The sequence below is a fragment of the Oricola indica genome, from assembly GCF_019966595.1.
Taxonomy (GTDB): Bacteria; Pseudomonadota; Alphaproteobacteria; order Rhizobiales; family Rhizobiaceae; genus Oricola; species Oricola indica.
Genome location: NZ_JAINFJ010000001.1, coordinates 396657 through 452568, shown reverse-complemented (window position 1 = coordinate 452568; position 55912 = coordinate 396657). Strand labels below are relative to the sequence as shown.

The 55912-nt window shown below is 64.1% G+C and carries 55 protein-coding genes (2 of these 55 only partly in view); 29 read left to right on the top strand and 26 right to left on the bottom strand.

From position 1 onward, the window contains the following. Window positions 1-329, bottom strand: partial view of a DUF1761 domain-containing protein gene (locus LC343_RS02165; protein WP_223475445.1) — the 5' portion only. Its footprint begins 58 nt before the window's first position; the window shows 329 of its 387 coding nt (coding positions 1-329); it begins with the start codon at window positions 327-329; the stop codon falls past the left edge of the window. A 110-nt stretch (window positions 330-439) separates the two neighbouring features. On the opposite strand from LC343_RS02165, the gene cobN reads away from it, so the two are divergent. From cobN to LC343_RS02140, 5 genes are read left to right on the top strand one after another with little or no spacing between them, the layout of a single operon-like run. Beyond that, the gene (gene cobN / locus LC343_RS02160) at window positions 440-4138 is read left to right on the top strand and encodes a cobaltochelatase subunit CobN (protein ID WP_223475444.1); all 3699 of its coding nucleotides are present in this window, start codon (window positions 440-442) and stop codon (window positions 4136-4138) included. Further along, window positions 4135-4563 carry a GNAT family N-acetyltransferase gene (locus LC343_RS02155; protein ID WP_223475443.1) on the top strand — a complete coding sequence of 143 codons (429 nt, stop codon included), beginning with the start codon at window positions 4135-4137 and terminating at the stop codon, window positions 4561-4563. Before cobN ends, LC343_RS02155 begins: the two co-directional genes overlap by 4 nt. Window positions 4564-4568: 5 nt before the next feature. Further along, window positions 4569-5000, top strand: coding sequence for a GNAT family N-acetyltransferase (locus LC343_RS02150; RefSeq protein WP_223476094.1), 432 nt, complete (start codon window positions 4569-4571; stop codon window positions 4998-5000). Beyond that, window positions 4997-5605: a cob(I)yrinic acid a,c-diamide adenosyltransferase gene (gene cobO / locus LC343_RS02145; protein ID WP_223475442.1), complete on the top strand. Its 609-nt coding sequence runs from the start codon at window positions 4997-4999 to the stop codon at window positions 5603-5605. Before LC343_RS02150 ends, cobO begins: the two co-directional genes overlap by 4 nt. A 1-nt stretch (window position 5606) precedes the next feature. Beyond that, complete coding sequence (locus LC343_RS02140; RefSeq protein ID WP_223475441.1) at window positions 5607-6860, top strand: NAD(P)/FAD-dependent oxidoreductase; 1254 nt, start codon at window positions 5607-5609, stop codon at window positions 6858-6860. On the opposite strand, the gene LC343_RS02135 is transcribed toward LC343_RS02140, so the two are convergent. Further along, window positions 6827-7378: a methyltransferase family protein gene (locus LC343_RS02135; RefSeq protein ID WP_223475440.1), complete on the bottom strand. Its 552-nt coding sequence runs from the start codon at window positions 7376-7378 to the stop codon at window positions 6827-6829. The genes LC343_RS02140 and LC343_RS02135 overlap by 34 nt on opposite strands. Window positions 7379-7560: 182 nt before the next feature. Here LC343_RS02135 and LC343_RS02130 point away from each other — a divergent pair, with 182 nt between their 5' ends. Further along, window positions 7561-8544 carry a hypothetical protein gene (locus tag LC343_RS02130; protein WP_223475439.1) on the top strand — a complete coding sequence of 328 codons (984 nt, stop codon included), beginning with the start codon at window positions 7561-7563 and terminating at the stop codon, window positions 8542-8544. A 6-nt stretch (window positions 8545-8550) separates the two neighbouring features. Here the strand turns inward: LC343_RS02130 and LC343_RS02125 are convergent, their stop codons facing one another. Together LC343_RS02125 and LC343_RS02120 are read right to left on the bottom strand one after the other, a co-directional pair. Beyond that, on the bottom strand, window positions 8551-10128 hold the full coding sequence (locus LC343_RS02125; RefSeq protein ID WP_223475438.1) for a DHA2 family efflux MFS transporter permease subunit: 1578 nt from the start codon (window positions 10126-10128) through the stop codon (window positions 8551-8553). A gap of 8 nt (window positions 10129-10136) precedes the next feature. Then, entirely contained in the window at window positions 10137-11351 is a 1215-nt protein-coding gene (locus LC343_RS02120; protein WP_223475437.1) for an HlyD family secretion protein, read from the bottom strand. 119 nt (window positions 11352-11470) lie between these two features. Between LC343_RS02120 and LC343_RS02115 the strand changes: the two genes are divergently transcribed. Then, window positions 11471-12169 (top strand): TetR/AcrR family transcriptional regulator, encoded by a 699-nt coding sequence (locus LC343_RS02115; protein WP_223475436.1) that lies wholly within the window; start codon window positions 11471-11473, stop codon window positions 12167-12169. A gap of 1 nt (window position 12170) precedes the next feature. Here the strand turns inward: LC343_RS02115 and LC343_RS02110 are convergent, their stop codons facing one another. Beyond that, window positions 12171-12956, bottom strand: a complete 786-nt coding sequence (locus LC343_RS02110; RefSeq protein ID WP_223475435.1) for a TSUP family transporter — start codon at window positions 12954-12956, stop codon at window positions 12171-12173. 92 nt (window positions 12957-13048) lie between these two features. Between LC343_RS02110 and LC343_RS02105 the strand changes: the two genes are divergently transcribed. The 9 genes from LC343_RS02105 to LC343_RS02065 all read left to right on the top strand — a co-directional run bounded on the left by LC343_RS02105 (window position 13049) and on the right by LC343_RS02065 (window position 20736). Further along, on the top strand, window positions 13049-13474 hold the full coding sequence (locus LC343_RS02105) for a tellurite resistance TerB family protein (protein ID WP_223475434.1): 426 nt from the start codon (window positions 13049-13051) through the stop codon (window positions 13472-13474). A 243-nt stretch (window positions 13475-13717) separates the two neighbouring features. Beyond that, entirely contained in the window at window positions 13718-13963 is a 246-nt protein-coding gene (locus tag LC343_RS02100) for a DUF6732 family protein (RefSeq protein WP_223475433.1), read from the top strand. A gap of 3 nt (window positions 13964-13966) precedes the next feature. Further along, window positions 13967-15067: a sirohydrochlorin chelatase gene (locus LC343_RS02095; protein WP_223475432.1), complete on the top strand. Its 1101-nt coding sequence runs from the start codon at window positions 13967-13969 to the stop codon at window positions 15065-15067. Window positions 15068-15076: 9 nt separating this feature from the next. Beyond that, on the top strand, window positions 15077-15706 hold the full coding sequence (locus LC343_RS02090; protein WP_223475431.1) for a precorrin-8X methylmutase: 630 nt from the start codon (window positions 15077-15079) through the stop codon (window positions 15704-15706). Continuing rightward, complete coding sequence (cbiE, locus tag LC343_RS02085; protein WP_223475430.1) at window positions 15703-16905, top strand: precorrin-6y C5,15-methyltransferase (decarboxylating) subunit CbiE; 1203 nt, start codon at window positions 15703-15705, stop codon at window positions 16903-16905. The genes LC343_RS02090 and cbiE overlap by 4 nt, the downstream gene beginning before the upstream one ends. Further along, on the top strand, window positions 16902-17642 hold the full coding sequence (gene cobI, locus LC343_RS02080; protein ID WP_223475429.1) for a precorrin-2 C(20)-methyltransferase: 741 nt from the start codon (window positions 16902-16904) through the stop codon (window positions 17640-17642). The genes cbiE and cobI overlap by 4 nt, the downstream gene beginning before the upstream one ends. Then, the gene (cobJ, locus tag LC343_RS02075; RefSeq protein ID WP_223475428.1) at window positions 17632-19467 is read left to right on the top strand and encodes a precorrin-3B C(17)-methyltransferase; all 1836 of its coding nucleotides are present in this window, start codon (window positions 17632-17634) and stop codon (window positions 19465-19467) included. The genes cobI and cobJ overlap by 11 nt, the downstream gene beginning before the upstream one ends. Continuing rightward, window positions 19464-20237: a precorrin-4 C(11)-methyltransferase gene (gene cobM / locus LC343_RS02070; protein ID WP_223475427.1), complete on the top strand. Its 774-nt coding sequence runs from the start codon at window positions 19464-19466 to the stop codon at window positions 20235-20237. Before cobJ ends, cobM begins: the two co-directional genes overlap by 4 nt. 202 nt (window positions 20238-20439) lie before the next feature. After that, window positions 20440-20736, top strand: coding sequence for a hypothetical protein (locus LC343_RS02065; protein WP_223475426.1), 297 nt, complete (start codon window positions 20440-20442; stop codon window positions 20734-20736). A 13-nt stretch (window positions 20737-20749) separates the two neighbouring features. On the opposite strand, the gene LC343_RS02060 is transcribed toward LC343_RS02065, so the two are convergent. Continuing rightward, window positions 20750-21643 (bottom strand): DMT family transporter, encoded by an 894-nt coding sequence (locus LC343_RS02060; protein ID WP_223475425.1) that lies wholly within the window; start codon window positions 21641-21643, stop codon window positions 20750-20752. Between the two features lie 17 nt (window positions 21644-21660). Then, complete coding sequence (locus LC343_RS02055) at window positions 21661-22860, bottom strand: multidrug effflux MFS transporter (protein ID WP_223475424.1); 1200 nt, start codon at window positions 22858-22860, stop codon at window positions 21661-21663. A 388-nt stretch (window positions 22861-23248) separates the two neighbouring features. Between LC343_RS02055 and LC343_RS02050 the strand changes: the two genes are divergently transcribed. Then, window positions 23249-24196 (top strand): LysR substrate-binding domain-containing protein, encoded by a 948-nt coding sequence (locus LC343_RS02050; RefSeq protein WP_223475423.1) that lies wholly within the window; start codon window positions 23249-23251, stop codon window positions 24194-24196. On the opposite strand, the gene LC343_RS02045 is transcribed toward LC343_RS02050, so the two are convergent. The 3 genes from LC343_RS02045 to LC343_RS02035 form a co-directional block, all read right to left on the bottom strand. Beyond that, window positions 24138-25247 (bottom strand): alpha/beta hydrolase, encoded by a 1110-nt coding sequence (locus tag LC343_RS02045; protein ID WP_223475422.1) that lies wholly within the window; start codon window positions 25245-25247, stop codon window positions 24138-24140. The two genes, LC343_RS02050 and LC343_RS02045, sit on opposite strands and share 59 nt — an antisense overlap. Before the next feature lie 90 nt (window positions 25248-25337). Beyond that, window positions 25338-26021 carry a cobalt-precorrin-6A reductase gene (locus LC343_RS02040; RefSeq protein WP_223475421.1) on the bottom strand — a complete coding sequence of 228 codons (684 nt, stop codon included), beginning with the start codon at window positions 26019-26021 and terminating at the stop codon, window positions 25338-25340. Beyond that, window positions 26018-27139, bottom strand: coding sequence for a cobalt-precorrin-5B (C(1))-methyltransferase (locus LC343_RS02035; RefSeq protein WP_223475420.1), 1122 nt, complete (start codon window positions 27137-27139; stop codon window positions 26018-26020). Before LC343_RS02035 ends, LC343_RS02040 begins: the two co-directional genes overlap by 4 nt. Before the next feature lie 59 nt (window positions 27140-27198). On the opposite strand from LC343_RS02035, the gene cobA reads away from it, so the two are divergent. Genes cobA through cbiB form a run of 4 tightly spaced genes read left to right on the top strand, consistent with a single transcriptional unit; the run spans window position 27199 to window position 31311 of the window. Next, window positions 27199-28038, top strand: a complete 840-nt coding sequence (cobA, locus tag LC343_RS02030; protein ID WP_223476093.1) for a uroporphyrinogen-III C-methyltransferase — start codon at window positions 27199-27201, stop codon at window positions 28036-28038. Continuing rightward, the gene (locus LC343_RS02025; RefSeq protein ID WP_223475419.1) at window positions 28035-29324 is read left to right on the top strand and encodes a cobyrinic acid a,c-diamide synthase CobB; all 1290 of its coding nucleotides are present in this window, start codon (window positions 28035-28037) and stop codon (window positions 29322-29324) included. The genes cobA and LC343_RS02025 overlap by 4 nt, the downstream gene beginning before the upstream one ends. Beyond that, window positions 29324-30334, top strand: a complete 1011-nt coding sequence (gene cobD / locus LC343_RS02020; protein WP_223475418.1) for a threonine-phosphate decarboxylase CobD — start codon at window positions 29324-29326, stop codon at window positions 30332-30334. The genes LC343_RS02025 and cobD overlap by 1 nt, the downstream gene beginning before the upstream one ends. Continuing rightward, complete coding sequence (gene cbiB, locus LC343_RS02015) at window positions 30334-31311, top strand: adenosylcobinamide-phosphate synthase CbiB (RefSeq protein ID WP_223475417.1); 978 nt, start codon at window positions 30334-30336, stop codon at window positions 31309-31311. Before cobD ends, cbiB begins: the two co-directional genes overlap by 1 nt. On the opposite strand, the gene LC343_RS02010 is transcribed toward cbiB, so the two are convergent. The 7 genes from LC343_RS02010 to LC343_RS01980 form a co-directional block, all read right to left on the bottom strand. After that, window positions 31304-32935: an ABC transporter ATP-binding protein gene (locus tag LC343_RS02010; protein ID WP_223475416.1), complete on the bottom strand. Its 1632-nt coding sequence runs from the start codon at window positions 32933-32935 to the stop codon at window positions 31304-31306. The genes cbiB and LC343_RS02010 overlap by 8 nt on opposite strands. Next, window positions 32932-33819, bottom strand: coding sequence for an ABC transporter permease (locus tag LC343_RS02005; RefSeq protein ID WP_223475415.1), 888 nt, complete (start codon window positions 33817-33819; stop codon window positions 32932-32934). Before LC343_RS02005 ends, LC343_RS02010 begins: the two co-directional genes overlap by 4 nt. Window position 33820: 1 nt before the next feature. Then, window positions 33821-34765 carry an ABC transporter permease gene (locus LC343_RS02000; protein WP_223475414.1) on the bottom strand — a complete coding sequence of 315 codons (945 nt, stop codon included), beginning with the start codon at window positions 34763-34765 and terminating at the stop codon, window positions 33821-33823. Window positions 34766-34844: 79 nt separating this feature from the next. After that, window positions 34845-36329, bottom strand: a complete 1485-nt coding sequence (locus tag LC343_RS01995; RefSeq protein WP_223475413.1) for an ABC transporter substrate-binding protein — start codon at window positions 36327-36329, stop codon at window positions 34845-34847. 131 nt (window positions 36330-36460) lie between these two features. Continuing rightward, complete coding sequence (gene panC / locus LC343_RS01990) at window positions 36461-37315, bottom strand: pantoate--beta-alanine ligase (RefSeq protein WP_223475412.1); 855 nt, start codon at window positions 37313-37315, stop codon at window positions 36461-36463. Then, complete coding sequence (gene panB / locus LC343_RS01985; RefSeq protein ID WP_223475411.1) at window positions 37312-38154, bottom strand: 3-methyl-2-oxobutanoate hydroxymethyltransferase; 843 nt, start codon at window positions 38152-38154, stop codon at window positions 37312-37314. The genes panC and panB overlap by 4 nt, the downstream gene beginning before the upstream one ends. 111 nt (window positions 38155-38265) lie before the next feature. After that, window positions 38266-39537: an acetylornithine deacetylase/succinyl-diaminopimelate desuccinylase family protein gene (locus LC343_RS01980; protein WP_428982487.1), complete on the bottom strand. Its 1272-nt coding sequence runs from the start codon at window positions 39535-39537 to the stop codon at window positions 38266-38268. 281 nt (window positions 39538-39818) lie between these two features. Here LC343_RS01980 and LC343_RS01975 point away from each other — a divergent pair, with 281 nt between their 5' ends. Both LC343_RS01975 and LC343_RS01970 read left to right on the top strand, forming a co-directional pair. Further along, on the top strand, window positions 39819-40637 hold the full coding sequence (locus LC343_RS01975; protein ID WP_223475410.1) for a hypothetical protein: 819 nt from the start codon (window positions 39819-39821) through the stop codon (window positions 40635-40637). A gap of 198 nt (window positions 40638-40835) precedes the next feature. Further along, window positions 40836-41267 carry a L,D-transpeptidase gene (locus tag LC343_RS01970; RefSeq protein ID WP_223475409.1) on the top strand — a complete coding sequence of 144 codons (432 nt, stop codon included), beginning with the start codon at window positions 40836-40838 and terminating at the stop codon, window positions 41265-41267. 35 nt (window positions 41268-41302) lie between these two features. Here the strand turns inward: LC343_RS01970 and LC343_RS01965 are convergent, their stop codons facing one another. The 5 genes from LC343_RS01965 to LC343_RS01945 are packed head-to-tail and all read right to left on the bottom strand — an operon-like array spanning window position 41303 to window position 46134. Next, a complete protein-coding gene (locus LC343_RS01965) occupies window positions 41303-42265 on the bottom strand; it encodes a lipid A biosynthesis lauroyl acyltransferase (protein ID WP_223475408.1) in 963 nt (320 codons plus the stop codon). A gap of 10 nt (window positions 42266-42275) precedes the next feature. Continuing rightward, window positions 42276-43304, bottom strand: coding sequence for a zinc-binding dehydrogenase (locus LC343_RS01960; protein WP_223475407.1), 1029 nt, complete (start codon window positions 43302-43304; stop codon window positions 42276-42278). Window positions 43305-43339: 35 nt separating this feature from the next. Next, window positions 43340-44623, bottom strand: a complete 1284-nt coding sequence (locus tag LC343_RS01955) for a beta-ketoacyl-ACP synthase (RefSeq protein WP_223475406.1) — start codon at window positions 44621-44623, stop codon at window positions 43340-43342. Then, window positions 44620-45825 (bottom strand): beta-ketoacyl-ACP synthase, encoded by a 1206-nt coding sequence (locus LC343_RS01950; protein ID WP_223475405.1) that lies wholly within the window; start codon window positions 45823-45825, stop codon window positions 44620-44622. The genes LC343_RS01955 and LC343_RS01950 overlap by 4 nt, the downstream gene beginning before the upstream one ends. A 27-nt stretch (window positions 45826-45852) precedes the next feature. Then, window positions 45853-46134: an acyl carrier protein gene (locus tag LC343_RS01945; protein WP_223475404.1), complete on the bottom strand. Its 282-nt coding sequence runs from the start codon at window positions 46132-46134 to the stop codon at window positions 45853-45855. Window positions 46135-46334: 200 nt separating this feature from the next. Here LC343_RS01945 and LC343_RS01940 point away from each other — a divergent pair, with 200 nt between their 5' ends. Next, window positions 46335-47336 carry an aldose epimerase family protein gene (locus tag LC343_RS01940; RefSeq protein ID WP_223475403.1) on the top strand — a complete coding sequence of 334 codons (1002 nt, stop codon included), beginning with the start codon at window positions 46335-46337 and terminating at the stop codon, window positions 47334-47336. Here the strand turns inward: LC343_RS01940 and LC343_RS01935 are convergent. Beyond that, window positions 47333-48253 (bottom strand): sugar kinase, encoded by a 921-nt coding sequence (locus LC343_RS01935; RefSeq protein ID WP_223475402.1) that lies wholly within the window; start codon window positions 48251-48253, stop codon window positions 47333-47335. The two genes, LC343_RS01940 and LC343_RS01935, sit on opposite strands and share 4 nt — an antisense overlap. A gap of 227 nt (window positions 48254-48480) precedes the next feature. On the opposite strand from LC343_RS01935, the gene phnX reads away from it, so the two are divergent. Together phnX and LC343_RS01925 are read left to right on the top strand one after the other, a co-directional pair. Then, window positions 48481-49314, top strand: a complete 834-nt coding sequence (phnX, locus tag LC343_RS01930) for a phosphonoacetaldehyde hydrolase (protein WP_223475401.1) — start codon at window positions 48481-48483, stop codon at window positions 49312-49314. Window positions 49315-49428: 114 nt separating this feature from the next. Then, a complete protein-coding gene (locus LC343_RS01925) occupies window positions 49429-50136 on the top strand; it encodes a DUF1045 domain-containing protein (RefSeq protein ID WP_223475400.1) in 708 nt (235 codons plus the stop codon). Window positions 50137-50146: 10 nt separating this feature from the next. Here LC343_RS01925 and LC343_RS01920 read toward each other — a convergent pair whose 3' ends face one another. Then, a complete protein-coding gene (locus LC343_RS01920; RefSeq protein ID WP_223475399.1) occupies window positions 50147-50380 on the bottom strand; it encodes a hypothetical protein in 234 nt (77 codons plus the stop codon). Between the two features lie 4 nt (window positions 50381-50384). Continuing rightward, a complete protein-coding gene (locus LC343_RS01915; RefSeq protein WP_223475398.1) occupies window positions 50385-51536 on the bottom strand; it encodes an aromatic ring-hydroxylating oxygenase subunit alpha in 1152 nt (383 codons plus the stop codon). 182 nt (window positions 51537-51718) lie between these two features. On the opposite strand from LC343_RS01915, the gene LC343_RS01910 reads away from it, so the two are divergent. Beyond that, window positions 51719-53428: an ABC transporter permease gene (locus LC343_RS01910; RefSeq protein WP_223475397.1), complete on the top strand. Its 1710-nt coding sequence runs from the start codon at window positions 51719-51721 to the stop codon at window positions 53426-53428. 67 nt (window positions 53429-53495) lie between these two features. Here LC343_RS01910 and LC343_RS01905 read toward each other — a convergent pair whose 3' ends face one another. After that, window positions 53496-54524, bottom strand: a complete 1029-nt coding sequence (locus LC343_RS01905; protein ID WP_223475396.1) for a Fe(3+) ABC transporter substrate-binding protein — start codon at window positions 54522-54524, stop codon at window positions 53496-53498. Between the two features lie 153 nt (window positions 54525-54677). Between LC343_RS01905 and rirA the strand changes: the two genes are divergently transcribed. Then, window positions 54678-55139: an iron-responsive transcriptional regulator RirA gene (rirA, locus tag LC343_RS01900; RefSeq protein ID WP_223475395.1), complete on the top strand. Its 462-nt coding sequence runs from the start codon at window positions 54678-54680 to the stop codon at window positions 55137-55139. Window positions 55140-55317: 178 nt separating this feature from the next. Continuing rightward, window positions 55318-55912: the 5' portion of a DUF7507 domain-containing protein gene (locus LC343_RS01895; protein WP_223475394.1), read on the top strand. The gene runs 365 nt beyond the window's last position; only the first 595 of its 960 coding nucleotides appear in the window; its start codon is at window positions 55318-55320; the stop codon falls past the right edge of the window.

Genomic DNA, 55912 nt, shown 5'->3' with positions numbered 1-55912 from the left:
TCGATGGCGATGACTGTGCCGGATTTCCTGGTGAACATGCCGCCCGACGCCTGCAAGGCGCAAAAGGCGACAACCGCGAGGATGAAGGTCATCAAGTGGCCTCCGGCCGCCATGACGCCGACGAACCAGGACAGAAGCAGCAGGCCGATTGCCTGCGTGACCATTGCGCCGACCGGCATGGACTGCGCCGTGCCGAGCTCGACGCCGTGACCGGCGGCCCATGTCTTGCCGAACAGCATCGGCGAGAACCACAGCCAGCCGGCGAGAAACGCCACGATCGCACCGGCGATAATGCCGAGCCAGCTCACACCCATCGTAATTTCACCCATGATCGTTCCCCTCCGTCATTGAGTAAATTCAACTTTTCGGTTGAGTTTCGACGGGAGCCCTACGGAAGGCAACACACAAGCGCGTTACCGGTGGGCGGGGCGGTGTACTGATGCATCTGCTGCTGGCACAGAAGGGATCGATTTCGGACGGTGACGGCGAGGCGATCGATCTCGGCCAGAAGCCGGGCGATATCTGCGTCCTGTCTGCTGCCGACACGGAACTGGCAAGCCTTGCGAAGGCGCATTCGCCGGCGGGGCCGAGCCTGCGCCTCGTCAACCTGTTGCAGCTCAAGCACCCGATGTCGGTCGATAGCTGGGTGGAGCGAACCGGGCGGCACGCTGGGCTGATCGTCATTCGCATCCTCGGCGGCGCCGGCTACTGGCCATACGGGCTGGAGGCGATCCACGCGGCGGCGGTGGCGCAGGGCGTGAAACTCGCGGTGCTTCCCGGTGACGACAAGCCCGATCCGGGCCTGTCGCGCTTTTGCACGCTGGACGCTGAATATTGTGAAATGCTGTGGCGTTTCCTGATCGAGGGCGGCGCGGAGAATGCGCGCGGCTTTCTCGATGCCTGCGGCGATATACTCGCCGGGCGTGCCATCGAGGCCGAAGCGGCGCCATTGCTCAAGGCTGGTGTGTTCGGCGAGAAGACGGCAGGCGAGGCGGGCACCGTCGCCATCGTTTTCTATCGCGCGCTCGTGCAGTCGGGGCAGACCGCACCGGTCGAGGTGCTGGCGAGGGCGCTCGGTGACAAAGGCCTCGCAGTGCTGCCGGTCTATGTCTCCAGCCTGAAGGACCCGGTCTCGGCCGCGACGGTCGAGGCGCTGTTCTATACGCATCGGCCGGACGTCGTGTTGAACGCGACCGGCTTCGCGGTGTCCGCGCCGGGCGCGGACCGGACCCCGACGGTGCTTGAGCGCGACGGTTCGCCGGTCATCCAGGTGGTCCTGTCGAGCTCGCCGCGCGCGGTCTGGGAAACGTCTCCGCAGGGGCTCAATGCACGCGACCTTGCGATGAACGTCGCGCTGCCGGAGGTCGATGGGAGGGTGCTGTCGCGGGCGGTTTCGTTCAAGAGCGCGAGCGCCTGGGACGAGCGCACCGAGTGCAACATCGTCACGCATGAGCCGGTCGCCGACCGGGTGGAATTCGTTGCGGAACTGGCGGCGCGCTGGGTGCGTCTCAGGCGCAAACCGGCAGCGGAGAAACGCGTGGCCCTCGTGCTCGCCAACTATCCGAACCGCGACGGACGTCTGGCCAACGGTGTCGGACTCGATACGCCAGCAGGAACCATCGAGACGCTTCGCGCCATGGCCGGAGCGGGCTTGCCGGTGAGCGATATCCCGGCGGACGGCGACGAGCTGATCGATCATCTGAAGAAGGGGCCGACCAACGCGATCTCCGATGTGCGCGAAATTCGCGAGACGATTTCGCTGAGTCATTACAAGGCTTTCCTCGCGACGCTTCCGAAAGCGATTCAGGCGCAGGTGGCCGAACGGTGGGGCGCGCCGGAACATGATCCGTTCTTCCGAGACGATGTCTTCGCGCTGCCGCTGGCGCGGTTCGGCGATACGCTGGTCGGCATCCAGCCTGCGCGTGGCTACAACATCGATCCGAAAGAAACCTACCATTCGCCGGACCTCGTTCCGCCGCATGGCTATCTCGCCTTCTATGGCTACCTGCGCGACGTCTACGGTGCCGACGCGGTGGTCCACATGGGAAAGCACGGCAATCTCGAATGGTTGCCCGGAAAGGCGCTGGCGCTGTCGGAGACATGCTGGCCGGAGGCTGTGTTTGGCCCGCTGCCGCATGTCTATCCTTTCATCGTCAACGATCCGGGCGAGGGGACGCAGGCCAAGCGGCGGACATCGGCCGTCATCATCGATCATTTGACCCCGCCGCTGACGCGCGCCGAAAGCTATGGCCCGCTGAAGGATCTCGAAGCGCTGGTCGACGAATATTACGAAGCGGCCGGTGGTGATCCGCGACGGCTGAAAGTGCTGAAGGTCCGCATTCTCGATCTGGTGCGCGATATCGGCCTCGATCACGATGCCGGGATCGCAGAAAGCGACGAGGCTGACACTGCGCTCGAAAAGCTCGACGCTTATCTGTGTGACCTGAAGGAGATGCAGATTCGCGACGGGCTGCACATTTTCGGCCGCGCACCGGAAGGACGGCTGCTGACCGATCTCGTCACCGCGCTGGCGCGTGTGCCGCGCGGGCTTGGCGAAGGCGAGGACCAGAGCCTCCAGCGGGCGATCGCGGCGGATCTCGCCCTTGATTTCGATCCGCTCGATTGTTCGATGGGCGCGCCCTGGACGGGCCCGACGCCGACCATCCTGGAAGCCGTTTCGGACGACCCCTGGCGAACAGTGGGCGACACGGTGGAGCGGGTCGAATTGCTGGCCGCGAAGCTGGTCGGATGCGAGACCGAATGCCCCGACGGTTGGGTCTGCACGCGAACGGTTCTGGACGGGATCGACAAGCGGCTGCGACCTTCGGTCGAAACCTGCGGCAAGGCGGAAATCGAGGGGTTGATGCAGGCGCTTGCCGGGCGGTTCGTCGAGCCGGGGCCGTCAGGCGCGCCGACGCGCGGGCGGCCGGACGTGCTGCCGACCGGGCGCAATTTCTACTCCGTCGACAGCCGCGCGGTGCCCACCGAGACCGCATGGGAACTGGGGCGCAAATCCGCCGAATTGCTGGTGACGCGCTACACGCAGGATCACGGCGAATGGCCGGTTTCCTTCGGGCTGACGGCATGGGGCACCTCCAACATGCGCACCGGCGGCGACGACATCGCGCAGGCCATGGCGCTGATCGGCGCTAAGCCGGTCTGGGACGGGATTTCCAGGCGGGTGACGGGTTTTGAGGTGATCCCCGTCGCGAAGCTCGGCCGGCCGCGCGTTGACGTGACGCTGCGCATCTCCGGATTCTTCCGTGATGCCTTCCCCGACCAGATCGCGTTGTTCGACAAGGCGGTTCGGGCAATCGGCGCACTGGATGAAGATGAAGGCGACAATCCGGTTGCGGCAAGAATGCGCGCGGAAGCCCTTCGGTTGGCGGAAGACGGCGAGGATGCGGAAACGGCGGCGCGGCGAGCGGGCTATCGTGTCTTTGGCTCGAAGCCGGGGTCTTATGGCGCGGGCTTGCAGGCGTTGATCGACGAGAAGGGTTGGGGAGATCGGGCCGACCTCGCGGAGGCCTATCTGGTATGGGGCGGTTATGCCTATGGCGCGCAGGCCGAAGGCAGCGCCGAGCGGGGTTTGTTCGAAGAGCGGCTGAAAGGCATGCAGGCGGTCGTTCAAAACCAGGACAATCGCGAGCACGATCTGCTCGATTCCGACGATTACTACCAGTTCGAGGGTGGCATGACCGCGGCGGTCGAGACGCTGAAGGGCGAGAAGCCGGCAATCTACCACAACGACCATTCACGGCCGGAAAAGCCGGTGGTTCGCACGCTGGAGGAGGAGATCGGCCGTGTTGTGCGGGCACGCGTGGTCAATCCAAAATGGATCGCCGGTGTAATGCGGCACAACTACAAGGGCGCTTTCGAGATGGCGGCCACGGTCGACTACATGTTCGCTTTTGCCGCGACGACTGGCGCGGTACGCGACCACCATTTCGAGGCGGTCTATCAGGCATTCCTGATGGACGATGACGTGCGCGCGTTCATCGCGGAGAAGAACCCGGATGCGTTGCGCGAAATCGCCGACAGAATGCGCGAGGCGATCGAGCGGGGGCTGTGGACGCCGAAGAGCAATTCAGCGATGTTCGTGCTGAATGAAATCGTCGAGGACAATGCGCGGGCATGACCGAAATCAGGACCACGGAGAACGCGGCCGAGTTGCAACTCAGGCTCGACCGCCTGCTTGACGAGGGGGCGGAGGCGCTCGGCCACCCGTTCAATCCGCAGGCCGTCGGTTTCGAGGCGAGGGACAGCGACGGGACGTTTCTCGGCGGGATATATGGATGGGGCCAGCTTGGATGGTTCTTCGTCAAGCTGCTGGCGCTTGCGCCGGAAGCGCGCAAACGCGGCGTTGGCGGCAAGCTCCTTGCAAAGGCCGAGGAGCACGCGCGCTCGGAAGGTCTGTCTGGCGTCTACCTCGACACCTATGCTTTCCAGGCGCCGGCGTTCTACGCGAAGATGGGCTACGAGGAGATCGGCCGCCTTCCGGCGGTTGGCGATCATCCGCAACGCGTGTGGTTCGCGAAGACGCTCGGGGAGGTCCGGTCGTGAGCGTCATGATCGAGCCGGTCACCGGCGATACCGGCGCCTTTGTCAGCGAGGTCCTTGAAACGCTGGACGAAGCAGCACGGGCACTTGGCAAGCCCTTCGAGGAGGATGGCGTCAACCTGCGTGCGAGCGACGGCGATGGCGGCTTCCTTGGCGGCCTCAACGCAGAGACGTTGCAGGGCTGGCTCTATGTGAAGTTTCTCGCCGTGTCGCAGCAGGCGCGTTCGCTCGGCGTGGGGCGGAAACTAATAGAGGAAGCCGAGGCGGAAGCCCGGAGACGCGGCCTCGCCGGGGTCTATGTCGACACGTTCGATTTCCAGGCGCCGGGCTTCTATGTGAAATGCGGATATGCGGAAATCGGTCGCCTGCCGACGGTTGGCGGCCGGCCGCAGCGCATCTGGTTCTCGAAGACTTTCGACGCGACGGAGACTGATCAATGAACGATGACAGCGAACGCCACGCAGCCAAGATGGCGAAGAAGAAGGCGGCGCGTGACAAGATCATGGCCACCAAGACCGAGGAAAAAGGCCTTGTCATCGTCCATACCGGCAAGGGCAAGGGCAAGTCGACGGCGGCGTTCGGCATGATCTTCCGCCATATTGCCCATGGCCGAAAATGCGCTGTCGTACAGTTCATCAAGGGCGGTATGGAAACCGGCGAACGCAACCTGATCGAAACGCATTTTTCCGACATTTGCTCCTTCCACACGATGGGCGAGGGCTTCACCTGGGAAACCCAGAACAAGGAGCGCGACATCGAGATGGCGAAAGCCGCCTGGGAGAAGGCCAAGGAACTGATCCGCGACGCGAGCAACACGATGGTGCTGCTCGACGAGATCAACATCGCGCTTCGCTACGACTACATCGACACGGCTGAAGTGGTCGAGTTTCTCAAGAGCGAGAAGCCCGAGATGACCCATGTCGTCCTGACCGGCCGCAACGCCTCGGAAGAGCTTATGGAGGCGGCCGATCTCGTGACCGAGATGGAACTGGTCAAGCATCCGTTCCGCTCCGGCATCAAGGCGCAGATCGGGATCGAGTACTGACATGGCGAATGACGCACTGGTCCTGGGAGCTGGCATGGCGGGGGTCGCGACGGCGATCCACCTTCTGAAGAGAGGCGTATCGGTCACGCTGGTCGACCGGCGGGAGCCGGGCGAGGAGACGAGCTACGGCAATGCGGGCATCATCCAGCGCGAGGGCATTCACCCCTATCTTTTCCCGCGCGATCTTCGCTCGATCATCGAGGTTGCGCTCAAGCTGCGCACCGATGCGGATTATCACTTCTCGTCGCTGCCGGCGGTCGCGCCGTTCCTGTGGCGATATTTCATGTCCTCGAACAAGGACAGCGCCCGACGCACGCTTGCCGCCAATATTCCGATCTTCGCGCATTGCCTGGAGGCGCACCAGGCGCTGATGGACGAGGCGGGCTCGTCGGCGCTCGTCGCCAAGCGTGGCTGGATCCGCCTGTTTCGCGAAACCGCCGGGATTGCCGGGGCAGAGACGGAAGCCCGCGAACTGCGCGAACTCGGCATCGATGCCGCCATGATCACCATGCAGGAACTGGGCGATCTGGAGCCGCATCTGGAAAAGGCGAAACTCGAGGGCGCGCTGCATTACCGCGATCCGTGGACGTGCAGCGATCCCGGCGCGCTGGTCAAATCCTATGCGGGTCTGTTCGAAAAACTCGGCGGCACGTTCATCCAGGCCGAGATCACGGGCATTGCGCGGCGAGACGGCAAGTGGTCGGTGGCGACGACGGGGCCGGAACTGTCGGCCGAACAGGTGGCGGTGACGCTCGGCCCGTGGTCGAAGCGCATGATGGACGAGGCGGGCCTGAAACTGCCGATGGGCGTCAAGCGCGGCTACCACCAGCACTTCGCGGCCGAGGGTAACGCCTATCTGTCGCGACCGGTTCTCGATACTGATGTCGGATATGTCATGGCGCCGATGGCGCGCGGTATCCGGCTGACCTCGGGCGCCGAGTTTGCGCGCCAGGACGCGCCCAAGACGCCGGTGCAATTGCGCCGGGTGTTGCCGCAGGCGCGCGAGTTGTTCCCGCTGGGCGAGAGCGTCGACGAGGAGCCTTGGCTCGGCTCGCGCCCGGTCTTTCCGGACATGCTGCCGGTCGTCGGACCGGCTCCGGGCATGGCGGGCCTGTGGCTGCATTTCGGTCATGCCCATCACGGTTTCACGCTCGGGCCCGCGACCGGCGAACTGACCGCGCAGATGATGACCGGCGAGACGCCGTTCTGCGATCCCGCGCCCTACAGTCCCCAGCGTTTCACGCGCGCGCGATAGTCGGCGTAGGGCTCGCCATAAGTGCGGGCGAGCCAGCGTTCCTCGCAGGGGACCGCGAAGATGTAGAGGGCTGCGAGCGATCCCGCCGCGATTGCCGCCGGCCATGACGCGGCGAGCAGCGTCCAGCCGAGGCAAAGCGCCAGATTGGAGAGATAGGTGGGATTGCGGACAAGCGCGAAGGGGCCGTCGGTGACAAGGCCCCGATCTGCGCCCATCGACTGGTCGAGGCCCAGCTTCACGATCGCATAGGAGCTTGCCGAGCTTGAAGCAAAAGCGAGCGGAAATCCAATGCCCCAGCGAACCCAGCCGGGCCAGTCCCAGCCGTTCCAGCCAAGGCGGCCCGCCAGATAGGCGGAGCCGATCGCCGCAGCCGTGACGCTCCAGGTCACGATCCGCGCTTTCCAGCCGAATTTCACGGGTGGCCAGATCGGACTTTGCGGGTGCCGATCGGACCTCCAGATGATGGTTGCGACCGCCAGGCAGCAGGCTGCGGAAAAGAGCGCGAAAGCCATGTCCATCGTCGAATTTCTCCAGGCCTGGGTTGTTTCGAAGATAGCGGCGGCCATCGATGCGCCAAGGGTTCGATCCCCAAAATTTTGGGGGTCTTGCCGAGACAATTGACGGGCTTGCCTTAACCATCCGGTCATCCTGCTCGCTTACCTTATGAAGCTCTGCCCCAACGCGCAGGGATGGAGCGGACATGAACTTTGTAGCCCGGATGAAGAACGCCGGCCTGGAAACGGCCACCGAATGCACGTTGCTCTATGCCGACATGCCCCGGCTGGACGCGGCGGATTTCGTGGCGCGCCTCGAACAGGCAATCGGGCCCAATGCCGCAGTCTCCGATATTCGGGATCATGCCGCCGGTTCCACGCGGTTTCTCTCCTTCATGGCCGGCGGTTGCGCGGTCGCCATCGAGGCGAGCAAGGATACAAGGCCCGCTTCGGTCTATTTCGAGGCGCTGGACTGGCCGATGCTCCACCGTACCTTTCCGGAGGCCGAGGAGGCGGTGCGCAATCATACGGCGCATATCCAGATCGCGGTCGAAGCCGAATATGATGCGGTCGCCAATGCGCTTGGCATGCGCGCCGTCAATACGAGCTTCACGCGCAGCACTTTGGCAGGGCGTGCCGCGGCGGCGATTTGCCGGACAGACCTACCGCTCGCGATCCATTGGAAACACAGCGAGATGCTTTTCAAGCCCGGACCGTTCCTCAGGGAACTGGAGACCGAGCCAGTCGAGATCTTTGTCAAGGTGACGCCGTTTTCGAGCAACCGGATGATCGACGGCGTGCGCACCGTTGGCGGCTCGACACGCGGCGCGGCCGACCTGCTCGGCTGCGAAGTCGTGCTGGAGGAAGCACCGGTCCCGGTCGATTGGGTGATGCGGACGTTGCACTGCTTTGTGGCGCGTTGCCATTCAGAGGGACGTTACCTGCCGCATCTGGCGACCTATGCGCCGGGCAAGGGCGATATCATGATCGTGCGCCATCTCGATTCCACGCCGGAGATCGATACGCCGCATGTGTCGCTGGAGGTCAGGCGGGCCGACGAGTTCGGCTTCGATGCAACCGAAGCCGACGATCTTGCGCTGGCCAAGGTCAAGAAACCGGATTGGGACGGCCGGGATCGGCGTCAGCGCCCCCAAAGCGCCAAGCCGTTCGGCCGTCGCGGTCTCGCCTAGACCCAGTCAGTGCCCGGCGGGCGCGCCGCCTGACGGTGGTTTCTTCATCGCCAGCGCACCGAGTGCAAGACCGGCGAACAGCATTGTCAGTATCCACGACACGTCGGCGAAGGCCATCACCCATGCCTGCTGTTGAACCATCCCGGTTAGCTGGTTGAGCGCGGCGTCAGCTCCAGACAGGCCGCTCGCATCGAAATTCGCCGCCAGATTGTCGAGCGTTTCCACCGCGGTGCGGTTTGCCGATGTCACGGTTTCGGCGATGCGCGCATAATGCAGGTCGGAGCGGTCCGAGAGCAGTGTCGTGATGGCGGCGAGGCCGACCGCGCCGCCAAGATTGCGGGTCAGGTTGAACAGACCGGATGCGCTTTTCAGCCGGTCGACGGGCAGGGTGCCCAGCGCGAGATTCGTGATGGTCACCATGCAGAACATCAGCGACGCCCCGCGAATGATCTGTGGCAAGAACAGTTCCCAGAAATCCCATTCCGCGTCGATCGGCGTCAGCATCCATGTGCTCACCCCGAACCCCAGGAAACCGAGTAGCAGCATGATGCGCGGATCGACCCTGGCCGACAGGGCACCGGACATCGGCGCACACAGGAACATGGCGATACCTGTGACAAAAACCGTCTCGCCGATCATGAGCGAATCGTAGCCGCGAATACGGCCGAGATAGAGCGGGTAGAGATAGGTCAGGCCGTAAAGGCCGATCCCCATGACGAACGAAAAGACCGAACCGAAGGCAAAATTGATGTTTCGAAAAGCACCGAGATCGACGACCGGGAAGCTCGCGGTGAAGGCGCGATAGAAGAAAAGGATCGCACCGATCGTCATGACGATCGAGAAGATCAGAATCGTCTCGTCGGCCAGCCAGTCATTGGCGGGGCCTTCCTCCAGGACGAATTCGAGCGCGCCGAGGAACACGGCCATGCCGATAAAGCCGAGCCAGTCGAAGGACTTGGCGAGGTTGAATTCCGGCTCGTCGAAATCGATCAGCAACCAGGCAAGCGCGGCGACGACCACGCCGGGGCCGAGATTGATCAGGAACAGCCAGTGCCAGGAGAAGTAGCTCGAAAGATAACCGCCGACGGTGGGGCCGATCGTGGGCGCAAGCGTTGCGACGAGGCCGATCACGGGCGCGATGATCGCCTGTTTCGAACGGGGAAAGATCGTGTAGGCCGCGGCAAAAACGGACGGGATCATGCCGCCGCCGATAAAGCCCTGGATCGCGCGATAGACGATCATCTGATCGATGTTCGTCGCCGTCGCGGCCAGTACGCTGGCGGCGGTAAAGCCGGCGGCCGAGACGGTGAACAGGATGCGGGTCGACAGGATGCGCGCCAGCGTGCCCGACAGCGGGATCATGATCACCTCGGCAATCAGATAGCTGGTTTGCACCCAGGAGATTTCGTCAGCGCCCGCGTTGAGCCCGGCCTGGATTTCAGCGAGCGATGCCGAGACGATCTGGATATCGAGGATCGCCATGAACATGCCGAAAACCATCGCGACGAAAGCGATCAGCCGGCGCGGATCGATGCGCTCCTCGGCGGGGGCGCCAGGAACATCGCTGTAGGTCGCGTCGGCCATGACCTGTTCTACTCTGCGGAGACCGTTTCGACGGCGTGGCCGCCCGTGCGCGTATCGATATCGACGACCACGCTGAGGCCTGCGCGCAGCCGGCCTTGCTCCACGGCTTCGGCGGGCAGGGCGATCCGCACGGGCACGCGCTGCACGACCTTCGTGAAGTTGCCGGTGGCGTTGTTGGGCGGCAGCAGCGAGAAGATCGAGCCGGTCGCCGGTGAGATCGAAACGACCGTGCCCTCGATCGGCTCGTCCTCATAGGCATCGACATGGATGGCGACTTTCTCGCCGGGTTCGATGCGAGCGAGCTGGGTTTCCTTGAAATTGGCGTCGACATAGAGCCCGCTCGACGGAACCAGCGCCGCAAGCCGTCTGCCGGTGGTGACGAGGTCGCCTTCCTGTACGTCGAGATTGCCGATCATGCCGTCATAGGGTGCGCGCAGCACGGTGAAGGAGAGATCGCGGTCCGCCTTGTCGGCGGCGAGTTGCATGGAGGTCAGTGCGCTCTCGGCCTCGGCCCTTTGGGCACGAAGCACCGCGATATTGGCGTTGGCGGACTGGATGCCGGCCGAAGCGCCGGAAAGGTTCGCCTTTGCCTGTTCCCAGGCGGTTTCGGCGGAGTCGAGCGCCGCGCCGGTCGCATGGCCTTTGGCGTTGAGCGCCTTCGCCCGGTCGAGCGCGGCGCGGGCGTTTGTCTCCGCGGCGGCGACCGCTTCCTGTTGCGCTTCCGCCTGGGCGAGGGCGGCTTGCGCGCCCGCGATCTGGGCGTCGATGCGGTCGAGTGTGAGTTTCTGTGTTGCGATCTGGGCTTTCGCCTGGTCGGCCGCGATGCGGTAGTCGCCGTCGTCGAGCGTGACGAGCGGGTCGCCGGCCTTCACATACTGGTTGGCGGTGACATTGACCGTATCGACGTAACCGGACACCTTCGGTGCGATGGTGGCGATGTCGCCGCCGACATAGGCATTGTCGGTCGATTCGATGAAGCGCCCGACGGTCCACCATTCCTGGCCGTACCAGCCGCCTGCCGCGAGCGCCAGGAGCGCGACCCCGGCGAGCACCACGCGTCGCCGCCCGCCGCGTTTGGGCGTTTGCGGAGCGGTATCGCCTTTCGCGGCTTCGGTCTCGCGCGCGGCGTCGTGCGGGAAGGTCTTCACCTCGGCCGTCCGCGACGTCTCGGTGCCGGATTTCGCAGTCGTTTCTTCGCTGTTGGCTGATCCTGAAACGGACATGGGTGCCTACTCAGTGATTAAATTGAACCGAACCGTTCGGTTCGAATTGACATAAATGCATGCGCGCGCCATATCAAGTGGAAATCGAACCGCGTGGTTCGATTCTTGTCGAGGACCGAATGCCGACATCGTTGAAAAGCGCTGAAAGCCTGAAGAAAGCCATGCATGCCGCTGGCAGTGCGCCGAGCCGCCGGGTGGCCGGGCAGGATCCGGCGAAGCGCCAGCAGATTCTCGACGGCGCGCGGAGCGTCTTCCTGCGAGTTGGTTTCGACGGGGCGAGCATGAACGATATCACCCGCGAGGCCGGCGTCTCGAAGGGTACGATCTATGTATATTTCGAGAACAAGGAAGATCTCTTCGGCGCGCTCATCGAACGCGAGCGCCGGACGAAGCTCGCCATGCTTACGGAGACGCTCAACGAGCGAGGCACCGTTCGCGAAACGTTGATGCGCTACGGGATGGCGCTCGCGACCCTGTTGACGTCGAAGCAGCTGACGCGCGTGCAAAGGATGGTGATCGGCATTACCGAGCGCATGCCCGAACTCGGCAAGCTTTTCTTCGATACCGGTCCCGATTCGGGGAAGGGGCATCTGGTCGCCTATTTCGACAGGCAGACCGAGGCCGGAACTCTCGACATTCCCGACGGCGAACTGGCCGCGCAGCAGTTTTTCGCCCTGTGTTCGGGCGGTTTGACCCGCAAGTGCATCTTCGGCGCGCTGGACGCGCCGCCCGACGAGGAACTCATCGCCCGCGCGGTGGACAGCGGCGTCGACATGTTTCTTGCCTATTACGGAACGGACGCCCTGAAGAAGGCCTGACCTAGAGGCCCAGCCAGAGCCTCAGCGGGTGAGTGGGATCGCTGACCAGTTTGACCGCCAGCGCGAGGCAGGTGATCACGAGCAGCGGCTTGATGATGCGTGCGCCGCCTTTCATCGCCACGCGCGAACCGACCTGCGCGCCCGCGAACTGCGCGGCGCCCATGATCAGGCCGATCTTCCAGAAAACCGCGCCGGCGACGGCGAACAGCACGAGCCCGCCGACATTGGAAGCGAGATTCAGAAGCTTGGTATGGGCAGTGGATCGCAGCAAGCCGTAACCGGCGAGCGCCACGAAAGCCAGCATGAAGAATGAACCCGTGCCGGGGCCGAACAGCCCGTCATAGAAACCGATCAGCGGAACGATGGTGAAGCCGAATAGGGCCGGGCTCATTCGCCGGGCACGATCGATATCGTCGAGGCCGGGACGCAGCAGGAAATAGATGGCGATCGCGACCAGCAGGACAGGCAATACTGCGCCGAATATCCGGCCGGGCAGTACGGTGGCGGTCAGCGCGCCGAGGATGCTCCCGGCAAAGGCGAGCAGGGCCGGAAGCGCCTGCGTTTTCAGGTCGACATGGCCGTGGCGCGCATAGCTCCAGGTCGCCGACGCCGCGCCGAACATGCCCTGCAGCTTGTTGGTGCCGAGCGCGTAGACAGGCGGTGCGCCGGCCAGCAGGAGCGCTGGGATTGTAACGAGCCCGCCGCCGCCGGCTATGGAATCGACAAACCCCGCCAGGAAGGCGGCGAGGACGAGGAGCGCGACGATTTCGGACGGGAATTCGAACATGGTGATTTTCCTTCGGCGCTAGACCACAGAGCCGCGATTTGCGCAAGCGGCGACTCAGGGTAGTCTGGCCGGGCGCAGGGAGGCGCGGATCGATGGCATTTGCCTGGCTTGAAGCTTTGAAATCGCGGCTGGAAAAGGAAAAGGTGGTTCGGCTCGTCGCCAACGACCCGGCCCTGACCGCGGAATTGTTGCTGCTGTTCAAGGTCATCCTCGCCGACGGTGAAGTCAGGCAGGGCGAACTCGACATCTTCAAGCGGATCTGCCGGGACAGTTTCGGCCTCGACCCGGACGCCATGGACGGCGTCTATGAATACATGCAGGATTTCGCCTACGAGACGTCTCCCGCCCAGGCTGCCGCGGTCTTTGCCGAGCTGCCGATGGAGCGGCGGCAGCGTCTTCTCGACCGCATGATCGCGATCGCGGAGGCCGACAGCGAGATCGACCGGCGCGAGGAACGCTTCCTGGCGCGCATCGCCGATTTGCTGGGTTTCGACATCACCGAAATACGCCGGAGCTGATCGGCGTCGCAATTTCCGTTTCGAAGGTCGCGCATCGAATTGACCCTGCCGGGCCGGACGCCTAGGGTGCGCCTCGTTATCGGCAGTGCCTCGACGCGTTCGGGGCCGAGAGGTGTCCGTTGCAGCCGACCCAAACCGGGGGTGTCGCAGCAGAACTGCCGCTAGGTCCTGGCATTTGCCGGCGTCACGCCGGAAGCCGCGCATTTGGCGATAACGGAAAACCGGACCTTGAGGACGAGAATCATGAAATCTGCAACGGGCCTTGCCGTTCTATTGGCGTCACTCGCCGCGACGCCCGCTTCCGCGCATCTGGGCCATGTCGGCGAGGTCGCGGGCCACAGCCACTGGATCGGGCTGGCCGCCGCTGGCGCCGCCGCCGCGATCGCGGTTGCCGTATCGACGCTTGGCAAGAAGAAAGACGCCGAGCGCAAGGAAGACGAGACGCAAGCCGAGGATGCGGCGGGCGACGAAACACCGGCAGAGGCCTGAGACATGCTCAAAGGTATTTCGGGCGCACCGCGCTACGGCATCATGGTCTGCGGCCATGGCAGCCGTAATCAGAACGCGGTCGGGGAGTTCTCCAAGCTGGCGCTTCGGCTGCGTGAACGCTTTCCGCAATGGCCGGTCGATTATGGCTATCTGGAATTCGCCAATCCCGTCCTGCACAAGGGGCTGGATGCGCTGAAGGAGAAGGGCGTCGACCATATCCTCGCGGTGCCGGGCATGCTGTTCGCCGCCGGCCACGCCAAGAACGACCTGCCTTCCGTGCTCAACAGCTACCAGGCGAAAAACCCTGACGTCAGAATCGATTACGGCCGCGAGCTCGGTATCGATCTGAAGATGATCCGCGCGGCGGGCGAGCGTGTCAGGGAGGCGCTCGACGCCTGCGAGAGCGACGTGCCGATGGAGGAGACCATGCTGGTCGTCGTCGGACGTGGCGCATCCGACCCGGACGCCAATTCCAACGTCGCGAAAGTCATGCGGATGCTCTGGGAAGGCCTCGGCTTCGGCTGGGCGGAGACTGCCTATTCGGGCGTCACGTTCCCGCTCGTCAAGCCGGCGCTCCAGCATGCCGCGAAGCTCGGCTATCGGCGTATCGTCGTGTTTCCCTATTTCCTGTTCACCGGCGTTCTGGTGAAGCGGATCTATTCGCAAACCGACGAGGTGGCGGCCGAGCATCCAGAGATCGATTTCGTCAAGGCGCCCTATCTCAACGACCACGATCTGGTGATCGAAACCTTCGTCGATCGCGTGCGCGAGATCCTCGACGGCGCAAACAACATGAACTGCCAGATGTGCAAATATCGCGAGCAGGTGCTCGGCTTCGAGGCCGAGGTCGGTCAGGCGCAGGAAAGCCATCACCACCATGTCGAGGGTGTCGGTGGCGCGCCGGAGAATTGTCCCTGCGCGGGCGATTGCAATGGCGATTGCCGCGACGAGGCTTTCTGCAAGGAACACGGCATCGAGTGGACGCCGGTGCACAGCCACGATCACGACCATGATCACGGGCACGAGCATCACCACCATCATCACCCCTATCCGCATGCCGCTCACCCGCTCGGGCCGAAGAGCATGGAAAAAAGCAGGGGCTGAAGCCTTCCGATGCTGGACTATCTGCGCGACCCGGCGGCGATCTATCGCGAGAGCTTCGCCACCATCGAGCGCGAGGCGGAGCTTGCGCGCTTCCGCGCGGATGAGCGCGCTGTCGCCATCCGCATGATCCACGCCTGCGGCATGACCGATCTTGCCGACGATATCGTGATTTCGCCGGGCGCGGCGGAGGCCGGAAGGCGCGCGCTTGCCGAGGGCGCGGCGATCATATGTGACGTCGAGATGGTTCGGCGCGGCATCATCCGCAGCCGGCTCGGGAAGGACAATGCGGTGCTGTGCGAGGTTGGCAGTGAGTCTGCTCGCGCAACGGCCAAAGAAATCGGCTCGACCGTTTCCGCCGGCGGGATCGAGGTGCTCGAAGGCCGCATTGCCGGCAGCGTCGTGGTGATCGGCAACGCACCGACGGCCCTTTTCCACCTGCTCGAGATGCTGGAGCGCGGCGCGGCGGCACCGGCGCTGATCATCGGCTGCCCGGTCGGGTTCGTCGGCGCGGTCGAGAGCAAGGAAGCGCTGATCGCGCATCGACCTGAGGTACCATTCATCACCGTGCGCGGTCGGCGTGGCGGATCGGCCATTGCAGCCGCTGCCTTGAACGCCCTTGCCGGAGGCAACCAGACATGACCGCGCCATGGCTGCATATCATTGGCATAGGCGAGGACGGCATGGCCGGCTTGTCGGCCGAGGGACGGCGGCTCGTCGAACAGGCCGAGGTGATCGTCGGCGGAGACCGGCATCATTCGCTGGCGCCGAACGTTGCCGCGGAGCGGATCGCATGGCCGTCGCCCTTCGACGCGATGATCGACGAGATCAGGCGGCACAAGGGCAGGCGGGTGGTCGTGCTGGTGACGGGCGATCCGCTGTGGTTCTCCGTCGGCGCGAGAATGCTCAAGGGCATCCCGCGCGAGGAGATTGTTTTTCATCCGCAATTGTCGGCGTTCCAGTTCGCCTCCTGCCGCATGGGCTGGTCGCTCGCCGATGTCGAGACACTGACCGTGCATGGCCGCGCTGCCGAACAGATCGTGCCGTGGTTTGCCCCCGGCGTACGGATGCTGCTTCTGACCAAGGACCGGACATCGCCGGAGACTGTCGCGAAGCTCCTGACAGAGCGCGGCTACGGGCCGTCGAAGCTGACCGTTCTGGCCGCGCTTGGCGGACCGAACGAGGCTCGCTTCGAGGGCGTCGCCGAAGGCTGGACCATCGAGGTGCCTGATTTCCACGTATTGGCCGTCGAATGCGTCGCGGGCCCGGACGCTCAAATCCTGCCGCGCACCGGCCTGCCGGACGATGCCTTCGTCCATGACGGCAAGATCACCAAGCGCACCCAGCGCGCGCTGGCGCTATCCAAGTTGGTGCCGGTGCGCGACGGCGTATTATGGGATCTCGGCTGCGGTTGCGGCTCGGTTGCCATCGAATGGATGCGCGCCGGCCGCGAGGCGCGCGCAATCGGCATCGAGCCGCAGGAAAAACGCCGCGCCATGGCCGAGGAAAACGCGCTTCGGCTCGGCGCTCCGAAGTTGAAACTTGTCGAAGGGACCGCTCCGGACGCGCTTGCCGGCCTGCCGGCGCCCGATGCGGTGTTCATCGGTGGCGGCATTTCCCGCGAAACGATCGCGGCGTGCATTGATGCGCTGAAACCGCATGGCAGGCTCGTCGCCCATGCGGTGACGCTGGAAAGCGAGGCGGTCCTTTTGTCGGCCTTTGAGGAACTCGGCGGCGAATTGCAGCGCGTCGCGGTGGAAACGGCCGAGCCGGTCGGCCCTTTCAAGGGGTGGAAGCCCTCGATGGCCGTCGTCCAGTGGGCATGGGTCAAGCAATCATGACGGGCACACTATACGGGCTCGGCGTCGGGCCGGGCGATCCGGAACTGCTGACGCTGAAAGCGCATCGCATCCTGAAGGAAGTGCCGGTCGTCGCCTATCCAGCGCCTGACAGCGGCGAGAGTTTCGCGCGCGCCATCGTTGCCGAAACGCTCTCACCCTTCCAGCACGAGATTCCGATCGTTGTGCCGATGCGCACGCAGCGTTTCCCGGCGGCTGAAATCTATGACGAAGCGGCAAGCGAAATCGCGGCGCATCTCGATAAGGGTCACGACGTGGCGGTCCTGTGCGAAGGCGACCCCTTCTTCTACGGCTCCTTCATGTACCTCTTCGAACGGCTCGGCGGGGATTATCCGACCGAGATCGTTCCCGGTGTTTCCTCCGTCATGGCCTCGGCTGCGGCGCTGCGGCGGCCGATCGCCGCGCGCAACGATGTCCTGACGGTCATCCCCGGACCCTTGCCGGACGCCGAGATGGAAGCCCGCATCGTCGCGGCGGACGCAGTCGCGATCATGAAGGTCGGGCGTCACTTTGCGCGTATCCGTTCCGTGATCGAAAGGATGGGCCTGCTGACCGACGCGGGCTATTGCGAACGCGTAAGCCTGCCGGAGGAAAAAATCCTGCCGCTTGAATCCGCTACGGTCGACACCGCACCCTATTTCTCGATGATCCTGATCTACAAGGGCGCGGAGGACTGGATCCGCGCGCTTCCTGCCGGAAAGCCCCTCGATGTCCGCTGAACCCCTGTCGCCCGCCATCGTCATCCTGAGCGATGCGGCGATGCCTGTCGCCGAGACCATCCGCAACACGACCGGCGGGGTGATCCACGCGGCACGTCGGCGTGTGGCGCCCGCGGATGGCGTCGTGCTGTTCGACGATACGAAAGCGCATATGCAGGCGTTGTTCCTCGATCGCGTGCCGATCGTCGCTGTGATGGCGTCGGGCGCGGTCATCCGCATTCTTGCGCCGCTCCTGGCGGCCAAGCGCGAGGAGCCGCCGGTGATCGCTGTCGCCGAGGATGGGCATGCATCCGTTCCGCTGCTTGGCGGCCATCATGGCGCGAACCGCATGGCCGAGGAGATAGCCTTCGCGCTTGGCGGCATGGCGGCGGTGACGACAGCCGGCGACCTGCGCTTCGGGGTCGCTCTGGACGCGCCGCCCGAGGGGTATGCGCTCGCCAATCCGGATGCCGCGAAAGACGTGATGGCTGACCTGCTCGCCGGCGCGGACGCCGTGCTGGACGGCGAAGCGCAATGGCTATCCGGCAGCGGCCTGCCGCTGGCGGGCAATGGCGAGGTGACGCTCAGCGTGACCGACCGGCTCCGTGTGCCCGGCGACCGCGAACTGGTCTACCACCCGAGCCGTCTAGCATTGGGACTTGGCTGCGAACGCGGCTGCGATCCGGAGGAAGCCTGGGCACTCGTGCGTGAAACGCTGGCCGATGCCGGGCTTGCCGAGCAGGCGGTGGGCGTCGTCTGTTCGCTCGACCTGAAGGCGGACGAAGCGGCCGTTCATCACGTCGCAAGCCAATTGGGCGTTCCGGCCCGGTTCTTCGACGCCGCGGCTCTCGAGGCCGAAACCCCACGCCTCGCCAATCCCTCGGATGTCGTTTTCGCCGAGGTCGGCTGCCACGGCGTGGCCGAAGGCGCGGCGCTGGCGGCTGTCGGGCCCCAGGGCGAACTGATCGTCGAAAAGAAGAAATTCGCACGCGCCACATGTGCGGTCGCGCGCGCGCCGCAACCTCTGCTCGCCGATGATTTGCCGGGCCGGGCACGGGGCACGCTCTATGTCGTCGGCATCGGGCCGGGTTCGGAGGGGTGGCGCTCACCGGAAGTCAGCCGCATGGTCGGTGCAGCGACCGATCTCGTCGGCTATTCGCTTTATCTCGACCTTCTGGGCTCACTCGCGACGGGGCGGAAACGACACGATTTCGATCTCGGCAAGGAGGAGGACCGCGTTCGCCACGCCATGGAACTGGCCGGCGAGGGCAAGGATGTCGCGCTGGTCTGCTCGGGCGATGCCGGCATCTACGCCATGGCGACGCTGGTCTTCGAGCTGATCGACAAGAAAGGCGTGAGCGATGCGGCGCGTCGCATCGCGATCCAGGTCTCGCCGGGTATTTCCGCGCTTCAGGCCGCTGCCGCGCGGGCCGGCGCGCCGCTCGGGCACGATTTCTGCACGATCTCGCTGTCGGACCTGCTAACGCCTTGGGAGGACATCCAGCGCCGTGTGCGCGCGGCGGGCGAGGGCGATTTCGTCGTCGCCTTCTACAATCCGGTCTCGCGCAAGCGCCGCACCCAGCTTGCCTGGGCACGTGACGAATTGCTGAAGCACCGTCCGGCGGAGACGCCGGTCATCCTCGCCACCAATCTGGGGCGCGAAGGTGAGCAGGTACGCATCGTGCCGCTCGGTGCGTTGAATGTCGATGATGTCGACATGCTCACGGTCGTCGTCGTCGGCTCTTCCGACAGCCGGACGGTGGCGACTGGTGATGGCAAGCGCTGGGTCTACACATCACGCGGCTATTCCGGGAAGACCGGCACAAGAATGGGAACAGTGGAATGACCGTCTATTTCATCGGTGCCGGACCGGGCGCGCCGGACCTGATCACGGTGCGCGGGCTTCGCCTGATCGAGCGCTGCCCTGTCTGCCTTTACGCCGGTTCGCTGGTTCCCGAGGAGATCGTGCAGGCAGCGCCGGCGGATGCGAAGGTCATGGACACCGCGCCGATGCATCTCGACCAGATTGTCGAGGAAATGCGGATCGCCCACGAGGCTGGACAGGACGTGGCGCGGGTGCATTCGGGTGACCCGTCGATTTACGGCGCCGTCGCCGAACAGATGCGCCGCCTCGATGCGCTCGGCATCGACTACGAGGTGGTGCCGGGCGTTCCGGCCTTCGCGGGCGCGGCGGCTAAATTGAAGACGGAACTGACCCTGCCGGAGATCGCGCAGACGATCATCGTCACCCGCACCGGCATGAAGGCGTCATCCATGCCCGAGGGCGAGCAACTGGAGGTGCTTGGCCGATCGGGCGCGACGCTCGCCATCCACCTGTCGATCCGCAATCTCGACTATGTCCGCAGATCGCTGGAGCCCTATTACGGGGCGGATTGTCCCGTCGTGATCGCCTATCGCGCGACATGGCCGGATGAACTTTATATCCGCACCACGCTCGCCGAAATGCGCGAGCATGTTCGCGAGGCCAAGATCACCCGCACCGCGCTGATCTTCGTCGGCAAGGTGTTCGGCGAGGCCGAATTCCGGGATTCGGATCTCTACAATTCGGACTTCTCGCATGTGCTGCGCAACCGTGGGAAGAAAAAGGCGGGTTGAGTGCGATTGACGGGTGTCATTGGAGGTCTGGCGCATTGTCGACATCTTGAGCGCCTAGATCGTGGCCGGGCGCGGCATGGGACGATGTGCGGTTCGGCATGCGCTATCGCGCCGATTTTGAGAAGCTCGCCATCGAAGGTGGCCCAGACCGGATCGGAAGCGGTCTCAAGGCGTTTCCCATCCTCATGAAAGGAGTATCATCATGACCATCAAGGAAACCGTCGCGGAACTGCGCGAGAAAATGGAAGAGCTGCAGCACCGGGTCGCCGCCAAGGCGGCTGAGTTCCGCACCGACGAGCGCGTGCCGGCAGAACACCGCGCGCGGATCGATTCCATGCAGGCGCAGGCCGGCGCAGTGAAGGAACGGCTGCCGGGCGAGGAAGGCTCGGCGTGGGACGCCATCAAGGAAGAGGTCAAGCGCGACATGGATGCGCTCGCTCGCGATTTCGAGCACACCGTCTCCTATATCGACAATCACTATCGCGAGCAGGACAAGTAGGGCCGAGCGGTTTTCAGGCGGCGAAGATCAGGCTGGAACCGGCGATCACGAGGAGTGCGCCGAGCCAAGCCATCGCCGCCGGACGTTCGCCGGTCCTGATCCAGATCAGCGGCAGGATCCATGCGGGCGTGGTCGCCGACAGCGTCGCGACGATGCCGACCTTGCCGCCGGATAGTGCGAAGAGCACCAGCGTCATGCCGATTCCCATGGCGGCGATGCCGGAAACGCCGATCAGCACGGCGGTGCGCATCGTCAGTTTCGCCTTGGCCTGAACCTGCCTGATGCCGGTCGCCATCAGCAGCGAAAGGCAGACCACGGCGACCATCACGCGCAGCGCGGAAGCCGATGCCGGATCGACCCCGGTCTCCATGACCGGCCGTGCGATCAGCGAACCCACCGACTGGCACAGGGCCGCCGCGAGGCCGAGGGTAACGCCGACGGCGAGCGATCCCTTGACCGATTCCCACGTGTCGAGTTGCGAGCGGCGTTTGCCGAAGACGATGGCGAGGATCACGCCCGCGAAGACGATGGCGATGCCGACGATCTTCTGGGCAACGATGGTTTCGCCGAGAAACAGCCAGCCGAGGACGGCCGAAAAGGGCGCGTTGGTCGAGAACAGGATGTTCGAGCGGCGCGGGCCCATCCGGTTCATGGTCAGGAACAGGCAGGTGTCGCCAAGAAAGATGCCGATGAAGCCGGACAGCGCCAGCGGCAGGAGATGCTCAGGCTGAAGCGTGCGCCAGCCGCCGGTGGCCGCCACGAACATCGCCAGCATCACCAGCACGATCGCCATGCGTATCCGGTTGAAGGCGATCGCACCAAGCTGGGAGGACGGCCCGGCGGCGATAACCGCCGAGAATGCCCATGTCATTGCCGCGGCGAGGGCCGCCAGTTCGAATGCGCTCATTCAGTCGCGCCTCACGATCAGGCGGGGGCGCCGGTTTGCGGCGCGGCGCGCAGCGTGACGACCGCCAGCGTTGCCGCTACGACTGCGCAGAGCGCGATGGAAGCCACCATGGGCAGTGACGTGCCGTCGAAGAACGGAGCGGTCGCGACGATCATGACGCCGCCGGACACCATCTGCAGCGTGCCGCCGAGCGAGGAGGCGAGACCTGCCTTGTCGCCGTGGTCGTCCAGCGCCATGACCATGACGGGGGCCATGACGAGACCGAAAAACGCGTAACCGATGAAGAGCATGCCCATCAGGACGGCGAGCGAATCCTGTCCGGCCAGCGTCAGCGCAAGCAGTATCATCGCGGTAATCGCGAAGCCGCTGGTGGCGATCAGGATCATGCGGGCCATGCCGAACCGGTCGCCGAGCGTCGGTGCGACCTGCGACGCGCCGAAGAAGCCGATGGCATTGACCGCGAAGGCGAGGCTGAATTGCACGGAACTCAACCCGTACTGGCAGGTATAGACAAAGGAGGCGGTCGACAGGAAGACGAAGAAACTCGCCATGCCAAATCCGCCGATCAATGTCAGGCCGATGAATTTTGGATCCGTCAGCAAAGTGCGCATGCCGGCGAGCAGCAGGCGCGGGCGCACCGGCACGCGCTTTTCGGCGGGCAGGGTTTCGGGCAACTGCGTCGCGGTCAGGATCATCGACAATATCGCGGCGCCCGCTAGCACCTCGAAGATCAGCCGCCAGCCCGACAGCGCGATCAGTCCGGAGCCGGCAAGCGGCGCGAGCATTGGCGAAACGGAGATCACCAGCATGATCAGTGCCATCATGCGCGTCGCCTGACTGCCGGTATAGAGATCGCGGACGATGGCGCGGGGCACGACCATGACCGTCGCGGCGCCCATCGCCTGGACGAAGCGGCCGGCGGCGAGCCATCCGATCGTGGGTGCCCAGGCACAGGCAAGCGAGCCGACGATGAAAATCCCCAGACCGATAAAGATCGGTGCCTTGCGGCCAATCCAGTCCGCCAGCGGGCCATAGACGAGCTGGGCCACGCCGAAGGCGATGAAATAGGCGGTCAGTGTCGTCTGGGTCGCCGCGATGGTGGTTTCCAGATCGTCCGCAATGACCGGCAGGGCGGGCAGATACATATCGATGGCGAACGGGCCGACCCAGGCAAGCAGGCCTAGGACGATAGCCGAACGCAAAAATCCGGGCTGCATGAGAGCCTCCGAAAAAAGAAAATCGAGTGTGTGGGTAATGGCCGCGCCGGCGGCTAAGCGCCGCAGCGCTACCTACATCGAATTTTTCGCGGAGACCAGAGCCGGTCACGGAAAACCGCGTTCTCCTGTCATGCCCTGACGGCCGGGGCCGTCAGGCTTTTCTGTTTCGCGCGGTGCCGAAAGGCAGGTCCGCGAGCTCATCCGGGCTCATGCCTCGGATTGCCGGATGCGAAAGCGGATCACTTCCGTAGGTGGTTATGTTGGCCGCTCGCGGTGCCCGTCGCCAGTGGGTAAGTATGTAGATAAGCTTCATCATGCCTGGCGTTATGCGCCTGAAGATCATGCGAGGAAATCGACATCTTCTCCATTATGCTTTAGAAAAACTAAAATGAGAAACTTGAACAGGGTGCATCTGACGAGCCTGCGTGCGGTGGAGGCCGTCGGCAGGTTGGGCAATCTCGCGGCGGCCGCGGATGAGCTTGGCGTGACGCCGGGCGCTGTCAGCCAGCAGGTCCAGCGCGCCGAGGAGGCGCTCGGCCGGTCGCTGTTCTCGCGCGAGGCGAAGGGGTTGCGCCTGACGCCGCTCGGTGCGGAGGTCTGCGAAAGACTGACCGCCGGTATGCGCGAACTGTCGCGCGGGGTGGCGCTGGCGGAGCGCCGCGCGCATGGCGTCCTGACGATCTCGATCGCCCCGATCTTCGCCTCGAAATGGCTTGTCTGGAAGCTCGACGGATTCCGCAAAGTCGATCCGGACATTCGCGTCCGTATCGACGCCGATGTCGGTCTGGTCGATCCCAACACAGCCGATGTCGATGCCTGCATTCGCGTCGGCAGGGGGAAGTATCCGGGCGTGAAGGCCGAGTGGATGCTGGACCAGGAGGTCTTTCCGGTCTGCAATCCACGACTCGCGCAAAGCCTGAAAAAGCCGTCGGACCTGGCAAATGTGCCGATCATTCGCGATCGATATGCGATGTTCGAATGGGATGTCTGGCTGAAGCCGAACGGGCTGGACGCGTCGATCCTCGGCGAGGGGCCGGTTTATTCCGACGGTGCACTTGGCCTCGATGCGGCGATCGCCGGGCAGGGCGTCTTTCTCGCATGGGAGCCGCTGGCGAGCTATGCGCTCGCCTCGGGCCAGGCGGTCGCGCCGTTTCCCGACCGCTATCCGACCGGCGAATCCTACTGGTTCGTCACCGGCGAGACGGCGCGCGGAAACCCGCATGTGACGCGATTTCGCGATTGGCTGACCGCGGAACTGCAATCCTCGGTTGGCGGTATCAGCGGACGCCCGCAGCCTTCGCCGGAAGATACACGACACCCGCCAGAAGATCGCTGAGATTGCCGAGCGCTGTGTCAATGGAGGTTTCGCTGTTCAGCGAATCGCGCCCGAGAAGTCTGCTCTGCGCAAGGTCGATCAGGACGGGAGAGGATGCGAATGTGCTGTGGTTCAGCGAACGGCGGCCGGCACCCTGTTCCGAAAGGTCGATTACCGCGATCCCGTTCTTGCGGAGCGCGTCGATGTCGACACCTTCGCCGACGCGCGGATGGCCGCCGCGAACGCGGTTTGAAAGGTTGAGAGCGCGGTCCTTGCTGGAGACCATCACCGCGAAGGAAGAGGGCATCGGGTCGATTTGCGATACCTGCTGCCAGAAGACATCGACGTCGATATCCGGCGCGGCAAGCAGAACGGCGTCGATGCGGCGGAGCAGCGCCTTGTCGCCGGAGATCGAGATCTCGTGCAGGGCCTCCATCGTCAGGAGCGCCCCCATCGAATGACCCAGGATGATGATCCGGTCGGCCTTGCTGCCGGCGAGGAGACGCAGCGTCTTGACGAGGCTGCCGCGCGCGAACTGGGCGCTGTCGCGGTCGTAGAGATAGAGCGGCGTCTTGCCGGCGGACGGCCAGGAGAAATTCACGGCCGCGGCGTCGATCTTGTAGTCGTGCAGAAACTGCGCCTGCCGGTAGACGCCTTCGGCGAAGTCGGTGTTGAACCCGTGAACGAAGACGAATGCAGTCCTTTCACCGGGCGAGAATTCGAGCAGACGCTCATCGAGCCGCGAAACGAATCCGGGCGCCGTCAGATCCCGGTCGACCGCGACGGCGGCGAACTGGCGGGAGAAATCCGGCTTGCGCGTGGGCATCGGCAGCGTTCCCGCCTCGCGCTCGGGCGGAACGGAGACCGTGATCTCGGCGAAACCGAGGACGTCGGAGCGGCCTCCGGAATACACCACGAGCGGATCGTCGCTCGGCGCGCGTGCGGTGGCGACAAAGATATCCTCGGTCACCAGTGGGGCTGTCGCGCCTGTCACCAGCGGGAGCAATTCCGGCCCGGAAGCGCATCCTCCGAGAAAAAGCGCCATGACCATGAATGCGAATTTACGCTTCATCCCGTGTCGTCCGATTGCCGATGCATCAGCGCTAGCGGATCGCCGGAAAATCGGCAAGCGGGTGCGCGGGGTTGAGCCGCCAGCCACCGATCACGTTTCCTGACGGTTGACCATGATCACCGGCAGGCCGAGAGCGCGTGCGGCCTCGATCTTCGCGTATGCGCCGCTGCCGCCGGAATTGCGGCAGACGATGTGGGTCACGCGATGTTTTATGAGAAGGGCTGCTTCCTCCTTTGCAACCGCGCCGGGCAGCCCGATGACCAGGTCATGATCGGGCAGGGCAAGCGGCGTTTCCGGCGGATCGACCATGCGGACGACGAAATGCACATCCGGGCGGTCGGCGAATGGAGCGATATGCTGTCGGCCGAGCGCCAGCAGAACGCGTGACCCCGCTGGAATCGCGTCGCGCGCTTCCTCCAGCGATGCGACCTCGATCCATTTGTCGCCGGGCTCCCGCCTCCATGGCGGGCGCATGCGCGTTTCGAGCCGCACACCGGCTTGTTGCGCTGCGCGCTTCGCGTTTTGCGAAATAGTCGTCGCGAAAGGGTGGGTGGCGTCGATCAGCCGCGTCACATGTTGCGCGCGCATATAATCCGCCAGACCCTCCGCGCCGCCGAAGCCGCCGATGCGGACCTCGCCCGCGACCGGCTTTGGCTCGCGCGTGCGCCCTGCAAGCGAGGTCACCACGCGCCAGTCCGGATGATCGCGGATCAGATCCGCCGCTAGTGCAGCAGCCTCCTTCGTTCCGCCAAGGATCAGGATCGTCTCCGTCATGCGAAATCCGTCCTCGCGAGGATGTTGCCCTTGCGGTCGGTGACGATGACCTCCACCGCGACAGGCGCGCCGCGAAGCGTTTCAAGCGCGGTTGCGCGTGCCCGTTCCGCGATAGGGGCGGCGAGGTCGATGTCGTTTTCCGTTGCCAGTTCAAGGACTTCCTGTGCTGTATTGGCAGATTGAATCCGCGCGCCTTGCGCCGGATCCAGTCCGGCGTTCAGCGCCTCGGCCAGGAGGAAGTCCATGTCGACCTGGCTGCGGCCCGAATGCAGGTCCAGCGCGCCTTGCGCCAGTTTTGTCAGCTTGGCGAAACCGCCGGCAATCGTCAGCTTCGGCACCGGGTGGGCGCGCAGATATTTCAGTAGCCCGCCCGCGAAGTCACCCATATCGAGCAATGCGGTCTCCGGCAGACCGTAGATCGCCTGCGCTGCCGCTTCGGATGTCGAACCGGTCGCGCCGAGCACGTGGTCGAGGCCTTCCGCGCGGGCGACATCGATGCCGCGATGAATGGAGTGGATCCAGGCCGAGCACGAAAAGGGGTGCACGATGCCGGTCGTGCCGAGGATCGAGATGCCGCCGAGAATGCCGAGGCGCGGGTTCCAGGTCTTGGCGGCGAGGGCGTCGCCGCCCGGCACCGAGATTGTAATCTCGATATCCGGGGCGATCCCGTGTTCCGCGCAAAGCGCCTCCACCTCGGCCGTCATCAACTGTCGTGGAACCGGATTGATCGCCGGATCGCCCGGCGGGATGGGGAGGCCTGCCTTTGTCACCATGCCGACGCCGTCGCCAGCGCGAAAAGAGATGCCGGTTCCAGGCGCAGCGCGCGAGATGCGGGCGATTATGGTCGCGCCATGCGTGACATCCGGATCGTCTCCGGCATCCTTGACGATGCCGACCTCTGCGAAATTCTCGCCGAGCGTCTCGTGCGCCAGCGGGAAGGCGGGCGTCTCGCCCTTTGGCAGGGTTATGCAGACAGGGTCGGGAAACCGGCCGGTCAGAAGCGCGGTGAGCGCGGCCTTGGTGGCGGCGGTTGCGCAGGCGCCCGTCGTCCAGCCGCGCCGGAGCGGTCCGCCCGGCTTGCGGGATGTCGCACCGATTTCGGCTTTGCCCGTGACCATGGCGGTCTTATAGGTGACGGAATGACGGCGCGAAAGCGGGAAGGAACGAGAGCGTGAGCATGGAGGTCATGGACGGATTGCCCCGGTTCGAGGCTGGCCATGTCTGGCTCGTGGGCGCGGGGCCGGGCGATCCCGGCCTTTTGACGCTTCATGCGGTGAACGCGCTGAAACAGGCCGACGTGATCGTGCATGACGCGCTGGTCAATGCCGAGTGCCTGGCGCTGGCCGGGCCGGGTGCTGTGCTCGAATATGCCGGAAAGCGCGGCGGCAAGCCGTCGCCGAAACAGCGGGATATCTCGCTGCGCCTTGTCGAACTGGCCAGGGCGGGCAAGCGCGTCCTGCGCTTGAAGGGCGGCGATCCCTTCGTGTTCGGTCGTGGCGGCGAGGAGGCGCTGACGCTGGTCGAGCATGGCGTACCCTTTCGCATCGTGCCCGGCGTGACGGCGGGAATCGGCGGGCTTGCCTATGCCGGTATCCCGGTTACGCATCGCGAGACCAACCACAATGTCACCTTCCTGACCGGACATGACGCGACCGGCGTCATGCCAGACGCGATCGACTGGGCAGGCGTGGCGCGGGGGTCTCCGGTCATCGTCATGTATATGGCCATGAAACATATCGGCACGATCTCCGCGCGTCTGATCGCCGAGGGGCGGTCGCCGGAGGAGCCGATGGCCTTTGTCTGCAACGCGACGACGGCGCAGCAGCAGGTGCTCGAAACGACGCTTGCGCGCGCAGAAGCGGACGTGGCGGGCGCGGGTCTTTCGCCGCCGGCCATCGTTGTCGTCGGCGAGGTCGTGCGCATGCGCGCGGCGCTTGACTGGCTAGGCGCGTTGAATGACGGTCGTGTGCTGCAGAGCGATCCTCTCGGCCATCGGTCGAAGGACCGCTCGGCATGAGAGGATTTCTCGTCGCCGCGCCGCATTCCGGCTCGGGCAAGACGACGGTGACGCTCGGGCTGCTGCGCGCGCTGCGTGACCGCGGCCTGCATGCCGTCTCGGCCAAGGCCGGGCCGGACTATATCGATCCGGCCTTCCACGCTGCGGCGACCGGCAAGGACTGCGTCAATCTCGATCCCTGGGCGATGCGTCCGGCGCTGCTGCGGTCTTTGTCCCGGCGTTTTCTCGGCTCCGGCGACATCGCGGTGGTGGAGGCCATGATGGGGCTCTACGACGGGGCGGCGGACGGGACGGGAAGCGCGGCGGACCTCGCGGCGGCGCTGCGGCTGCCCGTGATCCTCGTCATCGACGCGTCGCGCATGGCGCACTCCGTTGCGGCTCTGGTGAAAGGCTATCGCGATCATCGCCCCGACGTGCCGTTTGCGGGTGTCATCATCAACCGTGTCGGCAGCCCGCGCCATGAGACGATGCTCCGCGGGGCACTGGAAGAGGCAGACATCCGTGTCTTCGGCGCTGTCCCGGGAGACAGCGCGCTGAGCCTGCCGTCGCGCCATCTCGGGCTGGTACAGGCCGGAGAACACGAGGCGCTGGGAGATTTCATCGCCCGGGCCGCGTCGATGGTTGGAGACAATTGCGACATGGACGCGCTCATGGCGCTCGCCACGGAGCCGAACGAACCGCGCGACGCCGCCGAACTGCCGCCGCTCGGCCAGAGGATCGCGGCCGCGCGCGACGAGGCGTTCGCCTTTGCCTATCCGCATCTCCTGACCGGCTGGCAGCGGCAGGGGGCGCAGCTTTCCTTCTTCTCGCCGCTCGCCGACGAAGGGCCTGAGCCGGATACAGACGCGGTCTTCCTGCCGGGGGGCTATCCGGAACTGCATGCCGGCCGGATTGCGGCGGCGACGACATGTCTCGACGGGCTGCGCATGGCGGCCAATCACGGCAAGCCGGTCTATGGGGAATGCGGTGGTTACATGGTGCTCGGCGAGGGGCTGATCGACGCCGACGGCGAAAGACATGCCATGGCCGGATTGTTGCCGGTCGTAACCAGCTATGCGCAGCGCAAGCGCCATCTCGGCTACCGCCGGTTGCAGCCGCTTGGCGGCTCGCCATGGGCCCTGCCGCTCACCGCGCACGAGTTTCATTATTCGTCGCTCGTCTCGGAAGGCGAGGGCGAGCGTCTGTTTGCCGTCCGCGACGCGCGCGGCGATGACCTTGGCGAGGTGGGACTTCGGCGCGGCTCCGTCTGCGGGTCCTATATGCACGTAATCGACAGGGCGGACTGATGGAAACGATCCGGCATGGCGGCGCGCTGGACCGCGCCATCGCGACATATGGCGGCGAGCGGGGTGACTGGCTCGATCTGTCGACCGGAATCAATCCCGTCGCCTATCCGGTTCCCGAGATGGACCCCTCTATCTGGCAGCGTCTTCCCGACGAGAGCCTGATGGAAGACTGCCTGCAGGCGGCGCGGGAGTATTACGGCATTCCTCAAGAGGCCGGAATCCTCGCCGCGCCCGGTACGCAGGCGATCATCCAGTGGCTTCCCCTTCTGTTCAATTATCTCGACCGGGTATCGATCGTCTCGCCAACCTATGGAGAGTATGCCGGCGTGTTCCGCATGACTGGCGTCTCGGTCGCGACGCCCGGCGGCTTGTCCGACGATTCCGATGCAGCGGACCTGCTCGTCGTCGGCCAGCCGAACAACCCGGACGGGCGGACGTGGCCGGCGGATGCGATCCTGACTTTCGCCTCCGGCCGTCGCGTCGCCGTTGTCGATGAGGCGTTCGCCGACGTCGCGCCGGAGCATTCCCTCGTTTCCCGGACCGGCGGGCGAGGTCTCATGGTGCTGCGCTCCTTCGGCAAGTTCTTCGGCCTTGCTGGCGTACGGCTAGGCTTCGCGATTGGAGACCCTGACGTGATCGCCGCGCTGCAGACAATGATCGGGCCATGGGCCGTGCCGGGTCCGGCGCTCGCAATCGGTGCGCGCGCATTCCGCGATCGGGATTGGATCGCCGACACACGGTCGCGGCTTGAAACCGACAGCGCGCGCCTGGCCGCGATGCTGGAACGGCACGGTTTCACCCTCATCGGGCGTACCGGCCTGTTCGTCACCGTGCGTCATGCGGCGGCGGGACGGGTCGCGGATGCCCTGGGACGTCGCCATATCCTTGTTCGGGAGTTCGAGCACGATGCCGAGTGGATGCGCTTCGGATTGCCGGGGATGGACCATGAATTCGCCCGGCTCGATTCCGCTCTTGCCGAAACGGCTGTGGCCATGCAGAACCCCCGGTAATGTTGGAAGCCAGCAGCCTTGCCATATTGCTCATTGCACTCATTCTGGACCGCCTGATCGGCGATCCCGACTGGCTGTGGTCCCGTGTGCCCCATCCAGTCGTGTGGTTCGGCAAGCTGATCGATCTTTTCGAGCGCAATTTCAACAATGAGGAGAGTTCGGGTTCGGCCCGTGCGCGCGCCGGTTTCCTGATCACATTCCTTCTGGTGGCATTCGCCGTCGTCGTCGGGCGCTGGCTCGACCTGCTGCTTGGCTGGACCGGGGTAGCCGGTCTCGTCATCGAGACGCTTGTGGTGATGGTCCTGCTGGCGCAGAAATCGCTCGTCGTGCATGTGCGTGCCGTGCAGACGGCATTGCGCGAAGAGGGGCTTGAAGGCGGCCGGAACGCCGTGTCGCAGATCGTCGGACGCGATCCGGAAACGCTCGACGACTCTGGCGTTGCGCGGGCAAGCATCGAGAGTTTGGCGGAAAACGCCTCTGACGGCGTGATCGCGCCGGCCTTCTGGTACGCGCTGTTCGGCTTGCCCGGCCTGTTCGCCTACAAGCTCATCAATACGGCGGATTCGATGATCGGGCACCGCAATGAACGCTATCTCGCCTTCGGGCGCGCTGCCGCGAAGCTGGACGATGTCGTCAACTGGATTCCGGCGCGGCTTTCCGGCATCCTCATCGCCATTGCCGATGGAAGCCTGCGCGGGCTGAAACGGGCGCGCCGGACTTTCGCGGTGACCTTTCGCGATGCGCGGCTGCACCGTTCGCCCAATGCCGGCTGGCCGGAAAGCGCCATGGCTGCGGCGACGGGCGTGGCGCTTGGCGGGCCGCGCAGTTATGGCGGCGAAATCACCGACGATCCCTATCTCAACGTCGCGGGCCGGCACTTCGTGTCCGAAAAGGATATTGGCGTGGCAATCGCGGTCTTCTGGCGAAGCATGACGATTCTGGCGGTTCTGGTGGCGATACTCGCCATTCTCATGTGATTTTCTTAGAGCGCCGTTCGATGGCGCGCTTCAGGTCGGGCGCGGCTGCGATCAGGCGTTGCGTGACTTCCGAGGCTGGACGGTCGAGCACATCACCCGTTCGCCCCGTCTCCACGATCTTTCCGTGATCCATCACCAGCACATCATGCGTGATGGCGCGCGCGACTGTCAGGTCATGGGTGATGAACAGGAAGGCGAGGCCGAGATCGTCGTTCAGCTTGGCGAAGAGGTCGAGAATCTGGGCGCGGATCGACACGTCGAGCGCGGAGACCGGCTCGTCGGCGACGACCAGTTTCGGCCGGGTGATGATGGCGCGCGCGATGGCGAGCCGCTGGCGCTGGCCGCCGGAAAATTCGTGCGGGTATTTGTCCATGTCGGAGGACTGCATGCCGACTTCGACCAGTGCTTCCGTCACCCGGTCCCGCTTCTCTGACCGTCCCATCCGTTCATCCATCAGATGCAGCGGTTCTGCGACCGACGAGAGGACTTTCTGGCGCGGGTTGAAGGAGCCGTAAGGGTCCTGAAAAACGACCTGCATCTCACGGCGCGCCGGTCGCAGGGCGTGCTCGTCCAAAGACGAGGTCTCCATTCCATCGAAACGAATTGCGCCCGATGTCGGGCGGTCGAGGGCGAGGATCATGCGCGCCAGCGTGGACTTGCCGCAGCCCGACTGCCCGACCAGCGCAACCGAATGGCCGGAGCGGATAGAAAACGAGACCCCGTCTACCGCGCGCACTGGTTCGCCGCGCGAGAAGAACCCGGTGCGATGGCCCGGAAAATGGCGTGCCACATCCTCCAGTTCGAGCAGGCGATTGTCGCCATCGGGCGCTGTTTGTGCGTTCGCCCAGGCCGGTACGTGAACGGAGGCTTCGGCAAGGCGCTTCGTGTAGGGGTGCTTCTGCTCGCGCAGCACAGTGGCGGTTTCCCCGGCCTCCTGCACGGCGCCGTGGCGCAGGATCGTGATGCGGTCGGCCATGTCGGCGACGACGCCGAGGTCGTGGCTGATCAGGACCAACCCCATGCCGTTTTCCTCGACGAGGCTACGCAGCAGGTCGAGGATCTGTTTCTGCAGGACGACGTCGAGCGCCGTCGTGGGTTCGTCGGCGATCAGCAGCTTCGGATGCAGCGCGCAGGCGATAGCGATGACAACGCGCTGGCGCTGGCCGCCGGACAGTTCGTGCGGATAGCGCGAAAGCGGAAACCGGCTATGCGGCAGGCCCACACGCTCGAGCATGTCGCGGGCGCGGGCCTCGGCCTCCGCGCGGCTTACGCGGCGGTGGAACCGTATGCCTTCGGCAACCTGCTCCCCGATGGTCTTGACCGGATTGAGCGCGGTCATCGGTTCCTGGAAGACCATGCCGATATCGTCGCCGCGCAATTCGCACATGCGTTCCTCGGAGGCGGTCAGCAAATCCTCGCCGTTGAAGCCGATGCGTCCGGCGGGTCGCGCCGCGTGTGGCAAGAGTCGCATCACCGCCTGAGCGGTCATCGACTTGCCCGACCCCGATTCTCCGACGAGACCGACCACCTCGCCGGCTTTCACCGTCAGGTCGATGTCCCTGAGGATCGGTGTATTGCCGATAGTCAGCGACAGATTGGCGATGTCGAGGACGGGTGCGCTCATCGCTGACGCCGCAATCTGGGATCGAGCACGTCCCGCAATCCGTCGCCGAGCAGGTTCAGCCCAAGCACGGTGATGATGATCGCAAAGCCCGGCACGATGGCCATGTGGGGTGCGATGGTCATCATGGTCTGCGCCTCGAACAGCATGCGTCCCCAGCTTGGCGCGGGCGGCTGCGTGCCGAGGCCGACATAGGAAAGGCCGGCTTCGGCGAGAATGCCGAGCGAGAACTGGATCGTGCCCTGGACGAGCAGCAGATTGGCGATGTTCGGCACGATGTGCTGCACCGTGATCAGCCCGGCGCGCTTGCCCGACGCACGGGCGGCAAGGATGAATTCGCGCGGCCACAGCGCCAATGCGCCGCCGCGCGCGACGCGGGCGAAGACGGGGATGTTGAAGATGCCGATGGCGATGATCGCATTGATCGCGCCGGGTCCGAAGATCGCGGTGATCATCACCGCGGACAACAGCGCGGGAAAGGCGAAGACGATGTCGGAGGCTCGCATCAGCACCTCGTCCACCACACCGCGTTTCGCCGCGGCATAAGTTCCGAGCGGGACACCGACGGCAATGCCGATACCGACCGCGATCAGCGCGACGGCGATGGAATTGCGTGAGCCGACCATGATCATCGACAGGATGTCTCGGCCGAAATGGTCGGTGCCCAGAAGGTGTGTTGAGGAGAGGCCCTGCAACCGGTCTGCGATTACCAGTTTCGTCACATCGTAGGGCGTCCAAATGGCGGAGACCAGCGCGACGGCAATGACGAACAGGGTGATGACCGCGCCGGCCAGGAAGGAGCGATTGGCGAGCGCCTTGCGGATGAACCGCCGCCAGTCCTCGTGCTCGGTGGCGACCAGTTCGCCTTCGATACCGCCATTCGCCATGTCAGCGCCGCCTCAGGCGCGGATCCGCCCAGGCATAGGCGAGATCGACAAGGAAATTGACGATTACGACGGTGGCTACCAGCAGGACGACGACGCTTTCCACGACGATCAGGTCGCGCTGGGTGATCGCCTGGAACACGAGGCGGCCGAGGCCGGGCAGGTAGAACACGTTTTCGATGATGATCGTGCCGGCCAGCAGGAAGGAGAATTGCAGGCCGAGGATCGTCAGGACCGGGATCAGCGCATTGCGCAGCGCATGCCGCCACAACACCGCGTTGGCCGGCAGGCCCTTGGCGCGGGCGGTGCGGATATAGTCCTCGCTCATCACGTCGAGGAGGGCGGAGCGGGTGACGCGCGCGAGGATAGCGGCCTGGGGCAGGGCCAGCGCGATGGCCGGCAGGAGCAGGGCGGAGAGCGCGGTCCAAAGGCCGGCGTCCCAGCCGGGAAAGCCGCCGGCCGGAACCCAGCGCAACGCGACCGCGAAGACATAGACCAGCAACAGCGCGAACCAGAAATTGGGAATGGCGATGCCGAGCTGGGTCGCCGCCATGACGCCGGTGTCGGCCGCCGTTCCGCGGCGCGCGGCGGAGAAGATGCCGACGGGCAGCGCGATGGCCGTCGACAGGAACAGCGCCATCAGGGCGAGCGGCAGCGATACGACGAGGCGGTCGCGGACGAGATCGATGACGGGCACGGAATAGGTGTAGGACCGGCCGAAATCACCGGTCAGCAGGCCGCCGATCCAGGTGAAGTAGCGAGGTATGAGCGGCTGGTCGAGGCCCATTTGCTGGCGCAGCGCGGCGATCGCGTCCTCGGTCGCGTTCATGCCGAGCATCAGCCGGGCCGGGTCGCCGGGCACGATCTCCAGAACCGCGAAGACGATGACGCTCGCCGCGAGAAGCGTGATCAGGACGATGAGGATGCGGCGCAGCGCGTAGGACAGCATGAGCGGAGATTAGCGGTCGCCGGGACAAAGAAAAAGGCGGGCACCGACTGCCCGCCCGGGTTTCTGAATGGCGCCGGTCCTATTCGGTCCAGTGGACGGCGGACAGGTCGTTGGCCTGCAAGGGCGCATTGTGCCACAGACCCTCCAGCTTGGCGTCCCAGATGCCGATCTTGGGAAGCTCGAACAGGAAGCCGTTGACCGCGTCACTGGCAATGATTTCCTGCGCCTTCCGCAGTAGCGCATAGCGCGCATCCTCGTCCGAGGTGGCGTCGAGTTCGGCCATCACGGCGTTGAACTCGTCGGAGTGGTAGTCGAAATAATAGTCGTCGCGGGCATAGATGCCGATGTCGTTCGGCTCGGTATGCGAGACGATGGACAGGTCGTAGTCCTTGCCCTTGAAAACCTGGTCGAGCCACTGGGCCCATTCGACAGGGATAATCTCCAGATCGATGCCGACATCGCGCAACTGGGCGGCGATGATCTCGCCGCCGCGCCGTGCATAGGCCGGCGGCGGCAATTTCAGCGTCGCCTTGAAGCCGTCCGGATAGCCGGCCGCGGCGAGCAGCTCCTTCGATTTTTCCGGATTGTAGCGGTAGGTTTCGACGAGTTCGACATAGGCCGGGTTATGCGGCGCGAAATGCGTTCCGATCGGCGTGCCGAAACCGAACATCGCGCCGTCGATGATCGCCTGGCGGTCGAGCGCATGCGCGATGGCCTGACGGACTTCCAGTTTGTCGAAGGGTTCCTTACCATTGTTCGTCGAGAGGACCGTTTCTCCCTCGGTGGAGCCTATGACGACAGCGAAGCGCGGATCGCCCTCGAACTGCACGACCGCCTCCGGTGCGGGGAAGGACGGGAAGGCCTGGATGTCGCCGGCAAGCAGCGCGGCGGTGGCGGCGGCCGGGTCGGAGATGAAGCGATAGGTGACCTTGTCGAGCGCCACCGCTTCACCCCAGTAGTCCGGGTTTTTGACCAGTGTCGCGGACGATCCCTGTGCCCAGGTCTCGAATTTGAACGGACCGGTGCCGACCGGTTTTTCCTTGTTGGTCTCGGCCGATTCCGGCGCGACGATCACCGCGTCGCCCCAGCCCAGATTGTAGAGGAACGATCCCTGCGGCTGGCTCAGCGTCACCTTGACCGTCAGATCGTCGACGGCCTCGACCGTGTCGATCGCCGAAAACAGCGCCTTCTGCGCGTTAGTGGAGTCGTCCGCGCGGGCGCGGTCGAGCGTGAAGACCACGTCGCCGGCATCGAGCGCGGTGCCGTCATGGAAGGTGACGCCGTCCTGGAGCGTGAAAGTGTAGGTCAGGCCGTCATCGGACACGGTCCAGCTCTCGGCGAGCGAGGGCAGAACCGCTCCGTCGGGGCCGATGCGCGTCAGGCCCTGGAAAATGTTCTGGTAGACGATGTCGTCGATCGCGCCGGCCGCGCCCGCCGTCGGGTCGAGATGTGGCGGTTCCAGCTGGATCGCCAGCGTCAGGTCCGTGCGTGCGGCAAAGGCCGATGTCGTGAGTGCGAGCGCAAGCGCCGCACCGGCGAGAAGGGTAGTGGTCTTGGCTTTCATGTACGAACCTCCCGAGTATCGCTTCCGGATTTATACAGGACACGGGCGGCTTGTCAGCAATCGAATGTGCCGTCGCGGTCGCCTTGCCGGAACGCGGCACTGTCTGTCGGGCCGGCGGAAAGCCGAAATGGTTATGTTCCGGGCAACACCGGCACGTTGTCGATCAGGCGGACATCGTCCATTTTTGCGGCGGCAAGAAGCCGCGCTGGGCGGTCCAGCGTCGTGATTGGGGCGAGGTCGTCGGCGCCGCGCAGTTCCAGATATTCGACGGATGCGAAGCCGGATGTTTCCAGCAATCCTATTGCCGCCTCGATTGAATCCTGCGGGTTCGCTCCCCGGGAGATCGCCTCGGCCGTCTGCACGAGCGCGCGCGGCAGCGCGACGGCCTTTTCGCGTCCCTCGGGCGACAGAAGGCGATTTCGCGAGGACATGGCGAGGCCATCCGCCTCGCGGATCGTCGGACAGCCGATCACGTCGATCGGAATGTCCAGGTCGGATGCCATGCGGCGCACGACCTGAAGCTGCTGATAGTCCTTTTCGCCGAAATAGGCGCAATCCGCGCCCGTTTGCAGGAACAGTTTGCAGACGACGGTCGCGACGCCGTCGAAATGACCGGGTCGAAAGCTGCCGCACAGGGAATCGGTGATCCCGGAAACTGATATGGTTGTCGCGAAACCCGCAGGATAGATCTCTTTGACGTCCGGCGCGTAAAGGATATCCGGCCCGATTTCTTCCAGCAGCGTGCGGTCGTCTTCCTCGGTGCGTGGGTACTTCTGGAGGTCGTTCTGGTCGTTGAACTGTTTTGGATTGACGAACAGCGTGACGATGACCCTATCGCACTCGGCGGCTGCGCGGCGAACCAGGCTCAAATGCCCCTCATGCAGCGCGCCCATGGTCGGTACGGCTCCGATCCGGAGGCCGTCCTTGCGCCATGCTGTGGCTTGCGCGCGCAAATCGGCGCGGCTGCGGACGATCTCCGGCTTCACGTGTCGTGGTCTCCAGCGGGCGATGTCTTGTCGGGAAACACGTGCTCGGGCGCCGGGAAGCTGCGCTCACGCACCTCTTGGGCGTATGCCGCAAGCGCCTTGTCCGCCGCTTCACCCAAAGTCGCGTAACGCTTGACGAATTTCGGCTTGAATGCCGTGAACATTCCGAGCAGGTCGTCGATTACGAGGACTTGGCCGTCGCAACCGGTCGACGCGCCGATCCCGATCGTCGGAATGTCGATCGCCCCGGTGATCTCGTCGGCGAGGCTTGCCGGTATCTTCTCCAATACGATGGAAAACGCGCCGGCTCGCGTGACGGCGACAGCGTCCTCGAGAACGCGCCGGGAATCCTCTCCCTGTCCCTGGGTCCGGTATCCTCCGAAGACGTTGACGGATTGCGGTGTGAGGCCGACATGCGCCATGACCGGAATGCCCCGGCGGACCAGAAACGCGATCGTCTCCGCGATGTGAACCCCGCCCTCCAGCTTCACCGCGTCCGCGCCGGTTTCGCGAATGATGGTCGATGCGTTGCGGAAAGCCTGCTCGGGTGTTTCCTCGTAACTGCCGAACGGCATGTCGATGACCAGGAGCGCCTGCTTCACGCCCCGGCGCGCGGCCTTGCCGTGCATGATCATCATTTCGAGGGTCACTTCCGTCGTGGACTGGAGCCCGTGAAGGACCATGCCGACGCTGTCACCCACAAGGACAAGATCGCAGTGCCGGTCCGCGATTTCCGCCATCGGTGTCGTGTATGCCGTCGTGCAGACGATGGGCTCGCCGCCCTTTCGCGCGCGTAGGCCGGGGACGGTTATGGATGAGGCTTCGCGAGTTGCCGACAAAGCATTGCTTTCGTTGGACTGGAGTCGGCTTTGTCTATTCGGTCGCTGACTTTTGCGCAAGAAGAGGCAGGCCAAGCAACTGATAAGTTACGGATTTTTCCTTTTATTGGACTATTCTGAAGCCAATCCGAGAAGCTCCTCGAGCGCCAGCGCCATGACCTGCGCCGATTGCACCATGTCGGCGATGCCGACCCATTCGTCGGGCCGGTGCGCGAGGTCGAGAATTCCGGGCCCGTAGGCGACGCAATCGTAAAGATGGCCGAGCCGGGCGATGTGCTTCTGATCGTATGTGCCGGGCGAAATGACGTAGTCCGGCTCGCGGTCGAAGATCGTCTGGATGCCGTGCGCGACGGCCGTCGCCACAGGCGCGTCCTTCTCCGTCATGAGCGGCATCACCTCCATGATGTCGCTGATCGTGTAGTCGAAATTCGGCCGTGTCGCTTTCAGGTCGTCCAATATGGCGAGAACCTCTCCCTTGACCTCGGAGATCGCCTCCTCGAGCAGGAACCGGCGGTCGATTGTCAGGCGGCAGGAATCTGGAACGTTGGGGGAGGGCAGGCCGGTGTAGTCGTCGGTCTGGCCGCCATGAATGGCGTTGATGTTCATCGTCGAGCGGCGCGCGCCTTCCGGAACGACGGGCATGCGGGTCTGCTTGGCGTCGAGGGCGGGAAACAGCTTTTCCTCGAAGGCGGCGAGCAGGGCGCCCATGTGCCGGACGGCGCAGTCGCCGAGGAACGGCATGGAACCATGGGCGATCTCGCCCTTTGTCTCGATCTCCGCCCACCACACGCCGCGATGGCCGAGACAGACGCGGTCCTTGTTGAGCGGTTCCGGAATGATGACGTGGTCGACGCGCGGCTTCGAGAAATAGCCCTTTCGCGCGAGGTGGGCGACGCCACCGAAGCCGCCGGATTCCTCGTCGACCGTGCCGGATATCTCAATGGCGCCGGCATAATCGGGATATTGCTCGATGAATGCCTCGACGGCGATGACCGAGGCGGCGAGCCCGCCCTTCATGTCGCATGCGCCCCGCCCATAGACACGGCCATCGCGCACGACGCCCTCGAAAGGATCCACCGTCCAGCCGTCGCCCGCCTCGACCACGTCGATATGCGAATTGAAATGGACGCATGGTCCGGGGCGCCTGCCCGCGCGGCGCGCGACGACATTGGTGCGCGGATAGCGGTCCGTATCGCCCGGCTCGCCTTCGCCGCGCACATATTCGATCTCAAAACCCGATTTCGCCAGCCGTGCGCCGAGATATTCCGCGCAGGGCGTATAGGCTTCGCCGGGCGGATTGACTGTCGGGAAGCGGATGAGGTCGCGGGTCAGCGCGACAAGCTCGTCTTCCCTCTTCGCGATCGATTCCTGTAGCGGTTTCATGCGGCCATTCATCATCAGTTTGGGCGGCGGGGCAAGGTGCGACCCGATTCGCTCGGAACGGATGTCGAGAGCACCGACATGCGATGCCTGCCGGGCCGTTCCTGCGCCCGTCGCGCCCTATCTCCCGGGAACGTGGCGTCGATGCACCGTTTTTCGGTTTGGATTTATATTTTCCGATTGAAAAATCTTGCTCGAGCGACATAATCGATTCCGAGGTTGCCGCTGTGGGGCATCAGGGCTGCTGCGTGTCGCTTGCATTCAAGCAAAATGGGGATCACATCATGAAAAGACTTGTAACGGGCCTGCTGGCGTCCGTTCTGGCTACTCCGGCCCTGGCGGCCGACCCGACGGATCGAATCTATTACCAGCAGCCGGGTGCCTCCGATACTTCCGGCAGCGTCGGGGCATCCGTCGGGGCATTGATCGCCACCGATGGCGACGAGTCCGAGACGGCGACCGTCTACAATTTCAGCGGAACGCTCAATTCTCGGTTCGGCCCGCGCTGGAACGGTCAGTTCGATGCGCGCTACAACGGCGCTTCCATGGAAGGCGATACGCTTGCGGCTTATGGCGGCGGGGTCCATGTCTACTGGCGTGACCCGGCGGCCTATGCCGTCGGCGGCTTCGCTGCGATCGACTGGCTCGATTTCGACGACCTGGATGGAGACGCCTATTCCTACCGCGTCGGTCCCGAATTCCAGATCTATCGCGGCAACATGACCTATTACGGACAGGCCTATTACGGTCAGTACATAGTCGATGGCGAAGGCGCGGATACTTGGGGCATTCGCGGCGAGGCGCGCTACTTCCACACCGAGAATCTCAGATTCGAAGGTGAACTCGCCTTTACCCGGATCTCCGATGGTGGCGATGGGGCGCGTATCTTCACCGTGGGGCTCGAGGCCGAGAAGCGCTTCGACAATTCGCCCTTTTCGGTGTGGGGGCGCTATCAGCTCGACAATGTCGATGTCGAGGACGAAAACGTCACCGGGCACTCGTTCCTGATCGGTCTGCGCGCGGCGTTCGGCACCGGATCCTTGTTCGAAGAGGATCGCAACGGCGCGACCATGGAAACGCCCAAGACCAGCCAGGTCTTCTGACGCCGGGTGGATATTCGAAAAAGAAAGCCGCGGTATCGTTCGCGGCTTTCTTGCTTTTCGCGCCGGATCGCCGAGTTCTTCGGCATGTTGCACTGGGTAACCTTTTATTACACTCCCACTGTTATTTTGACCGAGGGGTAAAGGAAGGCTAGTGTTCGCTACAGGGGCGGCAGTCTTCGGAGTATAGGAGTAAGTCGAGTGAAACGTTTTCTCGCGAGCGTGGTCCTTGCGGCCGCAGTCGTCGTGTCGGGGGCAACTGCCAGTCTGGCGAACCGCCTCGTCGCGCATGTCGATATTTCCAGGCAAACCATGACCGTCAAGAAAGACGGGCGGACGCTTTACAACTGGCGGGTCAGCACCGCGCGCAAAGGCTACCGCACGCCTACGGGCAAGTGGAGCCCGACGCGCATGCACAAGATGTGGCACTCGCGCAAATACAACATGTCGCCGATGCCTTATTCGATCTTTTTCTATGGCGGATATGCCATCCACGGCACGAATGCGGTGAATGCGCTCGGCCGGCCGGCATCGCATGGCTGCATTCGTCTGGATACCGGCAATGCCCGCAAGCTCTACCAGCTGACCAAGCAGGTTGGCCCACGCAACATGCGCGTCGTCATTACGCACTGAGCAGATCGACGAATGTCACGGACGAGGCCGGCTGTTCAGCCGGCCTTTTTCTTGCCCGTCGATCTCGATCGTGATGCTTCACGGATGGTCCAGCGACGGTGCGCCCACAGCCACTGGTCCGGATATTCGCGCACCCAGCGTTCGACGATATCGTTGAGCAACTGGGCTGAGGCATTGATATCGATCTCCCCCTGCTCATTGCGTGGCAGTTCGATCGCTTCCTCGAGCTCGACACGAAAGCGGCCTCCGGGGAGGCGGATGCACCGGGCCGGATAAACGGGCACGTCGTATTGGCGCGCCAGTTTTGGGAGCAGTGGATTGGTCTTCACGGGGCGGCCGAAAAACGTGCCCGGGACGCCGCGATCGAATTTCTGATCGACCAGCACGCCCACGCTTCCGCCCTTGTCGAGTGCGCGCGCCAACCCCCAGGCGGCACCGGCCTTTGAGGGAACGAGATGTCCCATGGCCGTTCGACGCGCCGCAAGGAGGCGTTTGGCGACGTAGGGATTGTTGGGCGGGCGGAACAACGCCGTGACATCCAGGCCATAGGTCGCCGCACAGACCGTCAGCAATTCGAAGTTTCCGGTATGGGCCGAGAAGAAGATGCAGGGTTCGTTGCGCTCGTGAAGGCGCCTGAAGATCTCCTCTCCCTTGACCTCGATCAGGCCTTCCCCCGGCCTTTCCGGATCGTAGTCGATCAGGGATTCCAGATAGGCATATTCCGCGCCGAGCCGGAAAAGACTGCGCCACGATTTGCGCGCAATATCCCGAATCTCGGCTTCGCTCTTTTCTGGAAAGGCCAGGCGCAGGTTTTCCAGTACCAATCCGTGGCGGCCGCTGATCGGGCCGAGGAGTTGGCCTAGTTCTGCACCGACCATGATGGCCTGGCGCGCCGGCAGAAGCCGTGCGATGGCGAGCAGGGCGAATACCAGTTGCGCGACCAGCCAGTACCGGACGCGGGCAAGAACCTTCAGCGCGCCTAGAACGGATTTCCTCATCGGCACTCCGCTATCCGACCTTGAGGACGATCTTTCCGAAGACGTCTCGGGTTTCCATTCGCGCCAGCGCAGCCGCTATGCCGTCGAAATCGACCTCGGTATCGACAACGGGATGGACGATGCCGCGCGCCATCTTTTGCATGGCGTTCGCCATGTTCTCCATGCGGCAGCCGAAGGACCCGATGATGCGGAACTGCTGCTGAAAAAGCATCATCAGGTTCATCTGCGTCGAAACGCCGGAGGTCGAGCCGCAGGTGACCAGTCGGCCGCCACGCTTCAGCGACAGCATGGAGCCGGCCCAGGTATCCGCGCCGACATGTTCGAAGACGACATCGACGCCCTTCTTCTTCGTCAGCTTGCGCACGACGCCCTCGAACCGGTCTTCGCGATAGTTGATCACGTGGTCGGCGCCGAGTGCTTTCGCCGGCTCGATCTTGGCGTCCGATCCGACGGTCGTGATGACAGTGCAACCCATCTTCCTGGCAAGCTGGATCGCCGCCGTGCCGATGCCCGAACCGCCGGCATGCACCAGGACGGTTTCGCCGGGCTGAAGCGCCGCATTGTCGAACAGCATATGCTCGACCGTGCCGAACGTGATCGGCGCAAGCGCGGCACCTGTCTCATCGACGCCGGGAGGGGCGGGGACGAGGTTGCGTGCGGGCAGGTTGATCATCTCCTGGGCGAACCCGTCGAGATGGAAGCCGTGCACGCCCGCGACGTTCTCGCATAGATTGTCGCGCCCTTCCTTACAGGGGCCGCACAGGCCGCAGGTATGGGCGCCGAAGATCGAAACGAGCTGGCCCGGTTTCAGACCGGCCACGCCATGGCCGATCGTATCGACATAGCCCGATGCTTCCGCACCGATGACGAGCGGCATCTTGCGCTTGGCGAAGGCCATTCCACGCCAGCCCCAAACGTCGATGTGATTGAGCGCGACCTTGGATATCCGCACGGTGACCTCGCCGATGCCGGGTGGTGGCGGCGGCGGCAAATCCGCTTCGACGAGCTTGCGATCTTCCACGAGCTGCAATGCCCGCATGGCAGTTCCTTCCCGAGCCTTTTGATGGCGGTGGCTTAAGCGGGTTCAGCCGCTATGACAAGGCAGGTGTTCTGGCCGCCGAAACCGAAGGAATTCGACAGGACACGCCCGACCTTCGCCTCCCGCTTCGCGTTCGGCACCACGTCGAGTTCGATCGCCGGATCGGGATTGAGGTGGTTGATGGTCGGCGGAAGCGTGCCCGTGCGGATGGTCATCAGCGAGAACACCGCCTCGATTGCGCCGGCGGCCGTCAGGGTGTGTCCGATCATCGACTTGTTGGAAGAGATCGGGATCGACGCCATTGCGTCGCCGAAGACCGTCGATAGCGACAGACTTTCCATCTTGTCGTTTTCCGGCGTCGAGGTGCCATGGGCGTTGATGTAGTCGATATCGTCGGTCGCGACCCCTGCATCGTCGAGCGCGGCGCGCACGGCGGCGATGGCCGGCGACCCGTCCGGTTTAGAACGGGTGCGATGGAAGTCGTCGGCCCATTCGCCGCACCCTTCCAGGATGCCGAGAATCGTGGCGCCGCGCGCTTTTGCGCTTTCCAGCGATTCCATCACGAAAGCGCCTGCGCCCTCGGCCATGACGAAGCCGTCGCGATCCTTCGAGAACGGTTTGGAGGCTTTTTCCGGCACGTCGTTCTGGGTCGAAAGGGCGGAGAGGAGCGAGAAGCGGATGAGCGCCTCCGCGGTCACCGAGCCGTCCGTGCCGACGGATACGACGCGCTCGGCCTCGCCGCGGCGAATCGCCTCCGCACCGAGCTGTATGGCCGTCGCGCCGGAGGCGCAGGCGGTCGACAGGGTGATCGGCAGGCCGCGTGAGCCGATGCGGCGTTGCAGCCGACCCGCGACCGTGCCGAATTGACCGGAGCGGAAGAATTCCTCGTGCACGCCGGTCCGGGCGGCCAGAAGCATGCGGTCGTAACCGGCTTCGCCGCCACCCGCCTTGGCGCCTTCGCTGTCGAGCGCAAGGCGCTGTCGCCATTCCAGTTCGACGGGTGGTGCGGCCAGAAACAGCGGGCCGCCGAAATCGTCGGCGGAAAGCCCCGATTCCCCGATCGCCTCGAGGACGGCGGCCTCGGCGAGGGCATATGTCAGCGCCGTCGAACCTGCCTCCGGCGGGGTCATGAAATCGACCGTCCCGGCGATCTTGGTGCGAAGATGTTCGGTCGGGAACCGGCTGATGGCGTGAATGCCGGATTGGCCGTCTGTCAGTTTCGACCAGTTTTCGTCCTTGCCCGCCCCAAGCGACGAGACGACGCCCGCGCCGGTTATCGCGACGATTGGCCGTCCGGCATGATCGAGTGTTCTGGTCATGCGCCGGCTCCGTCGGCTTTGGTCACAATCGCCATGCCTTCGGCCGCGTCGAAACCGACCGTGACCACGCCGATCGATTTCGGCGCGTCGCTTGTCTTCGCTTCGAAACTGTCGTCGAGAACGGGAATTGCCTCGCCCTTCGACAGCGAAAGGGCGGCAAGCGCGACGGCAAGCGGAAACTGCGCCTCGCACAGATGGCCCGTCGCCGTCGAGACGCCGCGTACCGGGGTGTCCGGCAGGCTTTCCGAAAGAAAGGCTTTCTCGTCGGCAGTGCGCGCGTGGCTGCCGGAGGCGGCCGAAACGATCATATCGGCGTCGGCGATTGCGGTCTCTCCGGCGAGCCGGTCCAGCCGCTTGCGGGTTTCCGCCGAATCCGTCGGCCCGAGGTCCGCCGCGACATCTCCTATTGCGGCATAGATCCGCGCGCCGCGTGCTTGCGCATGGGCGCGGCTTTCCAGCGTCAGGAAGGCGCCGCCGGACCCCGTCACGACACCGCCGCCTTCGCTCCGCGCGCGCTGCCACACCGGACGCCATGGATCACGCATCAGGTAGTGGCCGAGTTCGTAGCTGAGCAGCATGTCGGGATGTTCGGTGTTGTAGGCGCCGCCGACAAGCAGATGCGTGCTCTGACCCGAGCGTATGCGGGCTGCGGCGGACTGGATGGCGGAGATGCCCGAGCCTTCCTCGCCCATGAAGGTGCGCGAGGACCCCGTGACCTTGTGGACGATGGAGATATTGCCCGCGAGCAGGTTGGATAGCTGGGCCAGGAACAGCGTTGGACGCAGTTCACTGGTCAGCACCTCGTTGATGATGGTGCCGGTGTCCGTCTCTCCGGCCGCGATCCGGCCAAGGATGATCGTATCGACATCCACATCGCGTTCGCCACCGCCTGCGGCGACCACGAGGTCCATCGTGGCGCAAAGCGCTTCGTTGCCCTTGATTCCGGCATCCTCCAGCGCGAGGCCGGCCGTGTATGTGCCGATGCGCTGCCAGGCTTCCATCTGGCGCTGATCGCCACGCTTGGCGATCTGCTGAGACCAGTCGACCTCGGGGACCGGATGGACGGTATAGGGCGCGAAACGCTCGCTATCGATCGTCGGGGCGTCGAACGCGCATAGCGCTTCCCAATTGGCGTCCGCCCCCTCGCCAAGCGAGGTGAGCAGGCCAATGCCTGTGATGACGACGTCGTCTGGGCTGGACATCGGTTGCTTCTCGCGGGAAACGGGGCGTCAGGCGGCCTTGGCGGCCACGAGTTCGTCGATCTTGGCGCAAAGGTTCTTCAGGACGAAATACTCTTCGGTCGCAACCTTGCCGTCATTGACATCCTGGGTCCACTGTTCGAGCGGAATCTTGATGCCGAATTCCTTGTCGATGGCGAAGACGATATCGAGGAAATCCAGGCTGTCGATGCCGAGATCGTCGATCGTGTGGCTTTCCGGGGTGATCGACTCGCGTTCGATTTCGCTCGTGTCTGCGATGATGTCGGCGACTTTGTCGAATGTGGTTGACACTGTAGGGTCCTTCGCTTGCAGGCGCCCGGCCGGGGAGGAAGTGGCGCCGTGTCATTCGTTCTCGGCGCTCTCTAGCGTGTTTGAGCGTCAAGGAAAAGGCCGTAGTCGCCGACACTTGCAACCCTGAGGCGAAAATGAATGTGGTTTCGCGTCGCGACCCGTCGTAGACAAGGCGAAGATGAGTCGGAGGACGGGTTTTGGTGGAAGTCTGGGGAAGTCTGGCGAGTGGCGAACCGGTGCATCGGGTTGCGATTGCGGGGGGCGGCCTGACCGCGCAGGTCATCACGCGGGGTGCGGCAATCCAGAGCCTTTTTCTCGACGGTCATGATGCGCCTCTCGTGCTCGGATTCGACCGAATCGAGGACTACGAGACCCATTCGCCCTATTTCGGCGCGACTGCGGGGCGCTTCGCCAACCGGATCGCCGGAGCGCGGTTTACGCTCGACGGCGCGGAATACCGGCTCGACTCGAACGACCACGGTCATTGCCTGCATGGCGGGTCGCGTGGTTTTTCCGAGCGGCTGTGGACAATCGAGGACCACGGGCAAAGCCATGTGGTCCTGCGTCTCGAAAGCGTGGATGGCGATATGGGATTTCCGGGTGCGGTGACGGCGCGCTGCCGCTACGAACTGGCCGGGGAAGGCGAGTTGTGCGTTACGCTTACCGCCGAGACCGATGCGCCGACGGTTTGTGCGATGGCTCATCACAGCTATTTCAACCTGGAGGACGGGGGCGCCGGCCCCGTCACCGGCCACGAGATCGCGATCGGGGCAGACCGCTATCTGCCTGTGGATGAAACCCTCATTCCACTCGGTGCGCCGATTCCGGTCGAGGGGACACGGTTTGATTTTCGCGACATGAAGCGCGTCGATGCTTATGGAGCCGCCGCCGACTACGATCACAATTTCTGTCTGAATGACGCGGAGGGCAGGGTGCGGCAGGTGGCAGAGTTGCACGCGCCGCGCTCCGGCGTTTCCATGACCGTCACGACGGCGGAGCCGGGCCTGCAATGGTTCACCGCCCCGTCCATGCAAATGACCGTCCCCGGTCTCGGCGGGCGCATTTACGGCAATCACGCCGGCATGTGTCTCGAAACGCAGATATGGCCGGACGCGCCGAACCGGCCGGACTATCCGAGCGCCGTTCTGCGGCCGGGTGAAATCCGCGAGCAGGCGAGCGTCTACAGGTTCTCGAAACGCTAGAAGCGTAACTCGGCGAGCGAATCCATCGGCATCAGGGCGCCGTAGTGGCGGATCACCTTCGCTGCGACCGTGTGTCCGAAAAGCGCGGCCTCGCTTGCGTCGCGCCCGGCCAGCCGCGCGGCGAGATAGGCGCCGTTGAAGCTGTCACCAGCACCCGTCGTGTCGAGGGGTTCGACGGATCGCGGCGGCGCAACCGGCTCGGTCCTGAGATCGACCGCGACGAGCGCGGCGTCTCCACCCGACTTGACGACGATCTCGCCCGGACCCTGATGGCGAATTCGTTCGACCGTTTCGCCGGGTGACGCATCGCCAAACAGGGCCTGTTCGTCGTCAAAGGTCGGCAGAACGATGGACGAGACCGCATAGCCGGCATTGATCGCCGTTCTGGCCGCGCCGATATCGGCCCACAGTCGCGGCCGGTAGTTGGGGTCGAAGGCGACGACCGAATCGCGAGACCGGGCGGACTCGATGATGGAGAGGAGATCGTCGCGGGCGCGTTCGGCGAGGATCGCGAGCGTTATACCGGAAAAATAGATCAGGCCCGCGCCATGGAGGCTCTCCGTAAGCGCGTCTCGATCGTCGGCGAGACAGCGGGCGGCGGCGCTTTCGCGCCAGTAGGTGAAGGAGCGTTCGCCATGCGCATCCAGCGTGATGGCGTAGAGGCCCGGAACGCGCCCCGGGATGACCGGGCTGTTGGCGATGCCTATGCCGTAATGACGCAGAAAGGCGATCTGCTCGCGCGAGAAGGGGTCGTCGCCGAAGGCGGACACATAGTCGGTCTCCGCCGATTGCGGCGAGAGTGCGCGCAGATACCACAGCGTGTTGAGCGTGTCGCCGGCGAAGCCCTGCCGCCATGTCGTGCCTTCGCGGCCGGACAGTTCGATCATGCTTTCGCCAATGGAGACGATACGGGTCATGTTCCTGCTCGCTGGTCGAGACGATTTGTCGGCGCGATACAGCATGGCCGACCCGGCTTGGCAAGAATGCCCGGCGCGCGATGACGGATTTGTGCCGAAGTGCTTTCTTGCATGGCCATTTCGCTCGTGTTTTCAGTCTGGTTCGCCGATGGTTTTCCACTGTCGTATGAATGTCATCTGCGGCGGTAGAATAGGAGCAACCGAAGTGGGGCAGGCGGTCGGTCATCATGCATGTAAAGGCTGTGATCTTCGATTGGGCCGGGACGCTGGTCGATTTCGGCTCGCTGGCGCCGGTGCTCGCCTTGCAGCGGGTCTTCGAGGAATCCGGTATCGCAATACCGGTCGAGGACGTTCGCGCCGATATGGGGCTCGGCAAACTCGACCATATCCGCGCAATCGGCGCGAAGCCGCGTGTCGCGCGCGCCTGGTCCGATGGCCGCGGCGGCGCGGAGTTCCAGGAAAGCGACGCTGAAGGGCTGCACGAGCGGTTTCGAACGCTGAACCGTCATATTGCCAGCGAACGCGGCAAGCTGATCAGCGGCGTTCCAAAGGTCTGCCGGACGTTGCGCGAACGCGGCATCGCGATCGGCAGCACTACCGGTTATTCGCGCGACATCATGGAGCCGGTCATCTCGGTCGCGCGGGCGCAGGGCTTCGAGGCGGATGTGGTCGTTTGCGCGGACGATGTTTCGGAGTCGCGCCCTTCGCCGCTGGCGATGTATCAAGCCATGGTTTCGCTCGGCGTCTATCCCGCATCCGCGATCATCAAGGTCGACGATACGATACCCGGGCTGATGGAAGGCAAGGCAGCCGGTGCCTGGACCGTCGGAATCAGCGAGACGGGCAACGAGATGGGAATGGCGGAGGAGGCGTTCGCGGCGCTCCCGGCCCGCGAAAGGCTCGATCTCGCCAATGCCGCTGCCAAGCGGCTGACCGATGCCGGTGCGGACTATGTGATCGGCTCGGTGGCCGATCTTGTCGGAATCGTGGATGACATCAATGAACGGCTCGCCGACGGAGAGCGGCCCGAATTGCTGGAATACGAAACGGAAGCGGTCTGACAGTCGATTTCGGCCCGAATATTACGCCGGATAAATAAGCCTGCGAAATTTCGCATGGTTGTCACAAGGTTGGCGTAGCAGGATCGAACCGATTCAGGAGCCTGATTCGCAGCCATGCGCTACGCCATCTACTTTACGCCACCAAGGGATCACCCGCTGACGCGCGCCGCGTCGAGCTGGCTCGGGCGCGATGCCTTTTCCGGGCTGACCCTGCCGCATGCCGAGCGTACGGGCCTCGCGCTGGGTGAACTGGCCTATTTCACCGCTGTTCCGCGCCGCTACGGGTTCCATGGCACGCTAAAAGCGCCGTTCCGGCTCGCCGACGGTTACACCGAGGCCGACCTGTCCGCGGCCGTGCGGACATTCGCCGAGGATGTCGAACCGGTGACGATCGACCGTGTCGCGGTCGCGCGGCTCGGCGGTTTCTTCGCGATCGTGCCCGAGGAACCGAACCGGGCGCTCGACGAGTTCGCCGGCAGGGTGGTCGCGGTTTTCGACAAGCTTCGCGCGCCGCTGACCGAGAAGGAATTCCAGCGGCGGGATCCCGAACGTCTATCGACCTCTCAACTGCGCAACCTGCAGAACTGGGGCTACCCTTACGTCTTCGACGACTTCCGCTTCCATATGACGTTGACGGGCCATGTGGAGCCGGACGACAGGCCGCGCCTCCATGCGGCGCTGGACAGGCACTTCAGCCACGTCCTGTCCGAGCCGCTGGAGATCGATCATCTGGCTATCTTCGTCGAACGCGAAACCGGCGCGCCTTTCGAAGTGCATTCGATGTATCCCATCGAGCCTGTCGGCAAGCGCCGTTTCGCCTAGCCTTCTTGTATCAAAGCCTTGCGCGTTCGCGCAGCAGGCCACCGAAATGGTCGGCCTCTTGTGCGCCCGCTTCGAGCGCGAACACATAGGCCTGCGTCCAGAAGAAACAGGCCGCATCGGCGTCGCCGGCCGCACTCAGTAGGTCCGCCGCTTCTCCGTAGAGCTGTGCGAGACGCGGTCCGTCCTGCGCCGCGTGCGCGGCGAGGAGGGCTGTGTCGAGATCGCCGAGCGCGGGATGCGGCATCGCGTTACCGGGTCAGTTGGGTGGCGACCCAGTGGTGGAACATGTGGGTCGGGCTGTCCATGACGGGCGAAAAGCGCCCGCCGTCGAAATCGACCGCGTGCCGTCCCTGCTGCATGCCTTCGACGACGAAGACATCTTCTTCGAAGACTTCTTTCCACTGCGTCGTATTGCGGTTGCGCAAGGCTTGGTAGCCGGGCCCGACCGATGCCTCGTCGTGATAGTAGATCTCGACATGCTCGATTGTCCGATCGACCGAGATCGGTTCCAGCAGGATCGCGAAGGAATGGTCGCGATGCACGCCAAACAGCACGTTCGGGTAGAGTGCGATGTATTCGGCGGCTGTGTCCCATTTCGGGCTCAGTTTCGGAGCGTCGCCGAAAACCTGGCCGTTCTCGCCCGCCATCTGCCGGTAAACCATCGTGCCCTGGCCGGAAAACGCGCCCGGTTCTTCGATGTGATAGTGATCCTCGAGCCGGGAATAGCTGTTCAGGCCGGGATGCACCCATGGCAGGTGGTAGCTCTCGCAGTAGTTCTCGACGGCGAGTTTCCAGTTGGTGGCGACATCGAGCGCGAAGCCGGAATCGGCGCCGGAATGATGAAGCGGCATTTCAAATTCTTTCCAGCGGTCGATCGCCTTCGAATGTGCTTCTTCGAAGGGTAGCGCATCGCCGGAAATGTTGACGAAGACCACGTCGCGCCAGACATGCGAACGCACTTCGATCAGGCCCAGTTCGTCGCGGCAGATGGCCTCATGGGCATTATGGCCCGGTCCGCCGACATGCGGGGTCGCTTTCAACGCGCCGTCGAGGTCGTAGCACCAGGAATGGTATGCGCATCGGATGGCGCCGCGAATGCGCCCCGGTTCGCGCACCAGGATCATGCCGCGATGGCGGCAGATATTCTGGAATACCCTTACATTGCCGTCGCGGCCACGGATGATGACGAGTGGCTGACCGAGGAAGGTCAGCGGTTTGGCATCGCCATTCTCGGGAACGTCCTTGGCGAAGCCTATGCCGGCCCAATTGTCGAAAAATACACGTTCCCTGTCGGCTTCGAACCATGCCGGATCGATATAGTGCCGGTTCGACAGCCCGTTCGCCGTCGCCACGGGTTGGAGAACACGGGACAGATCCGCATCCGTCAGCCGCTGGTCCATGCCATACCTCCACGTGTTTCCTGCTTGTGGAATGGATTTTGCGGTAGCGAATCCGGTTTGGACATGCGGATTTGAGAAATCTCCATGTCCAAACGCGACGCCGGGTCGCGATTGACCTCAAAACCTGTTTGACATACTCCACTTTATCCAGACCCAACCAAATCGGGCTATCGACACCGGCCGTGTTCCAATTTCCCCTGAAAACGCTCGCCTGGATCGGCGCGGGACTGTGCATCGTCCCGATCGCCGCTGTCGGCGTGACCGCGCTCGGCGGCACGCTCGAGACGTGGTCGGGGCTCTGGGAAACGGTGATGCCCCGCTATATCTGGAATACGATCCAGCTCTCGCTGCTGGTCGCGATCGGCACAGCGGCGACGGGAACCGGGGCGGCCTGGCTGGTCACGATGTGCCGCTTTCCGGGTAGTCGGATCCTCGAGATTGTGCTCGCGTTGCCGCTGGCCTTTCCCGGCTACGTGCTGGCTTACGCCTATACCGACCTGCTCGATCATCCGGGTCCCGTGCAGACTGCGCTCAGGGCGTTAACTGGCTGGGGACCGCGCGATTACTGGTTCCCGGAAATCCGCTCGCTGCAGGGTGCGGCGCTGATGTTGATCTTCGTGCTCTATCCCTATGTCTACCTGCTGGCGCGGGCGGCGTTTCTGCGGCAGTCGCCGACGGCCTATTTCGCTGCGCGCACGATGGGACACGGCCCGTGGAGCGCCTTTCTTCGGGTGAGCCTGCCCGTGGCGCGACCTGCTATTGCCGGTGGCACGATCCTGGCGCTGATGGAGACCATTGCGGATTTCGGCACGGTCGCTCATTTCGGCGTTCAGACATTCGCGACAGGCATCTACCAGGCCTGGTTTTCCATGGGGGACCGCGCGGCGGCCTCGCAGCTTGCCTTCTGTCTAATGCTGGCGGCGCTCTTTCTGGTCGTTCTGGAATCCAGCCAGCGCGGCGGGGCCAAGCACCATCAGGCCGGCAATCGCAACGAGGCCATGACGCTGCATTATCTTTCAGGATGGCGGGCGATGGCGGCGATCCTGGCTTGCCTGATCCCGGTCATGGCGGGGTTCGTTATCCCGCTGATCGTATTGTTCGAAATGGCGGTCTCCTCCGGGCAGAACCCGTTCGAGGCGCGCTATCTCGATTTCACGATCAATTCCCTGACCCTTGCCGGCGTCGCCGCCATCCTGACGGTGATCGGCGCGGTGATCGTCGGTTATCGCGTCCGGCTGGCGCCGGGCAGGGCGGCCGCGATCACCAAGACCTTGTCGGGTATCGGCTATGCGCTGCCCGGATCAGTGATCGCCGTCGGGCTGCTGGTGCCTTTCGCGCGGCTCGACAACACGATCGACGCCTTCATGCGCGAGCATTTCGACATCTCGACCGGGCTTCTCTTCACCGGCTCGATCGCGCTTCTGGTGATGACTTATATCGTGCGTTTCATGGCCGCGGCCTTGTCGGCATTCGATACGGGCATCAGCCAGATCAGGCCGAATGTCGACGCCGTGGCGCGTACGCTCGGCTCCGGCACACTTGGCATGCTGCTGCGCATTCACCTGCCGCTGATGCGCGCGAGCCTTCTGACAGCCGTGCTGATCGTCTTCGTCGATACGATGAAGGAACTGCCGGCGACGCTGATCCTGCGCCCGTTCAATTTCGACACGTTGGCCGTGCAGGCACATAGGCTCGCCTCCGACGAGCGCCTGGCACAGGCGGCAGTACCGTCGCTGGTCATCGTCGCCTTCGGTCTCCTGCCGGTGATCCTGCTGTGCCGGACCATTGCCCAGACACAGCAGACCCGCATGCTGACGCGGCCGCGTACGCCGTTTTCCGGCCCGCGTCCGGCCGGTTCGGGAGACCAGTCCCCGGTAACCGCCGCGCAATGAAAAAACCGCCTGAAACCAATGGCCTCAGGCGGTTCGCGAAGAGTTTGATTCAGACGGTTTCGGCGTCTTACTTGAAGCCGACTGTGTTGAAGATGTTCTGCGCCTCGGTCTGGAATTCACCGAGCGCATGCAGGTTCAGGTCGTCGCGCTTGAACGTGCCGAGCTGGGTGACCGAAGCCGACAGCCCGACACCCTCGACGACCGGATACTCGTCATTGCCGGACGCGAAATACTCCTGCGCCGAATCGGAGGAGAGATATTCGAGGAACCGGATTGCGTTGTCGCGGTTTGGCGCGTTCGTCAGCACGCCGGCCGCAGAGACATTCACATGCGTGCCATTGCCGTCCTGGTCGGGGAAGACCCAGCCGATCCCGTCGGTTCCCTCGCTCAGCCCATCGACCTCGATGCGCAGTGCACGCGCGAAATAATAGGTGTTGGCGACGGCGATGTCGCATTCGCCGGAAACAAGGCCCCTGAGCTGGTCCGTGTCGCCACCCTGCGGCTGGCGGGCGAGGTTGTTCTTGAGGCCCTCGACCCAGGCTTCCGCTTCCTCCGGACCGTTTTCAGCGATGCGCGAGGCGAGCAGCGAGAGATTGTAGATGTTGGTCGCGGAGCGAATGCAGATCTGGCCCTTGTATTTCGGATCGGCGAGGTCGGCATAGGTCTGCGGCGGCTCGCTGACGCGGTCCTTGGCGTAGAAGATTATGCGCGCGCGCGTGGAGAAGCCGAACCAGAGATTGTCCGGATGCTGCAACTCGGCGGGGATGCGTTCTTCCAGGATATCGCTTTCAACCGGCGAGAGCAGGTCGGCGTCGGCGGCGCGCCAGATGCGGCCGGCATCGACCGTGATGAGCACGTCCGCCGGGCTGTTGGCGCCTTCCGCCTTGAGCCGTTCGATCAGCTCGTCCGCATTGCCCTCGATCCGATTAACCTGGATGCCGGTCTCTTTCTCGAAGTCGGAATAGAGCTTCTCGTCTGTGTCGTAGTGACGCGACGAGTAGAGGTTGACCTCGCCCTCCGCCAGCGCGGCCGATGCGACCGGAAGCGCGACGGAGGTTGAAAGAACGGCGGTGAGGATGCGCATGCGCAACGTCATGAGGGGCTCCCGTTTTTATATGACACTCGTTGTCATGTTTATCTGTTGGAACGCGCGGAGACTGTCAAGAAAAAAACTTAACTGGAAAGGTGAGGTTTATCTGGAATCGTTCCAGACTAGGGTCTATATGATGTTACGTAACGGAGACGATCCATGCGCCTGACGAAACAGACCAACTACGCCTTCCGCATTCTCATGTATTGTGCGGTGAAGGACGGAGAACTGAGCCGCGTTGCCGAGATCGCGAAGGCATATGGCGTGTCGGAGCCGTTTTTGTTCAAGATTCTGCAGCCTCTGGCCGAAGGCGGGGTGATCGAGACCGTTCGCGGGCGCAATGGCGGTATCCGACTGGCGCGCAAAGCCAGCGACATCACGCTTCTCGACGTTGTTCGCCTGACGGAGGACAGTTTCTCCATGGCCGAATGTTTCGAGCGCGAGGACAGCGATTGTCCGCTGGTCGAGACCTGCAAGCTTTCGGCGGCGCTGCGCGAGGCGCTGAACGCATTCTTCGGCGTTCTTGCCAGCCATTCGATCGACGATCTGGCACGGCCGAACGACGGTATCGGTTTCCTGCTTGGTCTCGAGCGCCGCAAGGAAGCGCTGGCGCCTGCCTGAGCCGGCCTCGGGCCTGTGCGCTTCACCGAGCGTTACCGATCTTCTCCAAAGGATTGATAATGTTTCACCATGTTTTGGGTGACATGGCGAAGCCGCTCGCCCTATTGTTCGCGGGTCCGGTGAGCATGCCGGGCATCGAACCAGCCGGGTGAACAAAATCGAGGGGAGGATTGCCACCATGAGCCGCACAAACGGAAGCGAAACACCGCGCCACGCCGAAAAGACCTCGACGGGATTGGCGACGGCGTTTGCCGCATCGCTGCTGCTCGCGATTGCCTTGCCCGGCACGGCTGCCGCGCAATTGACGAGTGAGGTGACCGCAGGCGGAACTGCCGGCGGCCAGGCGGTCGAATCCGACACAGTGACCGAAACGACCGATCTCGAAGCGCCGCGACCGGCGCTCTCGGCGTCGCAGAGCATTGATCTCGATGTCTCCAAGGGACGCGACAGCGAAAACGCGGATGCCGGCGATATCGTATCGGTGACCGTGTCGGTCTCCAACGAAGGCAATTTCCCGGTGCAGACGGTGATCGTCGATGGCGCGACGCTGACGATCGCGGGCAACGCGATCCAGCTCGAACCGGCCAGTTTCTCTCCGTCGAGCGCGGATATCGCGACCGGCGAATCGGCGACCTTCACGACGACCTATGCCCTGACCAGCGCGGATGTGTATGGCGCAGCGGCGGGCGACGGCATTTCCGTTCGAAGCGGCGCGATGGGCAAGTCTGCTGAGCAGAGCGTTTCCGCCCGCGCCGAGCCCGGCAACATTGTCG

Coding starts and splice junctions, on each gene's coding strand:
- cobA (WP_223476093.1), top strand. CDS start 27,199: ATGGAGGTCATGGACGGATTGCCCCGGTTCGAGGCTGGCCATGTCTGG.
- LC343_RS01925 (WP_223475400.1), top strand. CDS start 49,429: ATGCGCTACGCCATCTACTTTACGCCACCAAGGGATCACCCGCTGACG.
- LC343_RS02040 (WP_223475421.1), bottom strand. CDS start 26,021: ATGACGGAGACGATCCTGATCCTTGGCGGAACGAAGGAGGCTGCTGCA.
- LC343_RS02095 (WP_223475432.1), top strand. CDS start 13,967: ATGCTCAAAGGTATTTCGGGCGCACCGCGCTACGGCATCATGGTCTGC.
- LC343_RS02090 (WP_223475431.1), top strand. CDS start 15,077: ATGCTGGACTATCTGCGCGACCCGGCGGCGATCTATCGCGAGAGCTTC.
- LC343_RS02100 (WP_223475433.1), top strand. CDS start 13,718: ATGAAATCTGCAACGGGCCTTGCCGTTCTATTGGCGTCACTCGCCGCG.
- LC343_RS02155 (WP_223475443.1), top strand. CDS start 4,135: ATGACCGAAATCAGGACCACGGAGAACGCGGCCGAGTTGCAACTCAGG.
- cobJ (WP_223475428.1), top strand. CDS start 17,632: ATGTCCGCTGAACCCCTGTCGCCCGCCATCGTCATCCTGAGCGATGCG.
- LC343_RS02140 (WP_223475441.1), top strand. CDS start 5,607: ATGGCGAATGACGCACTGGTCCTGGGAGCTGGCATGGCGGGGGTCGCG.
- LC343_RS02130 (WP_223475439.1), top strand. CDS start 7,561: ATGAACTTTGTAGCCCGGATGAAGAACGCCGGCCTGGAAACGGCCACC.
- cbiB (WP_223475417.1), top strand. CDS start 30,334: ATGTTGGAAGCCAGCAGCCTTGCCATATTGCTCATTGCACTCATTCTG.
- LC343_RS02050 (WP_223475423.1), top strand. CDS start 23,249: ATGAGAAACTTGAACAGGGTGCATCTGACGAGCCTGCGTGCGGTGGAG.
- LC343_RS01915 (WP_223475398.1), bottom strand. CDS start 51,536: ATGGACCAGCGGCTGACGGATGCGGATCTGTCCCGTGTTCTCCAACCC.
- rirA (WP_223475395.1), top strand. CDS start 54,678: ATGCGCCTGACGAAACAGACCAACTACGCCTTCCGCATTCTCATGTAT.
- LC343_RS02065 (WP_223475426.1), top strand. CDS start 20,440: ATGACCATCAAGGAAACCGTCGCGGAACTGCGCGAGAAAATGGAAGAG.
- LC343_RS01905 (WP_223475396.1), bottom strand. CDS start 54,524: ATGACGTTGCGCATGCGCATCCTCACCGCCGTTCTTTCAACCTCCGTC.
- phnX (WP_223475401.1), top strand. CDS start 48,481: ATGCATGTAAAGGCTGTGATCTTCGATTGGGCCGGGACGCTGGTCGAT.
- LC343_RS02025 (WP_223475419.1), top strand. CDS start 28,035: ATGAGAGGATTTCTCGTCGCCGCGCCGCATTCCGGCTCGGGCAAGACG.
- LC343_RS01975 (WP_223475410.1), top strand. CDS start 39,819: ATGAAAAGACTTGTAACGGGCCTGCTGGCGTCCGTTCTGGCTACTCCG.
- cobO (WP_223475442.1), top strand. CDS start 4,997: ATGAACGATGACAGCGAACGCCACGCAGCCAAGATGGCGAAGAAGAAG.
- LC343_RS01980 (WP_428982487.1), bottom strand. CDS start 39,537: ATGAAACCGCTACAGGAATCGATCGCGAAGAGGGAAGACGAGCTTGTC.
- LC343_RS02035 (WP_223475420.1), bottom strand. CDS start 27,139: ATGGTCACGGGCAAAGCCGAAATCGGTGCGACATCCCGCAAGCCGGGC.
- LC343_RS02110 (WP_223475435.1), bottom strand. CDS start 12,956: ATGTTCGAATTCCCGTCCGAAATCGTCGCGCTCCTCGTCCTCGCCGCC.
- LC343_RS02105 (WP_223475434.1), top strand. CDS start 13,049: ATGGCATTTGCCTGGCTTGAAGCTTTGAAATCGCGGCTGGAAAAGGAA.
- LC343_RS02125 (WP_223475438.1), bottom strand. CDS start 10,128: ATGGCCGACGCGACCTACAGCGATGTTCCTGGCGCCCCCGCCGAGGAG.
- LC343_RS02060 (WP_223475425.1), bottom strand. CDS start 21,643: ATGAGCGCATTCGAACTGGCGGCCCTCGCCGCGGCAATGACATGGGCA.
- LC343_RS02120 (WP_223475437.1), bottom strand. CDS start 11,351: ATGTCCGTTTCAGGATCAGCCAACAGCGAAGAAACGACTGCGAAATCC.
- cobI (WP_223475429.1), top strand. CDS start 16,902: ATGACGGGCACACTATACGGGCTCGGCGTCGGGCCGGGCGATCCGGAA.
- LC343_RS01960 (WP_223475407.1), bottom strand. CDS start 43,304: ATGCGGGCATTGCAGCTCGTGGAAGATCGCAAGCTCGTCGAAGCGGAT.
- LC343_RS01935 (WP_223475402.1), bottom strand. CDS start 48,253: ATGACCCGTATCGTCTCCATTGGCGAAAGCATGATCGAACTGTCCGGC.
- LC343_RS02115 (WP_223475436.1), top strand. CDS start 11,471: ATGCCGACATCGTTGAAAAGCGCTGAAAGCCTGAAGAAAGCCATGCAT.
- LC343_RS02005 (WP_223475415.1), bottom strand. CDS start 33,819: ATGGCGAATGGCGGTATCGAAGGCGAACTGGTCGCCACCGAGCACGAG.
- cobM (WP_223475427.1), top strand. CDS start 19,464: ATGACCGTCTATTTCATCGGTGCCGGACCGGGCGCGCCGGACCTGATC.
- LC343_RS01995 (WP_223475413.1), bottom strand. CDS start 36,329: ATGAAAGCCAAGACCACTACCCTTCTCGCCGGTGCGGCGCTTGCGCTC.
- cobD (WP_223475418.1), top strand. CDS start 29,324: ATGGAAACGATCCGGCATGGCGGCGCGCTGGACCGCGCCATCGCGACA.
- LC343_RS02135 (WP_223475440.1), bottom strand. CDS start 7,378: ATGGACATGGCTTTCGCGCTCTTTTCCGCAGCCTGCTGCCTGGCGGTC.
- LC343_RS02055 (WP_223475424.1), bottom strand. CDS start 22,860: ATGCAGCCCGGATTTTTGCGTTCGGCTATCGTCCTAGGCCTGCTTGCC.
- LC343_RS02010 (WP_223475416.1), bottom strand. CDS start 32,935: ATGAGCGCACCCGTCCTCGACATCGCCAATCTGTCGCTGACTATCGGC.
- cobN (WP_223475444.1), top strand. CDS start 440: ATGCATCTGCTGCTGGCACAGAAGGGATCGATTTCGGACGGTGACGGC.
- LC343_RS02000 (WP_223475414.1), bottom strand. CDS start 34,765: ATGCTGTCCTACGCGCTGCGCCGCATCCTCATCGTCCTGATCACGCTT.
- LC343_RS02045 (WP_223475422.1), bottom strand. CDS start 25,247: ATGAAGCGTAAATTCGCATTCATGGTCATGGCGCTTTTTCTCGGAGGA.
- LC343_RS01950 (WP_223475405.1), bottom strand. CDS start 45,825: ATGTCCAGCCCAGACGACGTCGTCATCACAGGCATTGGCCTGCTCACC.
- LC343_RS02150 (WP_223476094.1), top strand. CDS start 4,569: ATGATCGAGCCGGTCACCGGCGATACCGGCGCCTTTGTCAGCGAGGTC.
- LC343_RS01955 (WP_223475406.1), bottom strand. CDS start 44,623: ATGACCAGAACACTCGATCATGCCGGACGGCCAATCGTCGCGATAACC.
- LC343_RS01920 (WP_223475399.1), bottom strand. CDS start 50,380: ATGCCGCATCCCGCGCTCGGCGATCTCGACACAGCCCTCCTCGCCGCG.
- LC343_RS01965 (WP_223475408.1), bottom strand. CDS start 42,265: ATGAGGAAATCCGTTCTAGGCGCGCTGAAGGTTCTTGCCCGCGTCCGG.
- cbiE (WP_223475430.1), top strand. CDS start 15,703: ATGACCGCGCCATGGCTGCATATCATTGGCATAGGCGAGGACGGCATG.